We start from the raw sequence: 43065 nt of genomic DNA on the forward strand, positions 1-43065 counted from the left end.
CTTTTCGTCCTTGGCGAGGCTTTCGATATACTCCTTCACAATGGCAATTCCGTCCTCCACCGTATCGCGGTAACCGTCTGTCACATACACGCCCAACGTGATACGCTTGCTTCCCTCGCTGTTGGTGAATGTGTGACTGCGCTGATCGTCCTTTGCTTTCGTCTTGAACAGGTCGGACTTCATTTCAAGGATGGTCTTGAAATTCTCCATCACCGTCCGCTTGCTCTCCTTGATGCGCTCGCTGATACCCAGCAACACCGGAATAGAGCGTTCGATCTCCTCGTCCACCATCTGCTTATACATCTCGCGGTCGGCTCTCGCCTTCTCTTCCGCGACTTTCTTGGCTTTCGCCTGACGGAAGGCATCAAACTCCGCCTTCTCGGTTTCCGTCATTACGACGGTCTGGTTCTTCTCTTCCATAATTCAAATCGTTTTTGTTGTTAATCCATCAATTCTCATACTCCTCACCATAATCTGGCGTTTCCAACTCGCTTTCCAACAGGGCTTCCTCATATTTCTCATAAGACCACTCGTTCAGCCTGTTGAAAAACTCTTCCCGATCATCCCGGTCCATTTCCGGGAACACGTCAAGTATCTGGTTCTTGACATTCTCAAGCAGTTCATTAAATCTCTTATCCATATCCGTCAATTTTTAGGGGCTTTGGTGTCTATGAGCATATAGGTCACCGCCGCCGGTTGTTTTACTTCCTCTTTCTTTTTTTCCTTGAGCCCGCCCTTGCGCCGGATAGAGCGCAGCTTTACAGCCAGTTGTTCCAGTTCGTCCGAAGAGATTTGACTGAACGCCTTTCCCGCAATCCGGGGATTCCGGCAGAAGTCATTGACACGCGCCCAGTCCGAAGTGTCGATTCCCATTTTTTGCATGAGTCTCAAACACACGCTGCGCCAATATTTAAGTTCCTCCTGCATCTTCTGACGACGCTCGTCCACACCGGCCAATTTCTCCAATCCCTCACAACAGGTCTTATATTCAAGCCTCGTCATATCACGAAGACTGTCTGTCCGGTTCCATGTATACTGCAACACGATGGACTTCTTGAACTCTTCCCGGTCTCCGTTGAACGGCAGCTTGTTGAACAAAGCGTAAAACCGGGCGAAATTGGTTACTTCCTGTGCCATATCATCCTTTCACTTTTTTCTCCACCGAAAGGATAGCCAGACTTATCATCATAAGTTTTACAGACTGACTGTCCTCCTCAAGCAAATCAATATCCGCAACCACAGGCTCACCGCTCATGGCATTCCATACTTGCTCTACCTCTTCCGTCTTCTTTTGGTTCATCAAAAAGAGATACGCATCATACTCGGAACGATCAAACTCAAATACGACCTGAACTTTCTGTTTTTCTTCCATAGTTCCTATCATTTATTGTTTTCTTTCTTCGTTACTTCATATCCTTTTTCTTTAAGATACGTTGCCACATAATCATCATTGCCAAGGTCATTCAGCACATCAAAAAGATAACTTGACACATACCCTGCAACGGCATGTGCCGATGCATAATCAATTTTTTCAGAGATAAACTCCACCTTCTTGGTTCTACCCAATCCTCGAAATGCTTTTTCAATGTCATTCATAATTCTATATTTTAAACTGTTATTCAAACAATACTTTAATGCCGCATGAACTCGCCACGTCAAGTTCCAGCTTCGCGCCTTTACTCAGTTCCCAGTCCTTCAGCATATAGATATACTCACAATCCAGAAGCAGGGCGATATCCGCCCGCATGTGCTCTCTCCAATGGGCCTCATCCGGCAGCCCGTTCTTAAAAGGATTGACCGGGGAAAAGCCCATATTTCTCAAATTCTGTTCCGCATTGGCAAACGCACCCTTGCGCTCGTCAATGTTATAGTGGGCTATTGCCCCGCTGATGTAAACCTTGTCTTTTTCCATATCACAAATTATTACTCGTTTGAATGATTCCTTCTTCCCACACCACATAATAGCTGCCGGCCTCACCGATGGCACGGCCTTGACAATACGCCTTATAACCGACCACCCGGATCTTCATGTCGCAGATATAACGCAAACGGATCGCACCGCCTCCCATCGGCTGGCTCTTCTTTTCCTGGCTGATCCAGATGAAGCACTTTTTCGGAAAACGCTTCATCAAGGCTACCGCATCCGGATACTCCCATTCCGACACCTGATACGAATCCACGATGATAAACTTCGGGGATTTCGGCTTCTTTAATCGGTCTATCAGTTCCTCATAGGTCTCGTCCACAACCACACGGAACTTACCTTGCACCTCGTTCATCTTCAAATATTCCATACGGCGTTGGAATGTCTGGTTCACGCCCTCTTCATAACTCAAGTACAACACAAGGCCGTATTTGCACAGTTCCTTGCCAAGCTGCATCACAAAGCTGCTCTTTCCGCTGGCACTGGCACCGCTGATGAACCAGGAGGCATTCTCCGCAGGGAACCCGAAAGGCTTGTTCCATTTCTCGCCCCACGGCAACGTCACCCATTTCTTGGCGGCTATGTCTTTCGGACTATATGCTCGTTTCATGACTCTTTTTCTATTGATTCAATCCTATATTTCAGAAACCCTTTGATGATATGCGGAGGATGGTGTATCGGGCAGAATTGCCCTACGTAAAGCCCCCAATACGGGACATAAGCATCTTTCCATATTTCATTTTGAAATGGTCCGGCTTCCTCCACAAGACCACCTTCATTTACTTTGAGCCATAACAGGTCTTGGCCTTTGTCCTCTAAAACTATCTTAACCATTTCCTATGCCATTTTAAGTTTCTCTATCTCGGTATATACTCGCCTCAGACCTCCACGTGTCTTGCGTACAATCTGCGCTATATCCGCACCTGCCGGGGCATTTACTTTAGCCACCGTCCGAGCTTGGGCATTCAAAAACGCCTCACGCTCCTTGCCGTCATCAGGTGTCACCTTGCTGTAACGGTCTCCATAACGGCTCAACATCTCGGTATAGCCCACTTTCTTACATTCTATCGAACGGTTGATCTTTTCTTTCAAACCATCCGCACCCATCATATACCAGGCACAACTGCGTTCGGTGGCATTCCACAAAGCCTTCAGCTCAAGGAACGCCTCATACTGCAAATCCCCGGCCTCGTCCAAAATAATAAGCGGATTCTCAATGGAACGGAGGTAATAAGTCAAATCCTCGTATACATCGCTATATTTACCTTTGGCATCCACTCCGAACTCCGCAGCTATCTTACGCACCAGCTTCAGCTTGGTCTTCACCTGCGAGCAGTCGATATACACGGCATTCTTGTGGTTCTGCACATAATACCTTGCGGTAAAAGTTTTTCCGATGTTTGGAATGTCGCATAGGATAGCCGACAGGCTCGACTGCTGGGAGAACTCCAGCTGGGCGGTTATATACTCGAACGTGGCGGTCTTGGCAACCTTCCACTCCATATCGGCACGGAGGCTCACACCCAAACGACGGGCTATACTTATCCAGTTGGCATCACTAAGAGCCTTGTCCGTCTGTCCGTTCTTAATGGCACTGTACACCGATGTGCTGATGCCAAGGGAAGCGGCGTGTTTGGCGTCACTCGGATAGTTCGCACGGTTGGCGGCTACCGCTCCCAAAATCTTCTGTTTTTGCGCTTCTGTAATCATAATTCAAACGCTGTTATAATGTTATTCTAATCGTATTCTTACATATCTCCAATAGCCATTGCCGCCATATTGGTCGGCTGCCATTCGTAAGCTTCATCGGGTTCTTCAGGAACAGGTGCCGTAGGTAATACAAGGCTTTCCGTTTCCTCATCTTCTTCCTCACGTTGGACCGGTGCCACACCTACCTGACCGATAGCGTTATCACGTACCCATTTGTCAAAGTGACTCATTATCTTTGCCTGTTCCGTATAAGCTGCCTTATCTTCTTCGGTCTGTTCCGCCATTACACGGCTATAAGTCACAACCGGGCGCACCTTGTCGATGTAGCGGTCATTCTGATACAGGAACACATCGGTCGGTTTGCCTTCCTCATCCGGCAAATAGAAAGCCGTCACCTTGCGGTTATTAGGCTCCAACTTCTCAAGAACCTCCGGACCGCTCAGCCACCAGTCAGCGTACGCCACACGTACCGTACTGTTCCGTCTCACGCTTGTTTCCACCCTCTCGCCGATATAACGGCTCAGGGTCAGTTTGTCAAGCGGGCGCAGAGTCGGGTTGATCCTCGCCACAAGCACGTCCCAGCGGGTCATGCCCGGATATTTCTTCTGGTTGGGGTGCAGCGTGTTGTTCCATTCAGCACAATCCCTGCGGTCATCTGCCACAAGTTCCTCAAACGTATAATATTTCCTATCCTCGTAGGTATGGTTCCCACTGTCGCTGATTTTCTTCTGATCCACACGCCGTGCCCCTTTACCGTACCAACGACCCACCCCTTCATGGTTCTTATGGGCGATGGTAGTCTTGAACGCACCGTTCAACGGCTCAGCATATTTGTCCTGAGAGTTCAACGGTGCACAAAAACGCACAAACTTGAACACCTCACCGGCTTTCAGGAAGCCCTCCTTGTACTTGCTCATCAAATGCTGCTCCACCTCGATACCGGCAGGCATCCCCCACCCGTTACGCTCAATCAGGCGGAACATATCCCGGAAACAGGCAACCACAAGGGCTTCGTCTTTATCACGGCCGTAAGCAAGCCCCACACGGCACTGGCTTACCACATCGTAGGCATAATAAGCATGTACGTATTCACCACCCTTCATGCGACGCGGAAGATCCACGTCATCCATCGTAATCTGGGACAAGGAGAACTCTCCACTGTGGCGGTGCATGTGTGGCATTTGCTCGTGGTAGAATTCCGACCACCCACGACGTTTTTTCTCTATGAGTACCTGGTTGGCCGGCTTGTTCAAGATGTTGCGAATGGTACTTTCGCTCAGTTCTTTCGGATCACCGTTCTTATCCGTAAAATCGTTATGGTTGAATATTTCCCCGGTTTCCAAATCCCATACCTCCAACTCACCGCACACAAAGGAGATATACATCTCGTGTACGTCACTGCCATAAGGCTGGTTCGGCAGCACCGTGATGCTCAGCACGAGACGCTCGGTCTTGTAATCCACTTTCCTCGCACACTGGTTACCGAACTTTCCACTGATAAGGCACTCATAACCGTACTGCTTGTACTCGTTCACCTTCTTTCGGAAACGCAAGGTACTCGCCGGCAGATCATGCCCGAACTCTTCGCGCAGCGTCTCAATGGTAGTAGCCATCATGCTCCAATCATACTTCTCTCCCATTAACTTTCGATAATCACGACTACGATTGTACAACTTGATACAAGTATTCAGTACTGAAGCATTTATCGCATACTTTCTGGCAAGCTCGTCAGAAGCCTTATCGCTGGACTGCCGGGCAGCCCAATCCATAAAGAAAGCGACGGCAGCCTGATCAAGCTCGTAATTCGATATTATCCAGCCACGCAAAAGCACGGCATTGCCACCAGGATATTTCTCCTCGACTTTTTCTTTGTAAGAGGTAGGCAGACTATCAATAACAATCAAAGCTCCATTTCCTTTCGCTCCACCACCACGACGTGCTACCTTTATCCGGCCACTGGATGCCATATACTTGTAATTCGGAACAGTCATTATTCCGCCATCAACAAGTTCACGAAACGATATGCAAAGTTTGTTATCGAAAAATTCCATACTCACACCTCCTTATTTCAATGCGGCCGCAAAATTTTGGATGCTGTCTATATTGGAAAATGTCACATTATCATAATGTCTCACCTCTTCCCCTTTATAAGTCACCACACCCGTGCTGTCGTTTTTACTGATCTCTAACAATGCGCCGTTCGGAAAATATTGGCGTATCACGTTATCATGGTCGTGTAGTGTCTCCATAACCGGAGCCACCGCCATTACAATACCACCACGCTCACGGGCGGCCTTCTGGATCCTACGGATGGTATCCGTATCCTGTTCAAAACGCAGGGCTTTCCAAACCGTCACGCTGCTTACGTTGAAAGCCTTGGCCAAAAACTGGCGATCCTCACTTGTTACATGAATATACTTCTTCATATCTCACTTGATTTTAATATCCTAATTCGTTATATTTGTTGCGTTTAAAAAAAATAACCGACTTATGCCTCAAAATCCGACATCACTGCCTTTCTTGGTATCTTACGCTGATACTCTCTCATCAGCGAAGAGCAGACCTCTAATCCAAACAGCCCTGACAGCGATTGCATCTCTTCAAGAAATTGACTGCGTGTGTATCGACAACATAACGCTACCTGACGATATTGCAGAAGCCGGCGCTCGACTTGGAGCATACACGACAGCTGATCTTGTCTGGTTCCACTTCTCAAAGCATTCACTAATGACGCAAAAGGTGTTCGAGAAAGCCGTTCGCGGACTCTTTGCTCATAGTCAGTTGGGAAGCCCGGTATGGGTGTTTCTTCTGCCGGAGAAATACCGACATCTTTACCCTTCTCCATGGAATTGATTGTTCTTTTCATAAGTCACTCATTTTAGTGTCTATATCAGAGGGAGTCCAGGGAATCGAACCCTGGCGCAAGAACCATACACTCCCGTGTGTCTTTCCACACCGCCACCCGTCTCTTAACGCCTTCCGGGTTGTCACGCTCGGTTTTCCGTTATCCTTCAACACTTTCACCTTTCTCTATAACTTCAAGAAGCATTATAAACTTCTCACGTACAGACTGCTTCATCTCCAGTTCTAATGTATGCGCCAGATTTGAAGCTGCACTGGTACTGTTCCTGCGAATGCTTCCGGAAAGAAGACTGTCAGTCAAACTGCTTATCTTGTTTTCTATAAACAACTTTGCTTCCTCATGACTGCCAACGGATAAAACCGTTTTCAAAGCGCGGTAACAAGCAAGCTCTCGTTGTGTTTTGTACATCTCTTCAGCATACCAGCAAAAGAAGTGTTCATAGTCCTCGTTCATCTCTTTGGTGTACTTGTCAGCTTGTTGTACCAAAGCGTCTATATGGTTCTTCACAAAACTGAATACAAAATCCCAGCAATCCATTTTCTTATTTTCCATAATCTCACTTATTTAAATTCGTTTATAATCGGTTTCAAACTCACGCCGTAGCAGCTCATCAAGCGCCGGATGAGATTCTTTACATAAAAATCGGGAGCGGAAAACACAATCCCGGTCTCTTCAGTGTATCTGAAACTGATACCGTCCATCATCAACACGTAAGCTACTTTGTGCTTCACGCTTTGTGTCTGCCATTCTTTGATTTCTTCGCTCATTTTCTTTAAGTGCTAAAATTCGTTATTCTCGACCTTTTTTTGTATCTTTGGTCGCTCGTTAATTTCTTAACTCGATGCAAATATAATACGCATTTGCGAATAAACAAAGTTTTAAGAGTTAAATTATTCGCATTTGCGAAAAATAAATTCAATGATGAGTATAAACGAACGTTTAAAGACCATTATCGAAGAACAATATAATGGCAATAAAAGAGCCTTTTCTATGGCGATAGGAGTAACACCTACTGTCATTGAAAATGTAGTTGGTAGCCGTCAAGGAAAGCCTTCATTTGATGTACTTGAAAAAATATGCGCAAATGCGAACATTTCACCTGATTGGTTATTAATGAATAGGGGAAAGATGCTTTACACATCCCCACAAGACAGTTCTGTTACCACCAAAAGCCAGGTAGCTTCTGCCAATTTATCTCCAGATATGCTCACAGAGCTTCTCAACCGTATCACAGAACAAGCAGCTGAAATAGGCCGTCTCAAAGAACAAATTCGCCAAATGAATCTTGAAAAAGGGAAACCTGCATCGGATGCGTACACTTCTGGGAATGCAAATGTAGGGTAGAGCGTACTTTTACCATCCGGAGAACATGAAACGTTACCCTGTGGGTACCCCCGATTATACCTTCAGACTCCCCTCTCTCGGTATTCCCCCTCCATCCACCCCATATAATCGCCCCAAAAGGACTGATAATCCGTTATATAATAATGTATACTTTTTATAGGTGATGGTTTTTAGGGTGGGTGTATCAAGGCATATTTTACACCTATCATTCAAAAAACCATATTTTACCATACTTCCAACTACCCCCTCTCAAAACCGTGTTTACTAACCCCAGTTCTTATAAAAACTAACCCCACTTTCTAACCCCAGTACTATCCCCACCTCCAAAATTGCCACTCCAAGTGTTAGGACAATCATCACTTCACTCGCCACTTTGAGACACAAAAAAGGAGACCATAAGTCTCCTCTACAAGAATAACTGCCGAATGGTGATTTTCTTTCGTTCTAATGCCATTCTAATCTATTCACCTACTCTCCCCTCCTACTCCCTGAAATAAGCGTAGATTGCTTGATTATAGCCCTTTTAGTGCATACTGTACCATTACCGGACAGACCGGCATGTAACAAATAATTCTTGGTCGCACCCACCTGTTCTGCCGTCAAAACCGTATAAACAGCCGAAATACTACTAAAATACCAATCTCTTCGCTTTGTTCCGTCTATTCCGTGCGTCAAATGCACATGTATAACCTTTGCCATATCAATATATTTTGCGGAGCAAATATACCAAATAATCATTATATGGAATATTTTAGAAACATATAATCCAAAACAAGGCATAAAAAAAGCGGCATATAACCGCTATCTTCCTATCCTACTTACACACCATGTAAACCTCATGTAAGCTCATTTAAAGCAATCGCCAAACCTATGCAGCCGAAACAGCCCTCCACGTAAACAGAAATTAAACCTGCGTAAACGTTTCGTTTTGCGGGAGTTCCTTCTATCTTTCCCCGTAACCTATTGTATTATAAAGCGATGTGTCGTTTTATTCAATATATCGTTTTATACGCTTCGTTCTGTGCCCCGTACATTTCACTTGCATCACCCTGATATTCCACACATACAAACACATGATATTGCCTATTGGGCTGCATGTATTGATTAGTCTTAATCACAACCGTATTCCCAATGACTTCTTCTGCAATTTGCAATACCATACCATCACCCTTCGCTCCTTCATCTACAACACTTTGGCCTTCTACTGCATTAGCCGCAAATTTTTCCCATTGCAAATCGGATTCATTTGTTGCTGTCCGAACAATAGCACTCACAGCACGAGCCAAAGCAGCTCTTGCTTGTCCTTCGGCATAAGCCTTAGCAAATGAAAGCCTGTGATTTGTTGCTTCACCATAGGCACGGGTAGCAGGACTCTCCTCTGCCAAAATCTGACATTCATTTAATTTCAATTCCGTTCCCCATGGTGTTTGGGACGTTCCTTTAGTACTTCCACCCGGAGTTACCGTCTGTTTTGAACTACCACAACCAAATACCGATAAAACGATGGCAACAGCCATCAACACCTTAACAACTTTCATAGTAATAATTTTAAAAATATTATACATCATAAAAAACATTCAATTTAACAGCAAGATTAATTTTTAGTAAAGTTATAAAAAGTTGCAAAAAACAAAACCGGGGAAATATCAAAAATTCAACTATAAATAGAAATAAGAATACTATGTAGGCAAATAAAACTACTATTATGCACATTTTATATCAAAAATATTAAGGGCAATAAAAGTATACGGCAGATATTTCTCAATTTACGCATATCATATACAAGAAAGACAAACAAGCAATCAATATTTACATTTTTCATTAGTATTATGCAAAATCTTATCTCTATTTGCAAATCAAAGAGGAGATTCTCAATTTCATGTTCACTCCTAGAAACATGAATAACCGAAATCCCTTGAAGCAGGGTAAGTTCCCGAAGAGCATTAAAGGGTACCATGTTCAGACAAGGGATATATTGGCCAAGCCCTGTTTGAGGACCTATTCCTTAATGGGCTCTTTTGATTTTATATCGAACTCACGCCGTTTTACATTTACATTCATCTATGGTACATTCGTAGAGGATACCTTCCAAAACAAGATATAGAAAACTATTATTCATAACGTGAGTTCGATATAAAATCAAAAGATAGTAAGTTGCCCGTCATTGATAAAATTAACATCAATGGCGGTTTTTTTTCAAAGAAACAGTATGCTGCAATAGCCGACAAAGAGTTAGCAATGAAATTGTTGAAGGAACGGTGTCTGGAGTGTTCTATCTGTGCTATGTTATTCAATTCATCATTGACAGTTTCAATCAAAGCTCTTTTTCTAAGCAAAATCTTGTCGGCAATACTCATTAGGGAATTCTTCATGTTATTTTTCACTTTAGTGACAAGCTGTATGTCGTTAAGAAAAAGGTTTTCGAATAGAGCCTGACCGATATATCCCTTGTCTGCACATAGTTTTCCCTTGATGTTTTCCAGAAACTTTCCTCCTTTCAACGATTCCCGATCATCCACATTCCCGGGAGTAAACATGAAATTGAGGATTTCACCTTTGTCATTAATAATCAGATGAATCTTAAATCCGAAAAACCATCCTATAGAACATTTTCCACGTTCGGCAAGTCCTTCAAATGTCTTATGAATCAATATCCTCTGATTACGACAAACACGTAAGGGAGTGGAATCAACAAAGCTGATGCCGGTACAGGTTCCCAGCAGGACTTTCTTGATGAAAATGGTCAGGGGAAGCAGTATTTCCTTTTCCAGTTCAACAAAACGGTTGTAGGATACCTGACGCGGAAACAGGTGTTTCAGATGTTTGCAGATATACTCCTTGTAATAATGCTTGAAGCAACGAAAACCACCGGAATGAAACAGGATTAGAATAACTATAATCTCAGCATCGCTCATGCGGTTTGGTTTGTTTCGATGCTTGGTATTCTTATCCTCAATCACATATTTCTCCTGTTGTAACGCAAATTCCTTGCAAAAATCATCTGCCATACAATAAATCTCTGTAATTTTAGACTCTGTGAACATAGTGGTAATCGTTTAAATGTTATAATTGGACACTATAATTTAACACTTTTACTGCTATGTTCCTATTTTTCAATAAATTATATTTATCCTTATATCGAACTCACGTATTCATATGAATCCAATTGTTTATCATTATTCAAAATACACTATACATCAAGCTGTTTTCTCTAATTTATCACGCCTAACTTCACGCTCAATTTCGAAAGATCAAGAAAAGCTCATGTTAAGAAAAAGAAAAGCGTTTAATTAAATATCGAAACAGGAACAATCATAATTATTCAAAGGAATCATCAAATATAAAAAACACATAAGAAACTCTCAAGAAACAAATCTATCGTTTTTTCTTGCCATACAGCCAGAAATATCTGAAAAAAAGCTAACTTTACAGCCCAAATAGACATTTATGAAAACAAATAGTAATCAGAAGATATGGCAAAAGAAAAAATCATCCTCACAGGCGACCGCCCCACGGGACGCCTGCACATAGGCCACTACGTGGGCTCGCTGCGCCGACGCGTGGAACTCCAGAATGCCGGTGGATACAAGGACATGTTTGTCTTCATCGCCGACGCACAGGCACTGACCGACAACATGGACAACCCCGAGAAGGTGCGCCAGAACGTCATCGAGGTGGCACTGGACTACCTGGCCTGCGGACTGGACCCCGCGAAGAGCACCATCTTCATCCAGTCGCAGATACCGGAACTGTGCGAACTGTCGTTCTACTACATGGACCTGGTGACCGTGAGCCGCCTGCAGCGCAACCCCACCGTGAAAACTGAAATACAGATGCGCAACTTCGAAGCCAGCATCCCCGTAGGCTTCTTCACCTACCCCATCAGCCAGGCTGCCGACATCACCGCCTTCAAGGCTACCACCGTACCCGTGGGCGAGGACCAGGAACCGATGCTGGAGCAGGCGCGCGAAATAGTCCGCCGCTTCAACAACATCTACGGCGAAACACTGGTTGAGCCTGAAATCCTGCTGCCCGACAACGCGGCCTGCCTGCGCCTGCCCGGCACCGACGGCAAGGCCAAGATGAGCAAGAGCCTAGGCAACTGCATCTACCTGAGCGACCCGGCCGACGAGGTACAGAAGAAGATACGCAGCATGTACACCGACCCCGACCACCTGCGCGTGCAGGATCCGGGCAAGATCGAAGGCAACACGGTATTCACCTACCTCGATGCCTTCTGCCGTCCCGAGCACTTCGAACGCTACCTGCCGGACTATCCCAACCTGGACGAGCTGAAGGCCCACTACCGCCGTGGCGGACTGGGCGACGTGAAGGTGAAGAACTTCCTGAACGCCATCATGCAGGAGACGCTGGAACCCATCCGCAACCGCCGCAAGGAGTTCGAGAAAGACATTCCCGCCATCTACGACATGCTGAAGAAAGGCTGCGAGACGGCCCGCGAAACGGCTGCCACCACTCTGGACGAAGTACGCCGCGCCATGAAGATCAACTACTTCGACGATGCCGAACTCATTGCCGAACAGGCGAAACGCTTCCGCGGAGAATAAGGATAGAATATACAAAAAAAACAGAGGCTGAACTCCCCAAAGGAATTCAGCCTCATTTTTTATCGATAACCTATAAGCCTAGGCTTACCGGGCAGTTTCAACAACTACCACACGGTTCAGGATGGGTTCGCCGAAGGAGTCAACCGCCTCGGCAGCGCCTACGGAAAGCTGACTGCGGTCTACACCATACTTTTCGACCAGCACGTTGATAACAGCCTCGGCACGCTGGCGGGCCAGCTTCTCATTGAATTCCTTGGTCCCGGTAGCCGCATCGGCATAACCGTTGACAACGAAGGTGGACCGGGGAGACTGCTTCATGGATTCGGCCAGGTAGGACAAATTCATGGTCTCACGCGAAGAAACGTCGGAAGAACCGATATTGAAAAATACGGTACGCGGCGCGATGACCGGTTTGTCCACTACAACCTCCTGCTTCTCGACAACAGGTTGGCGACTCTCGGCAGCCTTCAACGCCTCGGCCATCTGAGCATTCTCGGCAGCCATACGGTTCATCTTGTCGCGCATCGCGGCCAGTCGTTCTTCGGAAATGGCCGGAGCTTTCGGACGGTTGAAACCGCGCTTGGGGAAACGATAGGTCAGACCGACCGTCGCACTGAAAAGGCCGTCGTAGCCCTTGCCGCCGATACCGCCGTCAAACTTGTCCTCGGCAGCCACCGCACTGAGCTCCAGATTAATGTCGAGCGCATCGGATACGCGGAAACGGTTGATGATACCGGCATTGACCGACAAGGCCTCGCGATGGGGAGTGGAATAGTTGTGTGTGAAACCGGCACCTACATAAGGAATCACCTCATAAACGCGTGAAGGATTGTAACCGCCGAACAGAGCGTTCAGGTTGAACATTACATCGGCATGCAGGTTCATGTAGTTGAAGCGCTGTTTGTAATAGCCGCCGTCCTGCATGGCACCGACCGCATAATCTGATCCGGCCGAAGGAACAAAACCGCGCGCCTGCAGACCGCTATACTGCAAACGGCCTCCCAAGCCGGGGGTGAACCACTTGCCCACCGCCACATTCAGCGTGGGGCTGATGCGCTTGCCGAAACTGCCGGCAGCGTCGTAATCGCCGAACATCACCGTGGCACCACCACCCAACGAGACAAACCAGTTGTCCCAAAAGCGGTTGGTAACGACCGCATACTTGTCTTGAAGCGCTTCTGCCGCTTCCTTTTCCTCCAAGGCACCTGCCGGGGTCTGCGCAACGGCTGCAACAGACAATCCGGACAAAGCCAATAACATCAAATTCTTTTTCATACTTAAAAATGTTTAGGTTTAAAATTCTTTGCCGGACCTTTCGTCTTGCCGGCCTGCATAATAAACACCCTACATTTCAAAAAGTTTCAGAAAAGAACCGATATTTGACTTAAATCATCCTTTGGCAAAGAGTTTCTCAAGATCCTCGTCCTTCAGCGTGGTCAGCACGGTACGTCCGTCGGGCGTGTAACCGGGAGTGGCACAAGCGAACAGACTGTCGACCAGGGCCGACATTTCTTCGTTGCTCAGCACCTGGCCGTAGACGATGGCAGCCGCACGGGCCAGCGTCAGCGCCAGCTGGGTCTGCACCTCTTCCTTGACATCGCTGCCCTTCTCCAAGGCCGTATGCACCATGTTGCGGACCAGCTCCACCGGATTGAGGCCCTCGATGCCGGCGGGTACGCCGTTGATGGCATAGCTGCCTCCGCCCAACGAAGTCAGCTCGAAGCCCACGGCAGACAGGTCGTCCTGAATGCTGTCGAGCATGGCCACTTCGGAAGCGGGGAACTGTACGATTTCGGGGAAAAGCACACCCTGGGCCACACCCTGCTTCTGCCGGATCTGCTCCATGTAGCGGTCGAACAGAACCCGGACATGGGCCCGGTGCTGGTCGATCAACATCAGTCCGGACTTGACAGACGTCAGGATGTAACGTCCCTTGAACTGCCAGTGCTGTCCGCCCGCAGTGACCGGCAACGATGCTCCGGCATCCGGAGAAGCCGGGACAACAACAGCCTGGACTTCTTCCTCGATAGCCGGCGCCGGTTCCGTCACGTCATCGTTCATGCGGCTGGCCTTCTCCAGACCGGCATAGAGTCCTTCCCACTCCACCGGCTTGCGGGAATAGCTGCTTCCGCTGCTGTAAGAGGAAGAAGACGACTTGAAGGGATTGAAGTCGGCGTTGTAGTGCACCTGGGGAGGCTCGACAGGACGCACCTGCTCGAAGGCGGGAATGTCGGGCAGTCCATCGGTATCGAAATCGATGGACGGCACGGCACTGAACTTGCCCAGCGACTCCTTGACCGCCGCCGACAGAATCTGCCAGATGGCCTGCTCGTTCTCGAACTTGATTTCAGTCTTCGTGGGATGAATGTTCACGTCGATATTGGCCGGATCGACCTCAAAATAGATGAAATAGGAAATCTGCTCGCCGACAGGTATCAGGTGCTCGAACGCATCCATCACCGCCTTGTGGAAATAAGGATGGCGCATGTAGCGGCCGTTGACAAAGAAATACTGGTGCGCGCCTTTCTTGCGGGCCGTTTCAGGCTTGGCCACGTAGCCGGAAATGCGTACCAGCGTCGTATCCACCTCGACCGAGAGCAGCTGCTGGTTCAGTTTCTTGCCGAACACGGCCATGATGCGCTGACGCAAGGGCATGACGGGGAGATTGAACAGCTCGCTGTCGTTGCTGTACAGATAGAAAGCCACGTCGGGATGCACCAGCACGATGCGTTCGAACTCGGCCAGGATATTGCTCAGCTCCGTGGAGTTGGCCTTCAGAAATTTGCGGCGGGCCGGTACATTGAAGAAGAGGTTTTTCACAGAGAAATTGCTTCCCTTGGGACAGGAAACGGCCTCCTGACTCTCGACCTTCGAACCGGCAATGACCAGACGCGTACCCAGCTCCTCGTCGGCCAGACGCGTCTTCAGTTCTACCTCGGCCACCGCAGCAATGGAGGCCAGCGCCTCGCCCCGGAAACCCATGGTGCGGAGGGCGAACAGGTCGGACGCCTCGCGTATCTTGGAAGTGGCATGCCGCTCGAAGGCCAGGCGGGCATCAGTCTCGGACATCCCCTTGCCATCGTCAATCACCTGAATGGAAGTCTTTCCGGCATCGGTCACCAGCACATGGACCTCCTTGGCCTCGGCGTCGATGGCGTTTTCGACCAGCTCCTTGATGACGGACGCCGGGCGCTGGATGACCTCACCGGCCGCAATCTGATTGGCCACCGAGTCGGGCAACAAATGAATGATATCGCTCATGAAACAAACTCGTTAATTAAATGATGCCGTTGCTGATGGCATACCAGAGGTAAGCCAGCAGGCCTATGAAAAACAGGATGACAATGAAGTGCAGCGGACGCTTGCCACTCTCCTTGCGGCGCTTCAGATGCGTAGTGGCCTCCACGAACTTGCCGCGGATGTCTTCGGGATTGAACTCCTTGGGAGGAAGCATGCCCAGTTCGCGCTTGGCGTTCTCCTTCATTTTTTCCAGCTTCTCCTTCCGCTCGTCCACATAAATATAAGAATGGTGGAACCCACGCGGTTTTCTCATTGTAAACATACCCATAAAGCACTCTCCTATTTTTTAGTTCGTTCGATATGCATGTCGCGCGGCGAAACCGTGGGCCGTCGCGAGCTCTGCTTCAGCACGGCGTCGGCCTTCTTGCCGCGCCAGTTAAAAATGTCTTCCTTGTTTAGCGGCCGGATGTAGTCGAGCCAGACGAACGACGGCAACCGGTACTTGTCGGCCGGAATCTGGTCCATGGGATAGGCCGTTCCACTGGCTTTTCCGATGAAAGCTCCCCGCTCCATGCGGCGGTCCTTCAGCATCATCCTCAGGAAACCGCCTTCGGAATAGTTCATCAGGATGAGGGAGCTGTCGCGCTCTTCGACCGGATAGAACACCACCAGCACATTGCCGTTCACATCGACCTGACGCATCTCGCCCTCCCTGAAGTATCCCATCATCTCCTTACCGGCCACCTGGTTGTAGTGCAGGGAGTCTTTCTGCTCGATGGCCAATGCCTGGTTGATGATGTGGGCCCAGTCGATGGTACTGTCGTTCATGTAGACCTTGATCTGCTCGCCCAACAGCTGCTCCTGCCCGTACCACATGACGGGGTCGGTGTACATGGTCATGCAGGAGTCCTTGGAATTGTAGACCAGGGAGTCGCATACGGCCTGTATGTCCGAACGGTAGGCACGCACCTTGTGGTAGACGCGCATCTCGCGGTACATGGAGTCGGTATTGAGGTGATAGGTCACCATCTGCAACGTGTCGCCGTGCATGAACAGGCTGTCGCCCTGCGAATAGTCTACAGCCACCGCCCGCCTGGTAGCCAGCGCGCTGTCGGTCAGCTCATTGTAGAAGCAGTAATCCCCCATCAGCATATTGCGGTTCACGGTGTCGTTCATCACCACATGATCGAAAGCCTCGCCATACCCCAGCTTGCGGTCGTAGAACAGGCTGTCGCCCGTCAGCCGCTTCCCCTGGTTGGTCAGCACCGAACGGTCGAGCAGTTCGGCCTGCTCGGAGGCCGTGTTGTAGACGCCCCGCTCGGAATAGATGTGGTTGTTGTCGCTCACGATGTCCGACGGGCCGAGGATGGTGGCTATCTTGGTTTCCGTGTGATACTTCAGCGTATCGGAAGTCAGCACGAAACGGGGATTGGTGAGCGTCACGTCGTGGTTGAACACGGCAATCTTGGTTGCCGGACTGTATTCGCCCCAGACGGAGGTCAGCACGTTCTGTTCGTCGGTCAGCGTACCGCCCTCGAAGTAGTAGCCCAGGTTGTAGAGGCGGTCGTAGTTCAGGCTGTCGGTCGTGAGCTCGGTATTGCGGTTGATCATCCGCACATGCTCGCGCAGCATGGCCAGCTGCGTCATGCCGTCGTAGTAGAGGTAATCGCCATACACGAACAACGTATCTCCCTGTTCCATGTGCACATTGCCGAAGGCCTCCACCGAATTGATGGCCTTATAAATCAAGGCACTGTCGCAATAGATGTACATGCTGTCGTGCCGCAGCTTGACGGAACCGACCAGAATCTGGACATCGGGGCGGATACGGTCGTCGGCCCGTGCCTCGTCGGCGTAAAGCAAATCGACCCGGGTTTTCTTCTTTTCAGGCTCCTTCTTCCGGTCCTGCGCACTGAGCAGACAGATGCCAAACAGGCATAGAATACCTGTCAGAAGGTATCTATGCCTGTTCAGAAAATGGGAAATCGAATATCTTTTCTGCATAAATGTCTCTTAAATGTTCTCTCTCCAGAAGCCCGGACAGGCTCAGTCCTTGATCCAGCCGGGGTACTTGAACTCACAATTGTTCCACCCTTCCTTGATGCGGACGTAGGTATGCTTCTGTTTCTCGCGGATCCACTCGTCCAATACCTCGGCCCGGCGCTTCTCCAGAACCAGGTTCTTCAAGTTCTGGTAGTCGTCGGTAATGGTGGCCTTGTGGCCGTTGATGCGGCTCTTCAGCTTGACGATGACGCACTCTTCCTTACCGGTTTTCTCGGGAATCATGGTGAAGGCCTCGGAAATCTCGCCCACCTGCATCTTGTCCACCACCTTGGCTATCTCGGGGGGCAGCTCCTGCATCTCAAATTTGGACGTGTTGGTCATCGGGTTGGGCAGCAAGCCGTGGTTGTTGCGCGTATCCTTGTCCTGAGAAATGACGGCAGCGGCCTCCTCGAACGTAAACTTGTTGTTTCGGATGGCATCGGCAACGGAGTCCAGACGAGCCATACCGGCTTCCAACGCACTTTCAGGAACATGCGGACGCAACAGGATGTGACGCACCTTGATGCGGTCGCCACGCTTCTCGATGAGCTGGATGATGTGGAAACCGTATTCCGACTCCACCACCTTGGACACCTTGGTAGGGTCCTGCAGGTTGAACGCCACATTGGCAAAAGCGGGGTCGAGCTGCCCACGGCCATAGAACGGCATCTCACCGCCATCCTTGGCCGAAGCACGGTCTTCCGAATACATACGGGCCAACGTGGAGAAACTGGTCTCGCCCTTGTTGATACGGTCGGTAAAGTCGCGCAGACGCCGCTTCACGTCTTCCACTTCCTCGACCGGAATGCGGGGTTTCTGTGTAATAATCTGCACCTCGACCTGAGTCGGGATGTAAGGAACGCTGTCCGGCGGAAGGTTCTGGAAATAGCGGCGCACCTCGGCCGGCGTAATCTTGATATCGCCTACCAGCTTCTGCTGCATGCGCTGCACCGTCAACCCCTCACGGGCATTCTCGCGCAGGGTTTCACGAATCTGCGTGGCACTCTTGTTCCAGTATTCCTCCATCTTCTCCATGGATCCGATGCGGCTGACATACTGGCCAATCATGTAGTCTACCTGGCTGACCACTTCGCCCTCGGACACTTCGATACTGTCGAGCTCCGCCTGATGCAGGAACAACTTCTGGACAGCGATTTCCTCGGGTATCACGCAATAAGGATCACCGTCGAACTGGCGTCCGTTGTACACGGCGTCCAGACGCATTTCTTCCACTTCCGATTTCAGGATGGCCTCATCACCCACGACCCATACCACTTCATCGATGACATTGTCCTGTCCCCACGTCGGGAGGCAGGCCAACAGCATAGCGGCCAATCCCACTATAAACTTAACGTTCATACACTTTTTCATTCTGCTATCTTAATTCACACAATATTTTAATTTTCCATCTTCCACGGCTTCCTTATAAAGGTCGCCCTTCACCTGATTCAAGAATTCAACCTGTTTCCGGTTCACAACCATCTCGCTGACGGCACTTCGGGCTGCCTCATAGGGCTCCTGTCCTCCCGTAGGGATATAATCGCTTACGTTCAGGAAATACCAATAGGCCGTATCCTTGAGCTCGACATGCCGGTTTTTCGCGAAATAGGCATCCACCTTCTCTTCCCTAAGCGGCATCAGGGAAAGGATTTCGGACGCCGGAATCCACTTGTCATAGAAGTACTCATACTTGACGGCATTCTGCAAACTGTATTTTTCCAGATGCTCCACCGCACTCTGCCGCTCGTCCTTGTACCACTGACGCACGCGGCCAATGCCCGGCGAGGTGAGCGGTACCTTGATGAACAGTCCCTTCATCAACGGAGCTTCGGCCTTGAACACATCCTTGTTCGTGTCATAATAGGTCTGCAAATCGGCCTCCGTAATCTCTTCGGCCAATTTTTCCTGAATCAATGACTGCTGATAGACATGCATGATCAACGCTTTCCGGTAGTTCTTCACCAGTTGTTCAATCTCGGCATTGTCCGGAATATTGTTCTGCGCCTTCTCGTACAACAGGATGTCTTCCGCCCAATTACGGATATAATGTTCAGCAAACAGCAGGCTGTCGTCCTTCGACTGCCCCACAGGCTGTACGGCCGCCAAGTCCTCCTGATAGAGGAAGTTGCCGTCCAGTTCCACCAAGGGCGTGCGGCCCTTATGGTCGTACTGCGGCTTCCCACAGGCTCCGACCAGGAGCATCATAAGTCCCAACAGACAGATATTTCGCATGGACAATATTTTTTCCTTCATTTAAGGTACGAAGATAGCGGTTTAATCGGTTGCATCAGTGATTATTAACGGTTTTTAAAACCTCTTGGTTAATTTCAACCTTAAACTTTCGGTGAAGTTCGTCCAGCCAGCCGGCTTCCAAATGGCGGTAATAGTCGGTCCACAACCGCCTGCCCACTTCCTGCCAACACTCCGGTCCCTTGACTTTCCGTCCCAGCCAGGCCGTATAAGGGAAATCGGCCAACGGCCGCGCCTCTCCCTTCCCGAACAGATGTTCGTCTACATAAGGATTGTCGCCGGCAGCAAACAATCCCTGTTCGGCTCTGACATTTACAACGCCTCCGGCATTCACTCCCAGCCGGATGGCTTCCTGCCACTCTTCAACCGGCAGTTTCTTCAGGAATTTGCGGGTGCGACGGGCGATGCGCTTTGTCCGACAATGCAGGACGATGCCCTCGTAGCGGGGCTGGGGCCACTGATAGTGCTTCCGGTTGGCCTCAAAGTATTGCGCCACGCCGACCGTGTCGGCCGGTATCAGGCAACCGATGGCCCGATGCTCCATTTCGGCAGCCAGGAGGCTGTCGCGGAAGAGGCTCAAATGGGTGGCAAACTCCGGTGACTGCTCCCCCAGGCTACGGCTTTCATGGTCCAGTACCGTCTTGACCACAAACAATTCCAGCTGACGCTTCAGCGCAGCCGGATGGGCCGCGGCAAATCGGGCAAAATCATCCCCCGAATACGGACATCCTCCCAACAGGAACAACGTCTTGTCGGTCTTGCCACGACGCAGCAGTTCGTTCATACCTGCCTTGTCGGGACGGTATCCATACTCCGTCTTCAGACGGACGACCCTTGCGCTGACCGCTTCGCTCCACTCGCCACGCACCAACCGCCTCTCCAGACGTTCCTTCAGGACATCAAAAGAGGGAAGCTCCTTCCGGTCGAGCACCTTCACGATGTGAATGCCCTGCGGAGTAAAGAACGGACGGGAAAGCTGGCCCACCGGCAACGAAAACACGACGTCCTCGAACTCAACCGGCATCTGCAGATAATCCACCCAGAAAGGTGTCTTTTCCTCGGAGCAAGCCTCCACACAAGCCGTAAAATCGGCCTCTCCAGCCTCCAAAACCTGATAAAGGGAATCCATCCGCTGCTCTACACGGGCCAGAGCGGCTGCCGTCACATTCTGGGGAACGGACTGGAAAATATGACTGACCAGAACCCGCCCCGCGTACTTCCGGGCCTGAAATCCCTGGTAATAGGTCCATGCGGCCGAATCGGCTTTCGCGCTATCCGTCAGACAAGCCTTGAGCCAACGATTCCGGAACCGGTCTACAGCCCGACGAATCTGAGGCAAGGTATCCAGTTCGGCCTGACGGGCAGCCAACGCCTTCAGCTTGAAATCCACGAAACGACGGACATCGGGCCGGGCATCGTTCTGGCGGTGACAGAAAAGCCTGAACTCGGCTACGTCTACCGCCTCATCGCCCACACGGACACATACCCCCGTCTGCGCTTCCGCCCAAACCGCCACTCCCAGCAGGAGCATGCATAACCAACCCCACTTTTTCATCTTTCTATTCTCCCGATTGAAACATTCACTGATAAATCCACAAAAAAGGCACGGATGATACAACTCTACAGATTCACGACCATGAAAACCCTACAAAAAACGTATCATCCATGCCTTGTATAATTTATGCTGCCGGCAGGAGCCTCATCCGCCCCTTCCGGCCTTGCCAGCCTTTACTCCGGACGGCTATAGTTGGGAGCCTCACTGGTAATGGCCACATCGTGCGGATGGCTCTCGAGCACACCGGCATTGGTGATGCGCGTAAACTTGGCATTGTGCAACTGCTCGATGTTGGCAGCGCCACAATACCCCATACCGGCACGCAAACCGCCGACCAGCTGATAGATCACCTCGTACAGGGTACCTTTATAGGGAACACGGGCAGCGATGCCTTCGGGAACCAGCTTCTTCACGTCTGTGGTGCTGCTCTGGAAATAGCGGTCCTTCGAACCGTTTTCCATGGCTTCCAGCGAACCCATACCACGATAGGACTTGAACTTACGGCCATTGAAAATAATCGTGTCGCCGGGAGACTCTTCCGTTCCGGCAACCAGCGAACCGATCATGACGCAGTAGCCGCCGGCAGCCAATGCCTTCACGACATCACCCGAATAGCGCAGACCACCATCGGCAATCAAGGGAACACCCGTTCCTTCCAGTGCCTTGGCCACGTCGTAGACGGCTGTCAGCTGGGGAACACCGACACCGGCTACCACACGGGTAGTACAGATGGAGCCCGGACCGATACCTACCTTTACGGCATCGGCACCTGCCTCAACCAGCATCTTGGCAGCTTCGCCCGTAGCGACATTACCCACTACAATATCAATATTTGGAAATGCCTTCTTGGCCTCTTTCAGTTTTTCAATGACATACATGGAGTGACCATGAGCCGTGTCGATGACAATGGCATCGGCACCTGCCTCTACCAGCGCCTTCATACGGTCCAGGGTGTCGACCGTCACGCCGACACCGGCAGCCACACGCAAGCGGCCCTTGGCGTCCTTGCAGGCCATCGGTTTGTCCTTGGCCTTGGTTATGTCCTTATAAGTAATCAGACCGACCAGCTTGTTGTCCTTGTCTACCACCGGCAGCTTCTCGATCTTGTGCTCCTGCAGAATCTGTGCGGCAGCCTCCAGGTCGGTTGTCTGGTTGGTCGTCACAATGTTCTCCTTTGTCATCACCTCGTCGATGCGCTTGCTGTGATCTTTTTCGAAACGCAGGTCACGGTTGGTCACGATGCCTACCAGATGGCCTTCATCGTCCACTACAGGGATACCACCGATCTTGTATTCGGCCATCAGGGCCAACGCGTCAGAAACCGTAGAGCCTCTTTTGATGGTCACGGGGTCGTAAATCATACCGTTTTCGGCACGCTTTACGATGGCTACCTGACGGGCCTGCTCCTCGATGGACATGTTCTTGTGAATGACACCGATGCCGCCTTCACGGGCAATGGCAATGGCCATCTTCGCTTCTGTAACCGTATCCATTGCAGCCGTTACAAAAGGAATTTTCAACTCAATGTTTCTTGAAAACTTTGTCGTGAGTTCGACAGTCTTAGGGAGTACTTCGGAATAAGCGGGAATCAACAGTACGTCGTCGTACGTCAATCCGTCCATAACAATTTTATCTGCAATAAATGACATAGGGCGTAAAAAATTTATTGCGTGCAAATATACGTTTTTTATTCCATTTTCGCATATCTGCACGCAATAAATTTTCTTTTTTTAAACTCAAATGCCGGGGTTAATTCGCCATTTCGGAGATGAACTTAATGCGAACCAGGCGGACTTCTTCTTCCGTATAGTCGTCGCCCAACTCCTCGAGCGCATCATCGATGTTGTCCGTGGTTGACTCCTTGAAATAGTCATAGATATCCAGCATGTGGTCTTCGTCCATGATTTCGTCCAGGAAGTAGTCGATGTTCAGCTTGGTACCCGAGTAGACAATCGCTTCAATCTCGTCGAGCAGTTCGTCGAACTCAATGCCCTTCGACACGGCGATGTCGTCCAACGCCACCTTCCGGTCGATGGCCTGAATGATGGAAACCTTCAGCTTCGACTTGTTGGCCACGGTACGGACGCGCAGGTCTTCAGGACGTTCGATTTCATTCTCCTCGCAATGGCGCTTGATGAGCTTGCAGAATTCCTCGCCATAGCGCTTGGCCTTACCTGCGCCTACGCCCGGAATGTTCTGCAGTTCTTCGAGCGTGATGGGGTAAATGGTGGCCATGGCTTCGAGCGACGGATCCTGGAAGATGACGTAGGGAGGTACTTCCAGATGCTTGGACAGCTTCTTCCGCAAGTCCTTCAGCATGGAGTAGAGCACGGGGTCGACCGCACAGGCTCCACCGCCGCGGGCCGGTGCCTCTTCCTCCACCTCGTCGAAATCGTTGTCTTCCGTAATCTTGAACGACTTGGGGTGCTTGAGGAATTTCTTTCCGGCCTCCGTCACCTTCAGCAGGCCATAGTTTTCGACATCCTTGCTCAGATAGCCGGCAATCAACGCCTGGCGGATCACCGCATTCCAAGTCTTGTCTTCCTCACCCATTCCGGAGCCGAACACTTCCAGATCCTCGTGCAGGTGGGCCTGCACTTCGGACGTCTCACGGCCCTGAATGACATCTACAATATAATCGGATTTGAAGTTCTCCTTGACTGCGAGAATGGTTTCAATCACAGTACACAATAAGTCTTGAGCTTCCACTTGTTTTTTCGGATTTAAACAATTGTCACAATTACCACAATTATCCTCCGTATACTCTTCGCCGAAATAGTGCAGCAGCGTCTTGCGGCGGCACACGGAAGACTCGGCATAGGCAGCCGTTTCCTGCAGAAGCTGCTTGCCAATCTCCTGTTCTGCAACAGGTTTTCCCTGCATGAACTTTTCCAGTTTCTGCAGGTCTTTGTTCGAATAGAACGTGATGCACTGTCCTTCGCCTCCGTCGCGTCCGGCACGTCCGGTCTCCTGATAATATCCTTCCAGACTCTTGGGAATGTCGTAATGGATGACAAAACGCACATCCGGCTTGTCGATGCCCATACCGAAGGCAATCGTGGCCACGATGACGTCAATCTTCTCCATCAGGAAGTCGTCCTGGTTCTGCGAGCGGGTAGCCGAATCCATACCGGCATGATACGGGCGGGCATTGATGCCGTTGGCCTGCAACACTTCGGCCAATTCCTCCACCTTCTTCCGGCTCAGGCAATAGATGATGCCCGACTTTTCCGGGTTGTTCTTGATGAACTTGATGATATCCTTGTCCACATTGGCCGTCTTGGGACGTACCTCGTAATAAAGGTTCGGGCGGTTGAACGACGACTTGAAGACTTTGGCGTCCACCATCCCCAGATTCTTCTGAATGTCGTGCTGTACCTTGGGGGTGGCGGTAGCGGTCAACGCAATCAGCGGCGCTTTTCCTATTTCGTTAATGATGGGACGGATGCGACGGTACTCCGGACGGAAATCGTGTCCCCACTCGGAGATACAATGGGCCTCGTCTACGGCGTAGAAGGAAATCTTCACCGTTTTCAGGAATTCCACGTATTCTTCCTTCGTCAGCGATTCGGGAGCGACGTAGAGCAGCTTGGTCTTTCCGCTCAATATATCGGATTTCACTTGGTCGATGGCTGTCTTGTTCAGGGACGAGTTGATGAAGTGGGCCACTCCGTCTTCCTCGCTGAAGTTGCGCATGGCGTCTACCTGGTTCTTCATCAAGGCTATCAGCGGCGAAATGACAATAGCGGTCCCATCCATCAGCAGCGAAGGCAGCTGATAGCACAAGGACTTGCCTCCGCCCGTAGGCATCAGCACAAATGTGTCATTTCCATCCAACAGATTCTGGATGATTGCCTCTTGATTCCCCTTAAATGTGTCGAACCCGAAGTACTTCTTCAGTTGTTCCTGCAAATTAATCTTCTTCTCAGCCATGTCCTTCTATTAGAATGTTGTTTATTAAACGTTCTTGTATCAATCTCTCCCCCTCGGAAAGGGACTATTTTCCCGAGAGCCTAACAAAGTTATAAACAACTTCTCAAATTTCAAGCAAAAAACACTGAATATTTTTCAGAAAAACACGAAAAACAGCCCTGCCTGCCCTTTTCCAGGGTCAGGCATTCTGCAACCGGGCTATATTGGCTTTCTCCAGCTGATGCTTGGCATAGTCGAGCGTCACGAGGAAAGAATCCTTCTGTTCGGAAGGAATCTCGTACATGGCGTCCATCATGATGGTTTCGACGATAGAACGCAGGCCGCGCGCGCCGAGCTTGTACTCGACTGCCTTGTCTACGATATACTCGAATACGGCATCCTCAAACTCCAGCTTCACGCCGTCCATCTCAAAGAGTTTGACATACTGCTTGATGATGGAGTTCTTGGGTTCAGTCAGGATGGATCGCAGAGCCGTGCGGTCCAACGGGTTCAGATAGGTGAGCACCGGCAGACGGCCGATAATTTCAGGAATCAGACCGAAAGACTTCAAATCCTGAGGAGCGATGTACTGCATCAGGTTGTTCTTGTCGACAGTAGCCGTATTGCGCACAGCGCTATATCCCACGACATGCGTATTCAAGCGCTGGGCAATCTTCTTCTCGATACCGTCGAACGCTCCGCCGCAAATGAAGAGGATATTCTTGGTGTTGACCGGTATCATCTTCTGCTCGGGATGCTTGCGTCCGCCCTGGGGAGGAACGTTGACCACCGACCCTTCGAGCAGCTTCAGCAATCCCTGCTGCACACCCTCTCCACTCACATCGCGCGTGATGGAGGGATTGTCACCCTTGCGGGCAATCTTGTCGATTTCGTCGATGAACACAATGCCCCGTTCAGCCTCGGGCACATTGTAGTCGGCTACCTGAAGCAGGCGGGTCAGGATGCTTTCAATGTCCTCGCCCACATAACCGGCCTCCGTAAGCACCGTAGCGTCTACAATGGTAAAAGGCACATGCAGCAGCTTGGCGATAGTACGCGCCAACAGGGTTTTTCCCGTACCCGTACTGCCCACCATGATGATGTTCGACTTTTCAATCTCCACATCATCGCCGCTGTCTTTCTGCAACAGACGTTTGTAGTGATTGTACACCGAAACAGACAAGAAGCGCTTGGCATCGTCCTGCCCGATGACATACTGGTCGAGGAAAGCCTTGATTTCCATCGGCTTGGGCAGTTCCTTCAGGTTCAGTTTGCTGGTACCGTCCTTGCGTTTGTTCTCCAGGGCCTCCTGCGTTATCTCGTAAGCCTGCATGGCACAGCTGTCGCAGATGAAGCCGTTCATTCCCGTAATCAGGAGTCCCACTTCATCTTCAGACCGCCCGCAAAAGCTGCATCTGTTCTTTGTTCTTCTTGAATCAGCCATACTTATTTCCTAATCAACACTTCGTCTACCATACCATATTCCTTCGCCTCCTGCGCGGTCATCCAATAGTCGCGGTCGGAGTCGGCCCACACTTTATCGAAAGGCGTATGCGAATGGTCGGCAATGATGGTATAGAGTTCCTTTTTCAACTTCTGAATCTCACGGGCCGTGATTTCGATATCCGAAGCCTGTCCCTGTGCACCTCCCATCGGCTGATGGATCATGACGCGCGAATGAGTCAGGGCCGAACGTTTGCCTTCGGTTCCGGCTACCAGCAGTACAGCTGCCATACTGGCTGCCATGCCTGTACAGATAGTAGCCACATCGCTGGTGATGAACTGCATCGTGTCATAGATGCCCAGGCCGGCATATACCGAGCCGCCCGGCGAATTGATATAGATAGAGATGTCCTTGCCCGGGTCTACCGAATCCAGGTAGAGCAACTGTGCCTGGAGGGTATTGGCCGTATAATCGTCAATCTGTGTACCCAAGAAGATGATACGGTCCATCATCAGACGGGAAAACACATCAAGCTGGGTGACGTTGAGCTGGCGCTCTTCCAGAATATAGGGGTTCAGATAACCGGCCTGCGACTTGATGACATCGTCCAGTACCAGGCTGTTCATCCCCAAATGCTTGGTGGCATACTTTCTAAAATCGTCCATAATCCTACGTATTTAAATTGCGGGTGCAAAGAAACAAAAAAGAATAGAGAGACACAAAAAAAACGGGGATGTTTGAAAAGTTTTTCAGACATCCCCGTTTTTTAGTGACAAGTGACAAGCTACGAGCTACAAGCAGGAGGAGAATTTCCCATTCTTCCCCACAACCGGTAGCTATCCGCAGCGCACCACCCGCAATATTTTATTCGAACATCTTGTTGAAGTCGGCAGCCGAAATGCTCTTGTGCTCCAGCGTTACCTGAGGCTTCACGGCAGCAGCCAGCTTCGACTCTACCACGCGGTTCACGAGGCCTTCGACGCTCTCTTTCTTCTTCAGCATTTCCTTGGCGTAGTTGTCGAGCAGTTCGTCGGGCACGTTCAGCATGCCATACATGGCAAACTGTGCGCGGGTCGATTCCTTGGCCATGTTGGTGATGTCTTCCTGCTCGACCTTGATATCGTTGGCCTTCACCAACTGCTCCTTGATCAGGTGCCAGGTCAGCTCTTCGATGCTCTTGTCGTAGTTTTCTTCCACGAACTTCTCGCCCTTGTCGGCGTTGTTAGCCAGCATGATGCGTTTCAGCAGGGCGTCGGGGAACTCCAGCTTGCCCACCTTCTCCATCATCACCTTGCGCAGGTCGATGAGGAACTTATAGTCGCTGTCGGCCACAAACTGCTTGGCGATGGCCTCTTTCACCTTGGCGCGGAACTCTTCTTCCGTCTTTACCACGTCCTTACCGAACACCTGGTCGAAGATTTCCTGGTTCAGATCGCCGGGAACGAAACGGGTGATTTCCTCTACCTGGAAGCTGAAGTTGGACTTCACTTCGGCAGCGGCTTCCTTGTCGATCTTCAGCAGCGAAGCCAGTTCGGCCGGATTGCCGTCCCAGGCAGTATGGGGGTTGAACACCAGCACATCGTTCACCTTGGCGTTGGCGAAGATAGCCTTCTGCTCGTCGTTCTTCATATAAGAAGGCATCATCACGGCACCTTCTACCTGGATGCCGCCTTCCTTCGTGTTGCCCTGCTCGTCGAGCTCGGCCAGCAGACCCTTCAGCATGTCGTTGTCGGCATAGGCATCTACCTTCTCGTATTTGCCGTTGCGCTGGGTATAGGCCTTCACCTGGTTGTCTACCATCTCGTCGGTCACCTCGATATCATAGTAGTCCACCTTGTCGGCAGCGCTCACCTCCGCCTTGAATTCGGGAGCCAGGGCGATGTCGAACAGGAACTCGAACTCTTCCTGCGTGTCGAAGTCGATAGTCGGCTGCTTGTCCTCGTTGGGCAGCGGCTCGCCCAGGATGTTCAGCTTATTGTCTTGTATATACTTGTATACAGTTTCAGAGAGCAACTTGTTCACTTCCTCTGCCAAAGCCGACTTGCCATACATCTTCTTAACGAGGCTCATCGGAACCATACCCTTACGGAAACCGGGCATCTGAGCTTTCTGGCGGAAAGACTTCAGGGCCTTGTCTACCTTCTCCTGGTAGTCAGCTTTCTCAAGCTTTACGGTGAGCAGCGCGCTCACCTTGTCAATGTTTTGCAATGAAACGTTCATCGTGACAAATTATTTATTTGATTTATACTATATTCCAAAATCTCAAAATGAGTGCGCAAAATTAGCGTTATTCTTTCAATTATCAAAAAAACCGCCGAGATTTTATTTTTTTGAAGCCCACTGCCCCAAAGATATAAGCCCGTACCGAAAAGCATTTCTCCATTTTTCGGCTTGACTCATTTTTCTTTTCTTTGTCTTCCAATGTCCGTTATTCCCCCCAAAAACCTTTGTAAACCCTAATATAAAGTTTATCTTTGTAGTACATAATCTTCAACCGGAGACTGCGGTTATAAAAACAAAGACTTCGGCCGTATAACCGAAATCTACGGTTATAAGAACGAAGACTGCGGTTCAAGAAAAAAGCCGTAGAGGAAAAGTTTTCAAGTACAAGAAACAGAATAAAGAAGCCTATGGGAAGCTATTATGTCATGAAAGAAATGCCCGACCTGAACGGTACGGGCGAACGCGTTCTCTATCCGCAATTCGCACAGATAGAGCAGATTACTACCCACCAGCTGGCGGAAAGCATCCGCGGGAAGTCGACCTACTCGGAGGGGGAAATCGAGGGCCTCATCCGAATGATAGCCCAGGAAATGGTGCACGAACTGGCGCAGGGACACTCCGTCAAGCTGGACGGCATCGGCACCTTCACCCCGTCGCTGGCCCTGCAGCCGGGCAAGGAGCGCGAAGAACCCGACGGAGAGGGAGGGCACCGCAATGCCCGCAGCATCCTGGTGGGCAACGTGAACTTCCGCGCCGAGAAGAGGCTGGTGCAGGAGGTGAACCTGCACTGCCGACCGGTGCGCGCGCCCTGGAAGGCACGCCGCTCTTCGCAGAAATATACGGAGGAAGAGCGTCTGGCCCTGGCCCTGCACTACCTGGAGGAACAGCCCTACCTCAGCGTGGCCGACTACCAGCGGCTGACGGGCCTGCTGCGCACCGCGGCCACGGAAGAGCTGAGGCGATGGGCCAAACAACCCGACACGGGCATCGAAGCCTCGGGGAGGGGCTCGCATCGGGTGTACGTCCGACGGAAAGAGATGCTGTAAACCCTGAAAAAACAGAAAGAGGGTGTGTCAAAATAGAGGTATCTGTGGCTCTCCTCCTTCGGGAAGGAGGAGTACCCGCCAGGGGGAGGTGGTAGGTGAAAACATGACGCGTTGATTGATAACCTTTCGAGAAAACCTACCACCCCGCCCTTTGGGCACCCCTCCTTCCCGAAGGAGGGGAGTTGAATAGCCTCACTTCATTTTGACACACCCTTTTCGACCATTAAAAATATACAGAAACGACCCGACGGCCATTCAGCCTTATTGTTCCTCAAATCCAAACTGTTTGAAATAGACTTTCTGCTCCTGGTCGGACGCATTGGACAGACGAATCTTCAGCACCTGGCGACCTGCCACATCGGCCTTGAAACGGGTTTTCTGGCGGGGCACAAGCTGAAGGGGGATTTCTTCCCACTGACTTCCGTCAGCGGTCACCTCCAGGCGGATGAGCTTCGGAGCATCGACTGTACCCAGATCCACCGTGAGACTCTTCAGCGTGCGGAGCTGGTCCATCGTCAGCAGGGCTTCGCCACCCGCCTGCCAGCGGATGACTTCATTGGACGGGGAAACGTTGCCCATCTTCCCCTTACGCGTCACCGGCAGAGCGGCCAACTGGGGCACATCGCTGCTCCAGGCATAAGGCATATAGACGGCACGGGCATCCAGATCGGCCAAATAACGTTGATTATATTGCCGGGTGCTTGCCTCGAACAAGGCATAGAATGTGGGAAGCAGGACCTTGGTAGCACACTTTACGCCCGGCTGGTAAGGATTCCGGTTGTAAGTGGTATCCACCTGATACATCAGCACCTGAAGGGCTTTGGCATGGGCATAGGCTTCGCCGAAGGCCGCCCGGTCATCGGGCTCGGCGTGCATCATCCGAAGAACGGCCTCGCCATACTGACCCACCAGCTTGAACTGCATGAGCCAGGGTTGTATCTCGTCGATGAGCGGACGGTTCTCCTGCGAGGCAGACAGAACATCGGCAGCCGTAATGATTTTCCGGCACTCCTCACTGACCTGTCGGCAGGCTGCTTCATCAATGGCATGCTGCTTCTCGTAAGTGGAACGCAGAGCCTCCAAGGCCGGCTGCAGGGCAACGGACTCGTCGCGGCGGAAACGATGCCCGTTGGGACCCAAGTCGGAATTGTGGGCGGCAAAGGTTTCCAGATAGGCGGCATGACGGGGCATCAGGTCCTTGATGGCCCGCTTCCAGGACGCGTCGCTGTCGTAATCGGCAAGGTTCCAGGCATAGTCGGCCACGCTGTACAAAGAGATCTTCGAGGCTTCGGCACGTTCCATCGGATTGGAGACAAAGCCTTCCATCTCATCCTGGATGTCGAGGGCGTTGCCATAGACAGGCCCCATGAGCAGATGGTCGCGCACATAGTCGGATACGGGAAAGTTCCACCAGATGTAGGCCTTGCGCTGCAGGAGCGGGTTGATGAAGTCCATCGTCTCGCGGTCGATGGTGGCAATGACGCTATTGCCTGTCCACATGATCTGGATATCCTTGTTCAACTTCTCACCCAGCGTGGTCAGGTAACCGCCTTCTACATTGGACCAGGCCTTGTTGTACTCCGTGGGGCACATGATGAGCGGCTCCACGTCGCCCTTCACTTTCACGAAATGGTCGTCCAGGTAGTTCAGCAGGTCGGCCTGCTTGTCGGCCTTGGTACCTTCGCCCGAAATGTCGTCGAAGAACACGGCAAAGCCACGTACCCCCAGCTGATACATCTTCTCGAACTTGTCCAGCAGATTCTGGCGGTCTTCGTCGTTCCACTTGATGTCCTGCCCCGGATGGATGGCCCAATAGAAGATGACATTGTTCTCGCGGGCCTTGTCTACCAACTCCTTCAGCTGGGCCGCCTCGCATTCGGGATAGGGCTTGCGCCAGTTCGGAGTGCTGTGATAGGGGTCGTTCTTGGGACCGTACAGATAGACATTCATCTTGTTGCGACCGTAAAAGTCCAGTTGGCGCAGGCGGGCTTCATGACTCCAGGGGGTGCCGTAGAAACCCTCAACCACGCCACGGTAGGGCACGTCAGGGTAGTCGGTAATCTCGGCCAACGGCAACTTGGGAAGTGTCAGCAGCTGTGCCAGCGTCTGCACACCGTAGTAGACACCGCGCACATCGGCACCGGCGATGACAATCTCATTCTTGTCCACCTTCAGGTAATAGCCTTCGGCCTTGGCTGGTATCCGGCGGGCATACTTGCGTACTGCCTTGTCGCCCTTGACGCCTACCGTTATCCGAAAGGCCGCCTTGGACTGACGGTCGGGCAGCAGCGTGCCCAGCAGACGGACGGCACTGGCAGCCGCTCCGTCGGCATCGGCCGAAAGGCTGTAGGCGACAGGCAGGGCAATGCTGTCCTGAAGGGTTTCATACACTTGTGGAGTTGGTTGCAGATGGAAGTCCTGCGCGGAAAGTGTTCCGAGCGACAGGCATCCGACCAAAGCGGATAGGAGAAATTTACTTTTCATGCGATTTTTAATCTTGTATTAGAATGCCACCCGAATTATTCTCCAAGTGGGCAAAAATAAGTTTCCAATAGGGGAAAAGTCAGACCATGAAGTCCTTGCGGCGCAGCACGAAACTGTTGCTCAGGTATTTTTCACGGACAATCTGATTCTCGGCCAGTTCTTCGGGCGTACCCTGAAACAGGATTTTACCTTCGAAGAGCAGGTAGGCACGGCTGGTGATGCTCAGCGTCTCCTGCACATTGTGGTCGGTGATGAGAATGCCGATGTTCTTGTCCTTCAGCTTCCAGACAATCTGCTGAATATCTTCCACGGCAATGGGATCTACACCGGCAAAAGGCTCGTCGAGCATGATGAACTTGGGGTCGATGGCCAGACAGCGGGCAATCTCCGTACGGCGGCGCTCACCACCCGAAAGCTGGTTACCCTTGTTCTTGCGCACCTTCTGGAGGCGGAACTCGGCAATCAAACTTTCCAGCTTGTCCTTCTGATAATCGAGAGGTTTGTTGGTCATCTCGAGCACGGAAGCGATGTTGTCCTCCACGCTCATCTGACGGAAGACCGATGCCTCCTGTGCCAGATAGCCGATGCCCGTCTGGGCACGTTTGTATACCGGATAGTTGGTGATGTCGAGGTCATCGAGGAAAATACGGCCTTCGTTGGGTGTAATCAGGCCCACGGTCATGTAGAAAGAGGTGGTCTTGCCGGCGCCGTTCGGGCCTAGCAGTCCGACGATTTCACCCTGCTTGACGTCGAACGACACATGACTCACTACGGTACGTTTGCCGTATTTCTTCACCAAATCTTCCGTGCGGAGCACCATTTTCTTGTCTTCCATACTTGCGTTAATTTGCCGCAAATGTAGCAAAAATAAAAGATAAAGCCGTACATTTGCACACAAATACTTGACTGAATATGATTAAGGCACTCAGAACAGTGGGAAGATACTTCATGCTGATGGGACGGACATTCTCGCGCCCCGAACGCATGCGTATGTTCTTCCGCCAATACCTCAGCGAAATAGAGAAGCTCGGCGTGAACTCCATCGGCATCGTACTGCTGATATCGTTCTTCATCGGCGCCGTCATCACCATCCAAATCAAACTGAATATCGAAAGTCCGTGGATGCCCCGCTGGACCGTGGGCTACGTGACCCGCGAAATCCTGCTGCTGGAGTTCTCGTCGTCCATCATGTGCCTCATTTTGGCAGGCAAGGTCGGCTCGAACATCGCCTCGGAGCTGGGCACCATGCGCGTCACCCAGCAGATTGACGCCCTGGAGATTATGGGTATCAATTCGGCCAGCTACCTGATTCTGCCCAAAATAGCGGCCATGGTCACCATGATTCCGCTGCTGGTGATATTCAGCATCTTTGCCGGTATCATCGGTGCTTTCGGCACCTGCTGGTTCGGCGGTATCATGACAGCCACAGATCTGGAATACGGTCTACAATACATGTTTGTGGAATGGTTCATCTGGTGCGGCATCATCAAGTCTCTGTTCTTTGCCTTCATCATTGCCAGCGTATCGGCCTTCTTCGGCTATACGGTGGAAGGCGGCTCCATCGAAGTGGGCAAGGCATCGACCAACTCGGTAGTGACCAGCAGCGTGCTGATTCTGTTTGCCGACCTGGTGCTGACGCAACTGCTGATGGGATAAAGTGAATGTGAATTAAAAAAACAACGGAAATCATGATAGAACTGAAAGGACTCTGCAAATCGTTTGAAGGGAAAGAGGTGCTGACAGACATCAGCTCGACCTTTGACAACGGCAAGACCAACCTGATTATCGGACAGAGCGGTTCGGGAAAAACGGTACTGATGAAATGCATCGTAGGACTGCTGACACCCGAGCGGGGCGAACTGCTCTACGACAACCGCAACTTCCTGATAATGGGCAAAAAGGAGAAAAAAGCCCTGCGCAGGGAGATGGGAATGATTTTCCAAAGTGCCGCCCTTTTCGACTCGATGACGGTGCTCGACAACGTGATGTTTCCTCTGAACATGTTCAGCAACGACACCCTGCGCGACCGCACACGCCGTGCCATGTTCTGCCTGGACCGTGTGAACCTGACCGAAGCCAAAGACAAATATCCCGGCGAAATCAGCGGCGGTATGCAGAAGCGTGTGGCCATCGCCCGCGCCATCGCCCTGAACCCGCAATACCTCTTCTGCGACGAACCCAACTCGGGACTCGACCCCAAGACCTCGATCGTCATCGACGGCCTGATTCAGGACATCACCCGCGAATACAACATGACCACCCTCATCAACACCCACGACATGAACTCCGTCATGGGCATCGGCGAGAAAATCATCTTTATCTATCAGGGCCACAAGGAATGGGAAGGCAGCAAGGACGACATCTTTACATCGACCAACGAACGTCTGAACAGCTTCATCTTTGCTTCGGACCTCTTCCGAAAGGTCAAGGAAGTGGAGATACAGAACATAGAAGGATAAAAAAAGCGCCCGGAAAATTCCGGGCGCTTATTCCAACTAAAACCAGTTAATAGAATTGACCTTATATCATCTCGACATATTTGCCATTGTCCTCCGAAGAGAAGCAATGCTTCAATCCGCAACAAATATAACAATTTATCCCCAATAAAAAAATCACGGAAAACCATGACGGACGTCAGGGGAAGTTCGCGAGAGTCACTCGACATCAATCCATCCACCGGCTATTGCTTTCATTATCAAATCAATACTATTCTTTGCATCAAACTTGTTGATGAGACGACGCCGGAAAGTTTCTACCGTATTTTCCGTTATATTCATGGCGGCAGCTATTTCCAAGGTACTCATGCCGCGCGCAATGGCCCGCAATACCTCCAGCTCACGATTGGTAGGCTTGTCCTTGGCAGACAGTCGGGACGAACTGCGGTGAAGTTTCTGCCGGATGGATTCAAAACGGGGACAAGTATATGTGTCACCGGCCAGCACACAAGGGACAGCCGCCTCCATCTCACTGGTGTCGGCACTTTTCAGCAGAATGGCGTTCACGCCACTTTGAGCCAAACGGTTGACCATCCAAATTTCTTCGTGCATGGTATTGATGATGATACGGGCATCGGGATTCACCCGCCTGATCAGAGTAATGAGGTCGAACCCGGACATATCAGGCAGGCTGACATCCAAAATGTACAAGTCATAGTCACGACGGGAAATCAAGGCGGAAGCCTGCGTCCCCGAAGTGACCGCATCGGCCACACGTACACAGGGAATGCGGTTCAATACCCGGCAGATGCCTTCGAGAATCAGGCTGTGGTCATCGACCACCAATACTTCGGCTAATGTTTTGTCTTCTTCCATAAAGGTCATTTTTCTGTGTTATGCAAACGGGCAGATACCCGAATAACGGTACCTGCTCCCAGAGCAGTATCCAGTGTCAGATGTCCGCCAATAGCTTGGACACGCTGGGCAATGGTCCGAAGGCCTATGCCCTTGCTGCGGCGCGAAGCATCGAAACCGCAACCGTCGTCGGCTATCTCAATGGTTACCACTCCCTCCTTCCACGTCAGATTTACCCGAATGAGGGAAGCGGACGCATACTTCACGGCATTGCCCACGGCCTCCTGCACGATGCGGTAATATTCAAAACTAAGAGGTTGGGGCAACTGCGACCAATCGACGCCATCGGTTGCCGTATAGGAAACGGACAACGTATCCGGCAATTGGAGATGGTGTACATAGTCGTCCAGCATTTCATGTAGCGTGGCATACTGAAAAACAGGCGGCATCAGTTCGTGGGAAATGGAACGCAAGCGTTGGCGAGTTTCTTCGAGCATCTTCAACTGACGGTCAAAAGTTCCTGAAGTAACCGCATGGGACGAACGCACATCCATACTGAGAGCCAGCAGGCTGTTGCAAACATCGTCGTGCAGCTCCGTAGCTATGCGGGTACGTTCACTTTCCAAGCCTTCAATGTAACGACGGGTAAGGCGCTGCTCCGTTTCTTTCTGCAGCGTGAGGAATTGTTGCTCTTTCTGCCCGACAGCCTGAGCCAGACGTGCCATCCGGGTGCGCTGGCGTTGACGTGCATATAGCAACAGAATGAGAACTATCAGTAACAGACTGATCACTGCCCCGAAAAAGATGCGACGTTCCAAAGCTTGGGCATGTTCTTCCGCTCGGGCCTGCTCCAAACGTGATATTTTCAATTCCTTCTCTTTCATGTCATACTTGACCGAAAAATAAGACAACTGACTGGTATTTTCGTGACGGAACATGGAGTCGCGCAAGGCATACGCCGTCTGGAGCGCCTGCAAGGCATCTGCCGGACGGTGCAAGGCTATATAACAGTCGGACAGGTCAGCGTACAACTTGAAATCCTGCGTATCGCGATAGCCGTTACGCAGCATGTCGGTCAACTTCTTATAGCAGGCTGTTGCTTCTGCGTAATGCCCCTGGCTCTGCAAGACCACTCCCTTTACACGGTAGTAACGATAGAACTCGACATCGGTCTGCATTTCGGAGGCAAGGTGTTCCATCTTGTCCAGATAGACAGCTGCCTTTTCCGCTTCTCCTACCTGCACATAGATATTGGCTAAAAAACTGTAAGCCTCACACAAACGGCGGCGATTGTTGATTTTCTCCAACAATTCCACAGCCTGGAGCAGTTGCTGGATACCTTCCTGTTCATGACCAGGCATCCGACACAAGACAATACCCAAATTCGTCATGCACGTACCGATGACATGTTCGTTGCCCAGACGACGTGCATAGTCAAGTGCCTTCCGTGACATCACGACTGCCATATCGGGCTGTTTCCATTCGGCATACACCGTTGACAGATTGCCATAGATATAGGCAGCCGTCTGAAAATTGTCCTGCGCCTCACACAAACGGAGCGCCTGCTCAAAATGTGCCAGGCACTCTTCCAGCTTCCGCTGACGACGGTACAACGTCCCCAACTGGTTGAGATTCTCGATAAGCATGGCTGTATCGGCAGCCGCCTCGGAAGCTTGACGGGCCCGGTCGGTATATACAAGAGCAGAATCCGACTGACCTTCAAAGAGGAAGGAACTGGCATAATTGGTCAGCATCGTCCGATAGGTTTCACCCAAATCTGGCACTCCACGGGCTGCGGCCAACCCCTTGTTCAAATAATGGCGGGCTGAATCATACTGAGCATCAATATTGAAATAATAAGCCATGTCGGAAGCCGACTCCACCAACCAGTGACGGTCTCCCATCCGCTCGGCCAGAGCGATGGCACTCCGTTTCAAGGCATATCCCTTTTGGTAATCCGCCTGCTGGAAACAGGCCTCACTCTTCCAGGCATAGTATTCCAGAAAACAGCGAGCCGAACGTGTGCGCACTCCCAACTGGCGCAAAGAATCGGCATAAGCGGAGAGAACAGCAGGATGGGTCCCGTCGGCATAACAGAACCGGCAAACGGCGGAATAAGTATCTACGGCAGGAGTTGCCGCTGCACGACGGAGCAGGTCTTCCAATGTGCCCTCCTCTTCTGCAGCAACACTCTCCCCTCCCTGCCAAAGCATAAACAATAGCAGGCACAACATTCTTCCTATCCTCCTCATAAGCCTTTTTCCCTGGTCTTTGTTGGTTATGGAGGCAAATATAATTATTCTATATTAAATCCAACAATTATTGAAGAACATTTCCATAGTAAAACATCATTTTCAACCTTATCCATACATAAAAAAGAGGATGTGTCAAAATCAAGTAATGTTATTCAATTCTTTTCCCTCTGAAAGGAGAAGAACTAAAGATACTTTATTTTGATACACCCTCTTCTGTTACAGGGCACATCCTGTCATTTCTGACGGATATAGATATTGATAGGAGTTCCGTGCAAGCTCCATTTTTCACGCATCTTGTTTTCAAGGAAGCGGCGGTAAGGCTCCTTGACATACTGCGGCAGGTTGGCAAAGTAGACAAAAGACGGAACTTTTGTATTGGGAAGCTGCGTGATATATTTAATCTTGATATACTTGCCTTTGTTCGAAGGAGGCGGATAAGCCTCGATCAAAGGAAGCATTTCTTCGTTCAGGCGGGCTGTAGGGATACGGGTCATCCGGTTGTTGTAGACATCCCGCGCCTCTTCAAGAACTTTCAGAATACGCTGTTTGGTCAATGCAGAAGCAAAAATAATGGGGAAATCCGTAAAAGGAGCGAAACGGTTACGGATAGCATCCTCAAAGGTTTTCATCACCTTGACCGTCTTCTCTTCTACCAGATCCCACTTGTTGACTACCACAACCAGCCCTTTCTGGTTCTTCTGTATCAAAGAAAAGATATTCAGATCCTGACTCTCAATGCCACGGGTGGCATCCAGCATCAGGATGCAGACATCGGAGTTTTCAATCGAACGGATAGAGCGGACTACAGAATAATATTCCAAGTCCTCGTTCACCTTATTCTTCTTTCGTATGCCGGCCGTATCGACCAGATAAAAGTCAAAGCCAAACTTGTTGTAACGGGTATAAATGGAGTCACGGGTAGTACCTGCTATTTCGGTAACGATGTTGCGTTCTTCACCGATGAAGGCATTCACGATGGAAGACTTGCCCGCATTCGGACGTCCTACAACGGCAAAACGGGGGATGTCCTCATCCAGCAGTTCATCCGCCTCTTTGCGGAACTTGCTCACAATGAGGTCCATCATGTCGCCGGTACCGCTTCCCGTCATGGCCGAGATGCAATAAGGGTCGCCCAAGCCAAGGCTATAGAATTCAGGGGCATTGTATTGAAGCTCGTTGTTGTCCGTCTTGTTGGCAATGAGCAGCACCGGTTTCTTAGCTCTGCGCAAGATAGAAGCAACAGCCATATCCAAATCGGTGACACCGTTCATCACATCGACGACAAAAAGGATGACATCGGCTTCTTCGACTGCCATCAATACCTGCTTGCGGATTTCTTCTTCGAAGACATCATCCGAATTCACGACCCACCCTCCGGTGTCAACCACCGAGAATTCACGGCCCAGCCATTCGGCCTTGCCATACTGCCGGTCGCGTGTCGTACCCGCTTCTTCGTTTACAATCGCCTGGCGGGTCTTGGTCAGGCGGTTGAACAGGGTCGACTTGCCCACATTGGGGCGCCCCACTATCGCTACTAAATTTCCCATACACAAAGGTTTTATTTATCGACCCTCACGGTCGTCATTCATATTCACTAATCCAGCTGATAGCCAAAGTTCCGCAATTCCTTATCCGAATTGCGCCAATCCTTGTCTACCTTTACAAATGTTTCCAGAAAGATGGTCTTCCCGAAGAATTTCTCCAGGTCGCGACGCGCTTCAGAAGCCACTTTTTTCAAAGCACGGCCTTGCTTCCCGATGATAATTCCCTTTTGCGACTCACGTTCCACATAAATGACCGCATTGATATGTATCTTCTTGGCTTCTTCCTTGAATTGCTCCACCACGACCTCCACCGAATAAGGGATTTCCTTGTCATAGTAAAGCAATATCTTCTCCCGGATAATTTCATTGACAAAGAAACGAGCCGGCTTGTCCGTCCACTGGTCTTTGTCAAAATAGGGCGGCGAATCGGGAAGCAAATCCTTCACCCTCCGCATCACATAATCGACATTGAACTTGGTAGTCGCTGAAATGGGTATGATTTCAGCCTTCGGGAGCAATTCCTTCCAAGCATCCACCAACTCTACCAGTTTCTCCTGATTGCTGAGGTCTATCTTATTGATAAGAAGAAGGACAGGAACATCCATCTTCGACACCTTCTCCACAAACTCACTGTGTTTGTCGGGAGTCTCCACCACATCGGTCACATAAAGCAGCACGTCGGCATCGGTCAAAGCCGAAGTCGAAAAGTTCAGCATGGATTCCTGCAACTTGTAGGAGGGTTTCAATACGCCGGGCGTATCTGAAAAAACAATCTGCATATCATCCGTATTATATATACCCATAATACGATGACGGGTTGTCTGTGCCTTGAACGTGGCAATCGATATGCGTTCGCCCACCAAAGCATTCATCAGAGTAGACTTCCCGACGTTAGGATTTCCTACAATGTTCACAAAACCAGCCTTATGCATAAGTCCTCTTTCTTTTGAAACTATGAAAAAAAAACGCATCGAATTCAAGAAATAGGATGCGTTTAAATTTTGTATATCAGTATCGGTTACTGTTCTTTCTTACCATCATATCCCCACTTCACATAAACGGCACCCCATGTAAATCCGGCGCCGAATGCCGTAAAGATAATGTTATCGCCTTTCTTAAGCTTGTCCTCGAAATCCCAGATGCAAAGCGGAAGTGTACCGGCACTGGTATTGCCATAACGCTCGATGTTAATCAACACCTTCTCGTGAGGAACTTCCAGGCGATGAGCCACTGCATCGATAATACGAAGATTGGCCTGGTGTGGAACGACCCAATCAATGGTATCCTTCGTCAAACCATTCTTGGCTGCAATCTCAGCACTCACATCAGACATGTTCGACACGGCATATTTGAACACCGTACGACCCTCCTGATAAATATAATGCATGTGATTATCCACCGTAAAATAGGAAGGAGGACAAACCGAACCACCTGCCTTCATATGCAGGAAAGGAAGGCCTTTGCCATCCGTTCTCAGGATAGCGTCCATGATACCATAATCTTCAGTGGTAGGCTCTATCATGAAGGCTGCCGCACCGTCACCGAAAATCGGACATGTAGCACGGTCGGTATAGTCTACCATCGACGACATCTTATCGGCACCGACAATAATCACTTTCTTATATCTTCCGGAACGAACAAAGTTGGCCGCAGTTTCCATTGCATACAGGAAACCGCTACAAGCTGCCTGCAAATCGAATGCAAAAGCATTCTTCAAGCGAAGCTTGTCGCACAAAATAGAAGCCGTCGACGGGAAATGATAGTCAGGAGTCGTCGTAGCGACAATCACCAGATCAATGTCATCAGGATTGGAACCCGTGCGCTGCATCAATTGCTTGGCAGCTTTGCGAGCCATATATGAACTACCCAACCCTTCCTCGTTGAGGATACGTCTCTCCTTGACACCGATGCGGGTCATAATCCATTCGTCATTGGTATCTACCATTCTGGATATTTCGTCATTGGTCAAGACGTAATCCGGAACGTATCCCCCGACTCCTGTAATTACAGCATTTATTTTTTCCATTCAATTTCTTCGCTAAAAAACACCTAAAAAGGTAATCTGAAAAGTCATACAGGCTTTTCAGATACCTCTATTCAAGTCAGACCGACCGTATCAAACGGCAGCCTCTTTTTCTACAGCAAGTTTACCTCTATAATAGCCACAAGCGCTACATACAGTGTGATATACATGCCATTCACCGCAGTTCGGGCAAATAGCCAATGTAGGAGCTACAGCTTTATCATGAGTTCTTCTCTTTGCAGTTCTTGTCTTTGACTGTCTTCTCTTAGGATGTGCCATTTTCTTAAAACTTTAATTGTTATCTAATATTTTCTTTAATTCATTCCAACGCGGATCAATCGGCGTTTCCACTCTTTCTCCTGATTCTTCCTCCACATCATCCTCCGCGAACGCATCTTCATCATCGGGAGTAGTCCGCAGATGCTTGCTCAGCTTTCTGCTCATTTCCTTATTGCATTTACCGGGCGCATGCACATGCTTCATCGGTATAGCCAGCGCAACGAACTCATACATAAACCATGCCACGTTAATCACGCCTTCATCTTCGGGTATGACAATCAAATTGTCGCCTTCTTCCGCATATTCGGTTCCAAACTTGACGAAAAGCTTGTCGGTCGAAGCAATCGGTTGCTCCATGTCATCCAAGCATCGGTCACATGGTACCCAAACGATACCCTCCGTCTGGAAATCCAACTCAAAGGCTCGGGAAGTCCGCTTTACAACCAAAACCACCTTTACTTTACCCTTCTGAACTTCAGGGCCATCAATATCGGCAAAGAATTGATTGTCCAACACAAACTCATATTGGCAAGAGTCAGCCTGCATGCCTTTCAAGTCTATCTTATATTTATCAAACTTACCCACAGCTATATCTTTCAGTTACTGCAAAATACTCGCAGATATAATTCGGGCGACAAAGATACGAAAAAATATCCTCATTGCATAGGCAAGCATAAAAAATATAATGTTTTTATCAGATTTTATAATAGGAAACAGGCTTTCAACCCCATAACCTTATCGTTTAAGTGCAACGCAGCACTTCCTGAGGTTCTGAGGAAGTGCTTCATGAGGGCGTGAGGAAGCACTTCATGAGGACATGAGGAAGCACTTCCTGAAGAGGTGACGCAGCACTGCGTGGGGAGGCGGGGAAGCGCGGCACGGGAGGGCCGGCCGCGGGGAAGCGTGACGTGCAAAAACGAAAAGTCCCCCGTGACACGTTCGTCACGGAGGACTTCCACTGAAGACGGCGGCTACCTACTCTCCCACTGTTGCGCAGTACCATCGGCGTGACCGGGCTTAACTTCTCTGTTCGGAATGGGAAGAGGTGGAACCCCGGTGCTATAGCCA

At 50.3% G+C, this 43065-nt stretch carries 43 protein-coding genes, 1 rRNA gene and 1 pseudogene (1 of these 45 cut by a window edge); 6 read left to right on the forward strand and 39 right to left on the reverse strand.

Annotated elements, in window-relative coordinates:
• The 14 genes from BQ7483_RS13160 to BQ7483_RS13225 form a co-directional block, all read right to left on the reverse strand.
• Nucleotides 1–420: the 5' portion of a DUF3164 family protein gene (locus BQ7483_RS13160; RefSeq protein ID WP_008675544.1), read on the reverse strand. 246 nt of this gene lie to the left of the window's left edge; only the first 420 of its 666 coding nucleotides appear in the window; the start codon lies at nt 418–420; the stop codon falls past the left edge of the window.
• Between the two features lie 28 nt (nt 421–448).
• Entirely contained in the window at nt 449–640 is a 192-nt protein-coding gene (locus BQ7483_RS13165) for a hypothetical protein (protein WP_224202234.1), read from the reverse strand.
• A gap of 5 nt (nt 641–645) precedes the next feature.
• Nucleotides 646–1137, reverse strand: coding sequence for a hypothetical protein (locus tag BQ7483_RS13170; RefSeq protein ID WP_072546187.1), 492 nt, complete (start codon nt 1135–1137; stop codon nt 646–648).
• 1 nt (nt 1138) lies between these two features.
• Nucleotides 1139–1372 (reverse strand): hypothetical protein, encoded by a 234-nt coding sequence (locus tag BQ7483_RS13175; RefSeq protein WP_008778299.1) that lies wholly within the window; start codon nt 1370–1372, stop codon nt 1139–1141.
• Between the two features lie 8 nt (nt 1373–1380).
• The gene (locus tag BQ7483_RS13180; RefSeq protein WP_008675537.1) at nt 1381–1596 is read right to left on the reverse strand and encodes a hypothetical protein; all 216 of its coding nucleotides are present in this window, start codon (nt 1594–1596) and stop codon (nt 1381–1383) included.
• Nucleotides 1597–1615: 19 nt separating this feature from the next.
• Entirely contained in the window at nt 1616–1912 is a 297-nt protein-coding gene (locus BQ7483_RS13185) for a DUF4406 domain-containing protein (protein WP_032934364.1), read from the reverse strand.
• A 1-nt stretch (nt 1913) separates the two neighbouring features.
• Entirely contained in the window at nt 1914–2534 is a 621-nt protein-coding gene (locus tag BQ7483_RS13190; RefSeq protein WP_072546188.1) for an AAA family ATPase, read from the reverse strand.
• Entirely contained in the window at nt 2531–2758 is a 228-nt protein-coding gene (locus tag BQ7483_RS13195) for a hypothetical protein (protein WP_008675531.1), read from the reverse strand. Before BQ7483_RS13195 ends, BQ7483_RS13190 begins: the two co-directional genes overlap by 4 nt.
• A 3-nt stretch (nt 2759–2761) precedes the next feature.
• Nucleotides 2762–3634 carry an AAA family ATPase gene (locus BQ7483_RS13200; RefSeq protein ID WP_072546189.1) on the reverse strand — a complete coding sequence of 291 codons (873 nt, stop codon included), beginning with the start codon at nt 3632–3634 and terminating at the stop codon, nt 2762–2764.
• 38 nt (nt 3635–3672) lie between these two features.
• A complete protein-coding gene (locus tag BQ7483_RS13205) occupies nt 3673–5685 on the reverse strand; it encodes a hypothetical protein (RefSeq protein ID WP_032934363.1) in 2013 nt (670 codons plus the stop codon).
• A 12-nt stretch (nt 5686–5697) separates the two neighbouring features.
• Nucleotides 5698–6060: a hypothetical protein gene (locus BQ7483_RS13210; RefSeq protein ID WP_008675524.1), complete on the reverse strand. Its 363-nt coding sequence runs from the start codon at nt 6058–6060 to the stop codon at nt 5698–5700.
• Between the two features lie 62 nt (nt 6061–6122).
• On the reverse strand, nt 6123–6500 hold the full coding sequence (locus tag BQ7483_RS17580; RefSeq protein ID WP_138286955.1) for a hypothetical protein: 378 nt from the start codon (nt 6498–6500) through the stop codon (nt 6123–6125).
• A 138-nt stretch (nt 6501–6638) separates the two neighbouring features.
• On the reverse strand, nt 6639–7049 hold the full coding sequence (locus BQ7483_RS13220; RefSeq protein WP_008675519.1) for a hypothetical protein: 411 nt from the start codon (nt 7047–7049) through the stop codon (nt 6639–6641).
• 8 nt (nt 7050–7057) lie between these two features.
• On the reverse strand, nt 7058–7264 hold the full coding sequence (locus BQ7483_RS13225; protein WP_072546190.1) for a hypothetical protein: 207 nt from the start codon (nt 7262–7264) through the stop codon (nt 7058–7060).
• A 151-nt stretch (nt 7265–7415) separates the two neighbouring features.
• Between BQ7483_RS13225 and BQ7483_RS13230 the strand changes: the two genes are divergently transcribed.
• Nucleotides 7416–7841, forward strand: a complete 426-nt coding sequence (locus BQ7483_RS13230; protein WP_008675516.1) for a helix-turn-helix domain-containing protein — start codon at nt 7416–7418, stop codon at nt 7839–7841.
• A gap of 468 nt (nt 7842–8309) precedes the next feature.
• Here the strand turns inward: BQ7483_RS13230 and BQ7483_RS18060 are convergent, their stop codons facing one another.
• A complete protein-coding gene (locus tag BQ7483_RS18060; protein ID WP_032934359.1) occupies nt 8310–8540 on the reverse strand; it encodes a hypothetical protein in 231 nt (76 codons plus the stop codon).
• Between the two features lie 293 nt (nt 8541–8833).
• Entirely contained in the window at nt 8834–9409 is a 576-nt protein-coding gene (locus BQ7483_RS13240) for a F0F1 ATP synthase subunit delta (RefSeq protein ID WP_139247655.1), read from the reverse strand.
• Between the two features lie 290 nt (nt 9410–9699).
• Between BQ7483_RS13240 and BQ7483_RS18065 the strand changes: the two are divergent.
• A pseudogene (locus tag BQ7483_RS18065) lies at nt 9700–9857 on the forward strand (transposase); the annotation flags it as partial.
• Between the two features lie 95 nt (nt 9858–9952).
• Here the strand turns inward: BQ7483_RS18065 and BQ7483_RS13250 are convergent.
• The gene (locus BQ7483_RS13250) at nt 9953–10885 is read right to left on the reverse strand and encodes an IS982 family transposase (protein WP_317041272.1); all 933 of its coding nucleotides are present in this window, start codon (nt 10883–10885) and stop codon (nt 9953–9955) included.
• Between the two features lie 429 nt (nt 10886–11314).
• Here BQ7483_RS13250 and trpS point away from each other — a divergent pair, with 429 nt between their 5' ends.
• On the forward strand, nt 11315–12409 hold the full coding sequence (gene trpS / locus BQ7483_RS13255; RefSeq protein WP_072546193.1) for a tryptophan--tRNA ligase: 1095 nt from the start codon (nt 11315–11317) through the stop codon (nt 12407–12409).
• Nucleotides 12410–12493: 84 nt separating this feature from the next.
• Here the strand turns inward: trpS and BQ7483_RS13260 are convergent, their stop codons facing one another.
• From BQ7483_RS13260 to tig, 12 genes are all read right to left on the reverse strand, one after another.
• Nucleotides 12494–13684, reverse strand: coding sequence for an OmpA family protein (locus BQ7483_RS13260; protein WP_072546194.1), 1191 nt, complete (start codon nt 13682–13684; stop codon nt 12494–12496).
• Nucleotides 13685–13798: 114 nt separating this feature from the next.
• A complete protein-coding gene (mutL, locus tag BQ7483_RS13265) occupies nt 13799–15670 on the reverse strand; it encodes a DNA mismatch repair endonuclease MutL (protein ID WP_072546195.1) in 1872 nt (623 codons plus the stop codon).
• A 16-nt stretch (nt 15671–15686) separates the two neighbouring features.
• A complete protein-coding gene (locus BQ7483_RS13270; protein WP_022019420.1) occupies nt 15687–15977 on the reverse strand; it encodes a hypothetical protein in 291 nt (96 codons plus the stop codon).
• A gap of 11 nt (nt 15978–15988) precedes the next feature.
• Nucleotides 15989–17653: an OstA-like protein gene (locus BQ7483_RS13275; RefSeq protein ID WP_072546196.1), complete on the reverse strand. Its 1665-nt coding sequence runs from the start codon at nt 17651–17653 to the stop codon at nt 15989–15991.
• A gap of 42 nt (nt 17654–17695) precedes the next feature.
• Nucleotides 17696–19063 (reverse strand): peptidylprolyl isomerase, encoded by a 1368-nt coding sequence (locus BQ7483_RS13280; protein WP_072546197.1) that lies wholly within the window; start codon nt 19061–19063, stop codon nt 17696–17698.
• 9 nt (nt 19064–19072) lie between these two features.
• The gene (locus tag BQ7483_RS13285) at nt 19073–19924 is read right to left on the reverse strand and encodes a peptidylprolyl isomerase (protein ID WP_072546198.1); all 852 of its coding nucleotides are present in this window, start codon (nt 19922–19924) and stop codon (nt 19073–19075) included.
• Nucleotides 19925–19979: 55 nt separating this feature from the next.
• The gene (locus tag BQ7483_RS13290) at nt 19980–21497 is read right to left on the reverse strand and encodes a peptidylprolyl isomerase (RefSeq protein WP_072546199.1); all 1518 of its coding nucleotides are present in this window, start codon (nt 21495–21497) and stop codon (nt 19980–19982) included.
• A 173-nt stretch (nt 21498–21670) separates the two neighbouring features.
• Nucleotides 21671–23146 carry an IMP dehydrogenase gene (gene guaB / locus BQ7483_RS13295; RefSeq protein ID WP_072546200.1) on the reverse strand — a complete coding sequence of 492 codons (1476 nt, stop codon included), beginning with the start codon at nt 23144–23146 and terminating at the stop codon, nt 21671–21673.
• A 100-nt stretch (nt 23147–23246) separates the two neighbouring features.
• A complete protein-coding gene (recQ, locus tag BQ7483_RS13300) occupies nt 23247–25430 on the reverse strand; it encodes a DNA helicase RecQ (RefSeq protein ID WP_022019426.1) in 2184 nt (727 codons plus the stop codon).
• Between the two features lie 178 nt (nt 25431–25608).
• Nucleotides 25609–26853 carry an ATP-dependent Clp protease ATP-binding subunit ClpX gene (gene clpX / locus BQ7483_RS13305; protein ID WP_072546201.1) on the reverse strand — a complete coding sequence of 415 codons (1245 nt, stop codon included), beginning with the start codon at nt 26851–26853 and terminating at the stop codon, nt 25609–25611.
• Nucleotides 26854–26855: 2 nt separating this feature from the next.
• The gene (gene clpP, locus BQ7483_RS13310) at nt 26856–27518 is read right to left on the reverse strand and encodes an ATP-dependent Clp endopeptidase proteolytic subunit ClpP (RefSeq protein WP_072546202.1); all 663 of its coding nucleotides are present in this window, start codon (nt 27516–27518) and stop codon (nt 26856–26858) included.
• A gap of 199 nt (nt 27519–27717) precedes the next feature.
• A complete protein-coding gene (gene tig / locus BQ7483_RS13315) occupies nt 27718–29073 on the reverse strand; it encodes a trigger factor (protein ID WP_072546203.1) in 1356 nt (451 codons plus the stop codon).
• A gap of 410 nt (nt 29074–29483) precedes the next feature.
• Here tig and BQ7483_RS13320 point away from each other — a divergent pair, with 410 nt between their 5' ends.
• Nucleotides 29484–30122 carry an HU family DNA-binding protein gene (locus BQ7483_RS13320; RefSeq protein ID WP_072546204.1) on the forward strand — a complete coding sequence of 213 codons (639 nt, stop codon included), beginning with the start codon at nt 29484–29486 and terminating at the stop codon, nt 30120–30122.
• 261 nt (nt 30123–30383) lie between these two features.
• Here the strand turns inward: BQ7483_RS13320 and BQ7483_RS13325 are convergent, their stop codons facing one another.
• Together BQ7483_RS13325 and lptB are read right to left on the reverse strand one after the other, a co-directional pair.
• Nucleotides 30384–32606 (reverse strand): beta-N-acetylglucosaminidase, encoded by a 2223-nt coding sequence (locus tag BQ7483_RS13325; RefSeq protein WP_072546205.1) that lies wholly within the window; start codon nt 32604–32606, stop codon nt 30384–30386.
• A gap of 79 nt (nt 32607–32685) precedes the next feature.
• On the reverse strand, nt 32686–33441 hold the full coding sequence (gene lptB / locus BQ7483_RS13330) for an LPS export ABC transporter ATP-binding protein (protein WP_072546206.1): 756 nt from the start codon (nt 33439–33441) through the stop codon (nt 32686–32688).
• Nucleotides 33442–33518: 77 nt separating this feature from the next.
• Between lptB and BQ7483_RS13335 the strand changes: the two genes are divergently transcribed.
• On the forward strand, nt 33519–34262 hold the full coding sequence (locus BQ7483_RS13335) for an MlaE family ABC transporter permease (protein ID WP_072546207.1): 744 nt from the start codon (nt 33519–33521) through the stop codon (nt 34260–34262).
• 32 nt (nt 34263–34294) lie between these two features.
• A complete protein-coding gene (locus BQ7483_RS13340; protein WP_072546208.1) occupies nt 34295–35065 on the forward strand; it encodes an ABC transporter ATP-binding protein in 771 nt (256 codons plus the stop codon).
• A gap of 195 nt (nt 35066–35260) precedes the next feature.
• On the opposite strand, the gene BQ7483_RS13345 is transcribed toward BQ7483_RS13340, so the two are convergent.
• From BQ7483_RS13345 to rrf, 8 genes are all read right to left on the reverse strand, one after another.
• On the reverse strand, nt 35261–35917 hold the full coding sequence (locus BQ7483_RS13345) for a response regulator (protein ID WP_072546209.1): 657 nt from the start codon (nt 35915–35917) through the stop codon (nt 35261–35263).
• Between the two features lie 5 nt (nt 35918–35922).
• Nucleotides 35923–38148, reverse strand: coding sequence for an ATP-binding protein (locus BQ7483_RS13350; protein ID WP_072546210.1), 2226 nt, complete (start codon nt 38146–38148; stop codon nt 35923–35925).
• Nucleotides 38149–38384: 236 nt separating this feature from the next.
• Nucleotides 38385–39698 carry a ribosome biogenesis GTPase Der gene (gene der, locus BQ7483_RS13355; protein WP_072546211.1) on the reverse strand — a complete coding sequence of 438 codons (1314 nt, stop codon included), beginning with the start codon at nt 39696–39698 and terminating at the stop codon, nt 38385–38387.
• A gap of 47 nt (nt 39699–39745) precedes the next feature.
• Nucleotides 39746–40627 carry a GTPase Era gene (gene era / locus BQ7483_RS13360; RefSeq protein WP_072546212.1) on the reverse strand — a complete coding sequence of 294 codons (882 nt, stop codon included), beginning with the start codon at nt 40625–40627 and terminating at the stop codon, nt 39746–39748.
• A gap of 86 nt (nt 40628–40713) precedes the next feature.
• Nucleotides 40714–41721, reverse strand: a complete 1008-nt coding sequence (locus tag BQ7483_RS13365; RefSeq protein WP_022021297.1) for a beta-ketoacyl-ACP synthase III — start codon at nt 41719–41721, stop codon at nt 40714–40716.
• Between the two features lie 90 nt (nt 41722–41811).
• Complete coding sequence (gene rpmF, locus BQ7483_RS13370; RefSeq protein ID WP_072546213.1) at nt 41812–41997, reverse strand: 50S ribosomal protein L32; 186 nt, start codon at nt 41995–41997, stop codon at nt 41812–41814.
• Nucleotides 41998–42009: 12 nt separating this feature from the next.
• Nucleotides 42010–42582, reverse strand: coding sequence for a YceD family protein (locus tag BQ7483_RS13375; RefSeq protein ID WP_022021298.1), 573 nt, complete (start codon nt 42580–42582; stop codon nt 42010–42012).
• A gap of 377 nt (nt 42583–42959) precedes the next feature.
• Nucleotides 42960–43065 (reverse strand): 5S ribosomal RNA (rrf, locus tag BQ7483_RS13380); the annotation flags it as partial.

The organism is Mediterranea massiliensis, assembly GCF_900128475.1.
Taxonomy (GTDB): Bacteria; Bacteroidota; Bacteroidia; order Bacteroidales; family Bacteroidaceae; genus Bacteroides; species Bacteroides massiliensis_E.

Coding starts and splice junctions, on each gene's coding strand:
- BQ7483_RS13270 (WP_022019420.1), bottom strand. CDS start 15,977: ATGGGTATGTTTACAATGAGAAAACCGCGTGGGTTCCACCATTCTTAT.
- BQ7483_RS13180 (WP_008675537.1), bottom strand. CDS start 1,596: ATGAATGACATTGAAAAAGCATTTCGAGGATTGGGTAGAACCAAGAAG.
- BQ7483_RS13170 (WP_072546187.1), bottom strand. CDS start 1,137: ATGGCACAGGAAGTAACCAATTTCGCCCGGTTTTACGCTTTGTTCAAC.
- BQ7483_RS13340 (WP_072546208.1), top strand. CDS start 34,295: ATGATAGAACTGAAAGGACTCTGCAAATCGTTTGAAGGGAAAGAGGTG.
- BQ7483_RS13320 (WP_072546204.1), top strand. CDS start 29,484: ATGGGAAGCTATTATGTCATGAAAGAAATGCCCGACCTGAACGGTACG.
- tig (WP_072546203.1), bottom strand. CDS start 29,073: ATGAACGTTTCATTGCAAAACATTGACAAGGTGAGCGCGCTGCTCACC.
- BQ7483_RS13200 (WP_072546189.1), bottom strand. CDS start 3,634: ATGATTACAGAAGCGCAAAAACAGAAGATTTTGGGAGCGGTAGCCGCC.
- BQ7483_RS13225 (WP_072546190.1), bottom strand. CDS start 7,264: ATGAGCGAAGAAATCAAAGAATGGCAGACACAAAGCGTGAAGCACAAA.
- BQ7483_RS13220 (WP_008675519.1), bottom strand. CDS start 7,049: ATGGAAAATAAGAAAATGGATTGCTGGGATTTTGTATTCAGTTTTGTG.
- BQ7483_RS17580 (WP_138286955.1), bottom strand. CDS start 6,500: ATGAAAAGAACAATCAATTCCATGGAGAAGGGTAAAGATGTCGGTATT.
- BQ7483_RS13260 (WP_072546194.1), bottom strand. CDS start 13,684: ATGAAAAAGAATTTGATGTTATTGGCTTTGTCCGGATTGTCTGTTGCA.
- era (WP_072546212.1), bottom strand. CDS start 40,627: ATGCATAAGGCTGGTTTTGTGAACATTGTAGGAAATCCTAACGTCGGG.
- BQ7483_RS13230 (WP_008675516.1), top strand. CDS start 7,416: ATGATGAGTATAAACGAACGTTTAAAGACCATTATCGAAGAACAATAT.
- BQ7483_RS13210 (WP_008675524.1), bottom strand. CDS start 6,060: ATGAAGAAGTATATTCATGTAACAAGTGAGGATCGCCAGTTTTTGGCC.
- guaB (WP_072546200.1), bottom strand. CDS start 23,146: ATGTCATTTATTGCAGATAAAATTGTTATGGACGGATTGACGTACGAC.
- BQ7483_RS13240 (WP_139247655.1), bottom strand. CDS start 9,409: ATGATGTATAATATTTTTAAAATTATTACTATGAAAGTTGTTAAGGTG.
- rpmF (WP_072546213.1), bottom strand. CDS start 41,997: ATGGCACATCCTAAGAGAAGACAGTCAAAGACAAGAACTGCAAAGAGA.
- BQ7483_RS13190 (WP_072546188.1), bottom strand. CDS start 2,534: ATGAAACGAGCATATAGTCCGAAAGACATAGCCGCCAAGAAATGGGTG.
- BQ7483_RS13365 (WP_022021297.1), bottom strand. CDS start 41,721: ATGGAAAAAATAAATGCTGTAATTACAGGAGTCGGGGGATACGTTCCG.
- BQ7483_RS13165 (WP_224202234.1), bottom strand. CDS start 640: ATGGATAAGAGATTTAATGAACTGCTTGAGAATGTCAAGAACCAGATA.
- BQ7483_RS13175 (WP_008778299.1), bottom strand. CDS start 1,372: ATGGAAGAAAAACAGAAAGTTCAGGTCGTATTTGAGTTTGATCGTTCC.
- BQ7483_RS13325 (WP_072546205.1), bottom strand. CDS start 32,606: ATGAAAAGTAAATTTCTCCTATCCGCTTTGGTCGGATGCCTGTCGCTC.
- BQ7483_RS13280 (WP_072546197.1), bottom strand. CDS start 19,063: ATGAAAAAGTGTATGAACGTTAAGTTTATAGTGGGATTGGCCGCTATG.
- der (WP_072546211.1), bottom strand. CDS start 39,698: ATGGGAAATTTAGTAGCGATAGTGGGGCGCCCCAATGTGGGCAAGTCG.
- BQ7483_RS13345 (WP_072546209.1), bottom strand. CDS start 35,917: ATGGAAGAAGACAAAACATTAGCCGAAGTATTGGTGGTCGATGACCAC.
- clpP (WP_072546202.1), bottom strand. CDS start 27,518: ATGGACGATTTTAGAAAGTATGCCACCAAGCATTTGGGGATGAACAGC.
- BQ7483_RS13335 (WP_072546207.1), top strand. CDS start 33,519: ATGATTAAGGCACTCAGAACAGTGGGAAGATACTTCATGCTGATGGGA.
- BQ7483_RS13275 (WP_072546196.1), bottom strand. CDS start 17,653: ATGCAGAAAAGATATTCGATTTCCCATTTTCTGAACAGGCATAGATAC.
- clpX (WP_072546201.1), bottom strand. CDS start 26,853: ATGGCTGATTCAAGAAGAACAAAGAACAGATGCAGCTTTTGCGGGCGG.
- BQ7483_RS13350 (WP_072546210.1), bottom strand. CDS start 38,148: ATGAGGAGGATAGGAAGAATGTTGTGCCTGCTATTGTTTATGCTTTGG.
- BQ7483_RS13195 (WP_008675531.1), bottom strand. CDS start 2,758: ATGGTTAAGATAGTTTTAGAGGACAAAGGCCAAGACCTGTTATGGCTC.
- trpS (WP_072546193.1), top strand. CDS start 11,315: ATGGCAAAAGAAAAAATCATCCTCACAGGCGACCGCCCCACGGGACGC.
- recQ (WP_022019426.1), bottom strand. CDS start 25,430: ATGGCTGAGAAGAAGATTAATTTGCAGGAACAACTGAAGAAGTACTTC.
- BQ7483_RS13185 (WP_032934364.1), bottom strand. CDS start 1,912: ATGGAAAAAGACAAGGTTTACATCAGCGGGGCAATAGCCCACTATAAC.
- BQ7483_RS18060 (WP_032934359.1), bottom strand. CDS start 8,540: ATGGCAAAGGTTATACATGTGCATTTGACGCACGGAATAGACGGAACA.
- mutL (WP_072546195.1), bottom strand. CDS start 15,670: ATGAGCGATATCATTCATTTGTTGCCCGACTCGGTGGCCAATCAGATT.
- BQ7483_RS13205 (WP_032934363.1), bottom strand. CDS start 5,685: ATGGAATTTTTCGATAACAAACTTTGCATATCGTTTCGTGAACTTGTT.
- BQ7483_RS13290 (WP_072546199.1), bottom strand. CDS start 21,497: ATGAAAAAGTGGGGTTGGTTATGCATGCTCCTGCTGGGAGTGGCGGTT.
- BQ7483_RS13250 (WP_317041272.1), bottom strand. CDS start 10,885: ATGTTCACAGAGTCTAAAATTACAGAGATTTATTGTATGGCAGATGAT.
- lptB (WP_072546206.1), bottom strand. CDS start 33,441: ATGGAAGACAAGAAAATGGTGCTCCGCACGGAAGATTTGGTGAAGAAA.
- BQ7483_RS13285 (WP_072546198.1), bottom strand. CDS start 19,924: ATGCGAAATATCTGTCTGTTGGGACTTATGATGCTCCTGGTCGGAGCC.